The 57,671-nt window shown below is 67.4% G+C and carries 50 protein-coding genes, 2 tRNA genes and 2 pseudogenes (1 of these 54 running past the window's edge); 22 read left to right on the top strand and 32 right to left on the bottom strand.

What is annotated here, in order from left to right; genetic code table 11:
• The 7 genes and pseudogenes from ACIBW9_RS13590 to ACIBW9_RS13560 all read left to right on the top strand — a co-directional run.
• On the top strand, window positions 1–650 hold the 3' end of the coding sequence (locus ACIBW9_RS13590) for an FtsW/RodA/SpoVE family cell cycle protein (protein ID WP_398954447.1). It extends 799 nt beyond the left edge of the window; the window shows 650 of its 1,449 coding nt (coding positions 800–1,449); the start codon falls outside the window, past its left edge; the stop codon is at window positions 648–650.
• The gene (locus ACIBW9_RS13585) at window positions 647–2,137 is read left to right on the top strand and encodes a penicillin-binding transpeptidase domain-containing protein (RefSeq protein ID WP_398954445.1); all 1,491 of its coding nucleotides are present in this window, start codon (window positions 647–649) and stop codon (window positions 2,135–2,137) included. Before ACIBW9_RS13590 ends, ACIBW9_RS13585 begins: the two co-directional genes overlap by 4 nt.
• A gap of 168 nt (window positions 2,138–2,305) precedes the next feature.
• Window positions 2,306–4,288 carry a Stk1 family PASTA domain-containing Ser/Thr kinase gene (gene pknB, locus ACIBW9_RS13580; protein ID WP_398954443.1) on the top strand — a complete coding sequence of 661 codons (1,983 nt, stop codon included), beginning with the start codon at window positions 2,306–2,308 and terminating at the stop codon, window positions 4,286–4,288.
• Between the two features lie 1,208 nt (window positions 4,289–5,496).
• A pseudogene (locus ACIBW9_RS13575) lies at window positions 5,497–5,598 on the top strand (hypothetical protein); the annotation flags it as partial.
• A gap of 181 nt (window positions 5,599–5,779) precedes the next feature.
• Window positions 5,780–5,938: pseudogene (locus ACIBW9_RS13570) on the top strand (XRE family transcriptional regulator); the annotation flags it as partial.
• Between the two features lie 137 nt (window positions 5,939–6,075).
• Window positions 6,076–6,213, top strand: coding sequence for a DUF397 domain-containing protein (locus ACIBW9_RS13565; RefSeq protein WP_398954441.1), 138 nt, complete (start codon window positions 6,076–6,078; stop codon window positions 6,211–6,213).
• Between the two features lie 296 nt (window positions 6,214–6,509).
• Window positions 6,510–7,532 carry a restriction endonuclease gene (locus ACIBW9_RS13560; protein WP_398954438.1) on the top strand — a complete coding sequence of 341 codons (1,023 nt, stop codon included), beginning with the start codon at window positions 6,510–6,512 and terminating at the stop codon, window positions 7,530–7,532.
• A gap of 94 nt (window positions 7,533–7,626) precedes the next feature.
• Here the strand turns inward: ACIBW9_RS13560 and ACIBW9_RS13555 are convergent, their stop codons facing one another.
• The 6 genes from ACIBW9_RS13555 to ACIBW9_RS13530 are packed head-to-tail and all read right to left on the bottom strand — an operon-like array spanning window position 7,627 to window position 11,883.
• A complete protein-coding gene (locus tag ACIBW9_RS13555; RefSeq protein WP_398954436.1) occupies window positions 7,627–8,385 on the bottom strand; it encodes a class E sortase in 759 nt (252 codons plus the stop codon).
• Window positions 8,386–8,391: 6 nt separating this feature from the next.
• Window positions 8,392–9,540 carry a class E sortase gene (locus tag ACIBW9_RS13550; protein WP_398954434.1) on the bottom strand — a complete coding sequence of 383 codons (1,149 nt, stop codon included), beginning with the start codon at window positions 9,538–9,540 and terminating at the stop codon, window positions 8,392–8,394.
• Window positions 9,537–10,175 carry an aminodeoxychorismate/anthranilate synthase component II gene (locus ACIBW9_RS13545; RefSeq protein ID WP_030939022.1) on the bottom strand — a complete coding sequence of 213 codons (639 nt, stop codon included), beginning with the start codon at window positions 10,173–10,175 and terminating at the stop codon, window positions 9,537–9,539. Before ACIBW9_RS13545 ends, ACIBW9_RS13550 begins: the two co-directional genes overlap by 4 nt.
• On the bottom strand, window positions 10,172–10,360 hold the full coding sequence (locus ACIBW9_RS13540; protein WP_115907047.1) for a hypothetical protein: 189 nt from the start codon (window positions 10,358–10,360) through the stop codon (window positions 10,172–10,174). Before ACIBW9_RS13540 ends, ACIBW9_RS13545 begins: the two co-directional genes overlap by 4 nt.
• A 26-nt stretch (window positions 10,361–10,386) precedes the next feature.
• Window positions 10,387–11,079 (bottom strand): class E sortase, encoded by a 693-nt coding sequence (locus tag ACIBW9_RS13535; protein ID WP_398954432.1) that lies wholly within the window; start codon window positions 11,077–11,079, stop codon window positions 10,387–10,389.
• A gap of 24 nt (window positions 11,080–11,103) precedes the next feature.
• Entirely contained in the window at window positions 11,104–11,883 is a 780-nt protein-coding gene (locus ACIBW9_RS13530; RefSeq protein WP_398954430.1) for a DUF881 domain-containing protein, read from the bottom strand.
• Between the two features lie 142 nt (window positions 11,884–12,025).
• On the opposite strand from ACIBW9_RS13530, the gene crgA reads away from it, so the two are divergent.
• Complete coding sequence (crgA, locus tag ACIBW9_RS13525) at window positions 12,026–12,280, top strand: cell division protein CrgA (RefSeq protein ID WP_398954428.1); 255 nt, start codon at window positions 12,026–12,028, stop codon at window positions 12,278–12,280.
• Between the two features lie 267 nt (window positions 12,281–12,547).
• On the opposite strand, the gene ACIBW9_RS13520 is transcribed toward crgA, so the two are convergent.
• Window positions 12,548–13,462, bottom strand: a complete 915-nt coding sequence (locus ACIBW9_RS13520; RefSeq protein ID WP_398954426.1) for a rhomboid family intramembrane serine protease — start codon at window positions 13,460–13,462, stop codon at window positions 12,548–12,550.
• A gap of 128 nt (window positions 13,463–13,590) precedes the next feature.
• The gene (locus tag ACIBW9_RS13515; protein WP_344403169.1) at window positions 13,591–14,124 is read right to left on the bottom strand and encodes a peptidylprolyl isomerase; all 534 of its coding nucleotides are present in this window, start codon (window positions 14,122–14,124) and stop codon (window positions 13,591–13,593) included.
• A gap of 362 nt (window positions 14,125–14,486) precedes the next feature.
• Here ACIBW9_RS13515 and ACIBW9_RS13510 point away from each other — a divergent pair, with 362 nt between their 5' ends.
• Window positions 14,487–15,188, top strand: coding sequence for a DUF5324 family protein (locus ACIBW9_RS13510; RefSeq protein WP_398954423.1), 702 nt, complete (start codon window positions 14,487–14,489; stop codon window positions 15,186–15,188).
• A 172-nt stretch (window positions 15,189–15,360) separates the two neighbouring features.
• On the opposite strand, the gene ACIBW9_RS13505 is transcribed toward ACIBW9_RS13510, so the two are convergent.
• A tRNA-Ala gene (locus tag ACIBW9_RS13505) sits at window positions 15,361–15,433 on the bottom strand.
• A gap of 181 nt (window positions 15,434–15,614) precedes the next feature.
• Between ACIBW9_RS13505 and ACIBW9_RS13500 the strand changes: the two genes are divergently transcribed.
• Entirely contained in the window at window positions 15,615–16,163 is a 549-nt protein-coding gene (locus ACIBW9_RS13500) for a transcriptional regulator (protein WP_030938997.1), read from the top strand.
• Window positions 16,164–16,344: 181 nt separating this feature from the next.
• Window positions 16,345–17,901: a protein kinase gene (locus ACIBW9_RS13495; protein ID WP_398954421.1), complete on the top strand. Its 1,557-nt coding sequence runs from the start codon at window positions 16,345–16,347 to the stop codon at window positions 17,899–17,901.
• A 75-nt stretch (window positions 17,902–17,976) separates the two neighbouring features.
• Here the strand turns inward: ACIBW9_RS13495 and ACIBW9_RS13490 are convergent, their stop codons facing one another.
• Window positions 17,977–19,323, bottom strand: a complete 1,347-nt coding sequence (locus ACIBW9_RS13490) for a hypothetical protein (RefSeq protein ID WP_398954419.1) — start codon at window positions 19,321–19,323, stop codon at window positions 17,977–17,979.
• Window positions 19,324–19,459: 136 nt separating this feature from the next.
• Window positions 19,460–19,588 (bottom strand): DLW-39 family protein, encoded by a 129-nt coding sequence (locus ACIBW9_RS13485; RefSeq protein ID WP_003999697.1) that lies wholly within the window; start codon window positions 19,586–19,588, stop codon window positions 19,460–19,462.
• A gap of 327 nt (window positions 19,589–19,915) precedes the next feature.
• Here ACIBW9_RS13485 and ACIBW9_RS13480 point away from each other — a divergent pair, with 327 nt between their 5' ends.
• Entirely contained in the window at window positions 19,916–20,236 is a 321-nt protein-coding gene (locus ACIBW9_RS13480) for a DUF6344 domain-containing protein (protein ID WP_398954416.1), read from the top strand.
• Between the two features lie 683 nt (window positions 20,237–20,919).
• Here the strand turns inward: ACIBW9_RS13480 and ACIBW9_RS13475 are convergent.
• From ACIBW9_RS13475 to dnaA, 10 genes are all read right to left on the bottom strand, one after another.
• Window positions 20,920–21,333: a hypothetical protein gene (locus tag ACIBW9_RS13475; protein WP_398954414.1), complete on the bottom strand. Its 414-nt coding sequence runs from the start codon at window positions 21,331–21,333 to the stop codon at window positions 20,920–20,922.
• Between the two features lie 231 nt (window positions 21,334–21,564).
• A tRNA-Ile gene (locus ACIBW9_RS13470) sits at window positions 21,565–21,641 on the bottom strand.
• 136 nt (window positions 21,642–21,777) lie between these two features.
• Window positions 21,778–22,581: a DUF3566 domain-containing protein gene (locus ACIBW9_RS13465; RefSeq protein ID WP_398954412.1), complete on the bottom strand. Its 804-nt coding sequence runs from the start codon at window positions 22,579–22,581 to the stop codon at window positions 21,778–21,780.
• An 18-nt stretch (window positions 22,582–22,599) separates the two neighbouring features.
• On the bottom strand, window positions 22,600–25,194 hold the full coding sequence (gene gyrA, locus ACIBW9_RS13460; RefSeq protein ID WP_398954408.1) for a DNA gyrase subunit A: 2,595 nt from the start codon (window positions 25,192–25,194) through the stop codon (window positions 22,600–22,602).
• A 42-nt stretch (window positions 25,195–25,236) separates the two neighbouring features.
• Complete coding sequence (gene gyrB / locus ACIBW9_RS13455; RefSeq protein ID WP_398954406.1) at window positions 25,237–27,321, bottom strand: DNA topoisomerase (ATP-hydrolyzing) subunit B; 2,085 nt, start codon at window positions 27,319–27,321, stop codon at window positions 25,237–25,239.
• Window positions 27,322–27,694: 373 nt separating this feature from the next.
• The gene (locus ACIBW9_RS13450; RefSeq protein WP_398954404.1) at window positions 27,695–28,228 is read right to left on the bottom strand and encodes a DUF721 domain-containing protein; all 534 of its coding nucleotides are present in this window, start codon (window positions 28,226–28,228) and stop codon (window positions 27,695–27,697) included.
• Window positions 28,225–29,346, bottom strand: coding sequence for a DNA replication/repair protein RecF (recF, locus tag ACIBW9_RS13445; RefSeq protein ID WP_398954402.1), 1,122 nt, complete (start codon window positions 29,344–29,346; stop codon window positions 28,225–28,227). The genes ACIBW9_RS13450 and recF overlap by 4 nt, the downstream gene beginning before the upstream one ends.
• Window positions 29,347–29,401: 55 nt before the next feature.
• Window positions 29,402–30,277, bottom strand: coding sequence for a phosphogluconate dehydrogenase (NAD(+)-dependent, decarboxylating) (gene gnd / locus ACIBW9_RS13440; RefSeq protein WP_398954400.1), 876 nt, complete (start codon window positions 30,275–30,277; stop codon window positions 29,402–29,404).
• A gap of 140 nt (window positions 30,278–30,417) precedes the next feature.
• Complete coding sequence (gene dnaN / locus ACIBW9_RS13435) at window positions 30,418–31,548, bottom strand: DNA polymerase III subunit beta (RefSeq protein ID WP_030938963.1); 1,131 nt, start codon at window positions 31,546–31,548, stop codon at window positions 30,418–30,420.
• A 1,108-nt stretch (window positions 31,549–32,656) separates the two neighbouring features.
• A complete protein-coding gene (gene dnaA, locus ACIBW9_RS13430; protein WP_398954397.1) occupies window positions 32,657–34,570 on the bottom strand; it encodes a chromosomal replication initiator protein DnaA in 1,914 nt (637 codons plus the stop codon).
• A gap of 374 nt (window positions 34,571–34,944) precedes the next feature.
• Here dnaA and rpmH point away from each other — a divergent pair, with 374 nt between their 5' ends.
• The 9 genes from rpmH to ACIBW9_RS13385 all read left to right on the top strand — a co-directional run bounded on the left by rpmH (window position 34,945) and on the right by ACIBW9_RS13385 (window position 41,893).
• Window positions 34,945–35,082: a 50S ribosomal protein L34 gene (gene rpmH, locus ACIBW9_RS13425; RefSeq protein WP_003956500.1), complete on the top strand. Its 138-nt coding sequence runs from the start codon at window positions 34,945–34,947 to the stop codon at window positions 35,080–35,082.
• A 21-nt stretch (window positions 35,083–35,103) separates the two neighbouring features.
• Window positions 35,104–35,475 (top strand): ribonuclease P protein component, encoded by a 372-nt coding sequence (rnpA, locus tag ACIBW9_RS13420; protein ID WP_389072841.1) that lies wholly within the window; start codon window positions 35,104–35,106, stop codon window positions 35,473–35,475.
• Window positions 35,472–35,825: a membrane protein insertion efficiency factor YidD gene (yidD, locus tag ACIBW9_RS13415; RefSeq protein ID WP_266957591.1), complete on the top strand. Its 354-nt coding sequence runs from the start codon at window positions 35,472–35,474 to the stop codon at window positions 35,823–35,825. Before rnpA ends, yidD begins: the two co-directional genes overlap by 4 nt.
• 3 nt (window positions 35,826–35,828) lie before the next feature.
• Window positions 35,829–37,112: a membrane protein insertase YidC gene (gene yidC / locus ACIBW9_RS13410; protein ID WP_398954395.1), complete on the top strand. Its 1,284-nt coding sequence runs from the start codon at window positions 35,829–35,831 to the stop codon at window positions 37,110–37,112.
• A gap of 15 nt (window positions 37,113–37,127) precedes the next feature.
• The gene (locus ACIBW9_RS13405) at window positions 37,128–37,640 is read left to right on the top strand and encodes a R3H domain-containing nucleic acid-binding protein (RefSeq protein ID WP_351473061.1); all 513 of its coding nucleotides are present in this window, start codon (window positions 37,128–37,130) and stop codon (window positions 37,638–37,640) included.
• A gap of 119 nt (window positions 37,641–37,759) precedes the next feature.
• Window positions 37,760–38,476: a 16S rRNA (guanine(527)-N(7))-methyltransferase RsmG gene (rsmG, locus tag ACIBW9_RS13400; RefSeq protein WP_398954392.1), complete on the top strand. Its 717-nt coding sequence runs from the start codon at window positions 37,760–37,762 to the stop codon at window positions 38,474–38,476.
• A 301-nt stretch (window positions 38,477–38,777) separates the two neighbouring features.
• Complete coding sequence (locus tag ACIBW9_RS13395) at window positions 38,778–39,851, top strand: ParA family protein (RefSeq protein ID WP_389073371.1); 1,074 nt, start codon at window positions 38,778–38,780, stop codon at window positions 39,849–39,851.
• Window positions 39,848–40,948, top strand: coding sequence for a ParB/RepB/Spo0J family partition protein (locus tag ACIBW9_RS13390; protein WP_398954390.1), 1,101 nt, complete (start codon window positions 39,848–39,850; stop codon window positions 40,946–40,948). The genes ACIBW9_RS13395 and ACIBW9_RS13390 overlap by 4 nt, the downstream gene beginning before the upstream one ends.
• Before the next feature lie 327 nt (window positions 40,949–41,275).
• Window positions 41,276–41,893, top strand: a complete 618-nt coding sequence (locus ACIBW9_RS13385; RefSeq protein WP_398954388.1) for a GNAT family N-acetyltransferase — start codon at window positions 41,276–41,278, stop codon at window positions 41,891–41,893.
• 94 nt (window positions 41,894–41,987) lie between these two features.
• Here ACIBW9_RS13385 and trxA read toward each other — a convergent pair whose 3' ends face one another.
• From trxA to ACIBW9_RS13350, 7 genes are all read right to left on the bottom strand, one after another.
• Window positions 41,988–42,320: a thioredoxin gene (gene trxA, locus ACIBW9_RS13380; RefSeq protein WP_003991504.1), complete on the bottom strand. Its 333-nt coding sequence runs from the start codon at window positions 42,318–42,320 to the stop codon at window positions 41,988–41,990.
• A gap of 41 nt (window positions 42,321–42,361) precedes the next feature.
• Window positions 42,362–43,330: a thioredoxin-disulfide reductase gene (trxB, locus tag ACIBW9_RS13375; RefSeq protein WP_398954386.1), complete on the bottom strand. Its 969-nt coding sequence runs from the start codon at window positions 43,328–43,330 to the stop codon at window positions 42,362–42,364.
• Between the two features lie 168 nt (window positions 43,331–43,498).
• Complete coding sequence (locus tag ACIBW9_RS13370; RefSeq protein ID WP_398954384.1) at window positions 43,499–44,416, bottom strand: anti-sigma factor family protein; 918 nt, start codon at window positions 44,414–44,416, stop codon at window positions 43,499–43,501.
• A complete protein-coding gene (gene sigM, locus ACIBW9_RS13365) occupies window positions 44,413–45,150 on the bottom strand; it encodes an RNA polymerase sigma factor SigM (protein WP_398954382.1) in 738 nt (245 codons plus the stop codon). The genes ACIBW9_RS13370 and sigM overlap by 4 nt, the downstream gene beginning before the upstream one ends.
• Window positions 45,151–45,181: 31 nt before the next feature.
• Window positions 45,182–46,897, bottom strand: coding sequence for a serine/threonine protein kinase (locus tag ACIBW9_RS13360; protein ID WP_398954380.1), 1,716 nt, complete (start codon window positions 46,895–46,897; stop codon window positions 45,182–45,184).
• Window positions 46,898–47,035: 138 nt separating this feature from the next.
• Window positions 47,036–49,312: a murein biosynthesis integral membrane protein MurJ gene (gene murJ / locus ACIBW9_RS13355; protein WP_398954378.1), complete on the bottom strand. Its 2,277-nt coding sequence runs from the start codon at window positions 49,310–49,312 to the stop codon at window positions 47,036–47,038.
• Between the two features lie 44 nt (window positions 49,313–49,356).
• Window positions 49,357–51,747 (bottom strand): DUF6049 family protein, encoded by a 2,391-nt coding sequence (locus tag ACIBW9_RS13350; RefSeq protein ID WP_398954377.1) that lies wholly within the window; start codon window positions 51,745–51,747, stop codon window positions 49,357–49,359.
• 258 nt (window positions 51,748–52,005) lie between these two features.
• On the opposite strand from ACIBW9_RS13350, the gene ACIBW9_RS13345 reads away from it, so the two are divergent.
• Window positions 52,006–53,448: a CCA tRNA nucleotidyltransferase gene (locus ACIBW9_RS13345; RefSeq protein WP_398954374.1), complete on the top strand. Its 1,443-nt coding sequence runs from the start codon at window positions 52,006–52,008 to the stop codon at window positions 53,446–53,448.
• 106 nt (window positions 53,449–53,554) lie between these two features.
• Here ACIBW9_RS13345 and ACIBW9_RS13340 read toward each other — a convergent pair whose 3' ends face one another.
• From ACIBW9_RS13340 to ACIBW9_RS13325, 4 genes are all read right to left on the bottom strand, one after another.
• On the bottom strand, window positions 53,555–54,064 hold the full coding sequence (locus ACIBW9_RS13340) for a hypothetical protein (RefSeq protein WP_398954372.1): 510 nt from the start codon (window positions 54,062–54,064) through the stop codon (window positions 53,555–53,557).
• 123 nt (window positions 54,065–54,187) lie between these two features.
• A complete protein-coding gene (locus tag ACIBW9_RS13335; RefSeq protein ID WP_398954369.1) occupies window positions 54,188–55,450 on the bottom strand; it encodes an MFS transporter in 1,263 nt (420 codons plus the stop codon).
• An 86-nt stretch (window positions 55,451–55,536) separates the two neighbouring features.
• On the bottom strand, window positions 55,537–56,619 hold the full coding sequence (locus ACIBW9_RS13330) for an inositol-3-phosphate synthase (RefSeq protein ID WP_351473029.1): 1,083 nt from the start codon (window positions 56,617–56,619) through the stop codon (window positions 55,537–55,539).
• 44 nt (window positions 56,620–56,663) lie between these two features.
• Window positions 56,664–57,347 (bottom strand): helix-turn-helix transcriptional regulator, encoded by a 684-nt coding sequence (locus ACIBW9_RS13325; protein ID WP_398954367.1) that lies wholly within the window; start codon window positions 57,345–57,347, stop codon window positions 56,664–56,666.
• Between the last annotated feature and the right edge of the window lie 324 nt (window positions 57,348–57,671).

The raw sequence follows: 57,671 nt of genomic DNA, 5'->3' as shown, positions 1-57,671 counted from the left end.
ACGTCGCCACCGAGCGGACCAGCTGGATCGTCTTCGGTCTGCTGATGTCGGCGGCCGGCGCCGTGGGCGTGGCGAGCTTCGAGCCGCACGTCCAGACCCGTGTCCAGGCCTGGCTCAACCCGATGCACGAGTACAAGCTCAGCCGTACCCCGGGCGTCACCGGAGTCCACTCCGACCAGTTGCAGCAGGCCCTGTGGGCCTTCGGCTCGGGCGGCACCCTCGGCACCGGCTGGGGCCAGGGCCACTCCGAGCTGATCCGCTTCGCCGCGAACTCCGACTTCATCCTCGCCACCTTCGGCGAGGAGCTGGGCCTGGCCGGTCTCATGGCGATCCTGCTGATCTACGGCCTGATCGTGGAGCGGGGCATCCGCACCGCCCTCGCCGCCCGCGACCCCTTCGGCAAGCTGCTCGCCGTCGGCCTGTCCGGCGCCTTCGCCCTGCAGGTCTTCGTCGTCGCAGGCGGCGTCATGGGCCTCATCCCGCTGACCGGTATGACGATGCCGTTCCTCGCGTACGGAGGTTCCTCCGTCATCGCCAACTGGGCCCTCATCGGCATCCTCATCAGAATCAGCGACACCGCCCGCCGCCCGGCGCCCGCGCCCGCCGGCAACCCCGACGCCGAGATGACCCAGGTGGTCCGCCCGTCATGAACAAGCCCCTGCGCCGGATCGCGATCTTCTGCGGCCTGCTCGTCCTCGCCCTGCTCGTCCGGGACAACTGGCTCCAGTACGTCAAGGCCGACAGCCTGAAGAACGACAAGCTGAACCGCCGTGTCACCATCGCCCGCTACTCCACCCCGCGCGGCGACATCATCGTCGACGGCGACCCCATCACCGGGTCCACCACGACCAGCACCAGCGGCCTCAACGACCTGAAGTACAAGCGCACCTACAAGAACGGCCCCATGTGGGCGCCGGTCACCGGGTTCGCCTCGCAGGCCTTCGGCGCCACCCAGCTGGAGAGCATCGACGACGGCATCCTCACCGGAACCGACGACCGGCTCTTCTTCCGCAACACCCTCGACATGATCACGGGCAAGGAGAAGGCGGGCGGCAACGTCGTCACCACCCTCAACGCCGCCGCGCAGAAGGCCGCCTACAACGGGCTGAAGTCCCAGGGCGGCAAGGGCGCCGTCGTCGCGCTCGACCCGTCCACCGGGAAGATCCTGGCGCTGGCGTCCTACCCGTCGTACGACCCCTCGTCGTTCGCCGGGAACTCCACGTCGACGGACTCCAAGAACTGGCTCGCGCTCCAGAAGTCGAACAACAAGGCCGACCCGATGCTCAACCGGGCGCTGCGCGAGACCTACCCGCCGGGCTCCACCTTCAAGGTGGTCACGGCCGCGGCCGCGCTGGAGAACGGGCTGTACACCTCCGCCGACCAGGCCACCGACTCGCCGCTGCCGTACATCATGAAGGGCACGACGACGGAGCTGAAGAACGAGGGCAACATCCCCTGCAAGAACGCCACGATGCGGGTCGCCCTCAGGGTGTCCTGCAACACCGTGTTCGGCAAGATCGGCTCCGACCTCGGCAACGACAAGATGCTCGCCGAGGCGAAGAAGTTCGGCTTCGACGCCGAGCAGTTCACGCCGGTCCGCTCCAGCGCCTCGGTGTTCTCCGACCACATGAACCCCTCGCAGACCGCGCTGTCCTCGATCGGCCAGTTCAACACCGCCGCGACCCCCCTGCAGATGGCCATGGTCGCCTCCGCGGTCGCCAACAACGGCAAGCTGATGAAGCCGTACATGGTCGACAAGCTGCAGTCGTCCAACCTCGACACCATCGCGCAGACCGACCCGCAGGAGCTCAGCCAGCCCCTGTCGGCGAAGAACGCGCAGATCCTGCAGTCGATGATGGAGACGGTCGTCAAGGACGGCACCGGTCAGAAGGCCCAGATCGGAGGCGGCGTCACCGTCGGCGGCAAGACCGGTACCGCCCAGCACGGCGTCGCCAACAGCGCGAACCCCTACGCCTGGTTCATCTCCTACGCCAAGCTGTCCGACGGCAGCTCGCCGGTCGCCGTGGCCGTCGTCGTCGAGGACGAGAACGCCAACCGTGACGACATCTCCGGTGGCGGCCTCGCCGCCCCGATCGCGAAGAGCGTGATGGAGGCGGTCATCAACTCCAAGAAGTGACCCCGCTCACGTCCCCTTCACATCGGTGCACGTTGCGATACCGGTCCTGTATCGGGTGACGCACTTAGCCAGGTCACACAAAGCTAGCCGGGTACGGTAGGCCCGGACGGCAGCCTCCGACCGCACACACGTGTGGATCGGGACCGACGGAGAGGGCTGGTAGGAGCTATGGAAGAGCCGCGTCGCCTCGGCGGCCGGTACGAACTGGGCCAGGTGCTCGGTCGTGGTGGCATGGCGGAGGTCTACCTCGCGCATGACACCCGCCTCGGGCGCCAGGTGGCGGTGAAGACACTGCGCGCGGACCTCGCACGCGACCCTTCCTTCCAGGCCCGGTTCCGCCGGGAGGCCCAGTCGGCCGCCTCGCTCAACCATCCCGCGATCGTCGCGGTCTACGACACGGGCGAGGACTACATCGACGGGGTCTCGATCCCGTACATCGTGATGGAGTACGTGGACGGCTCCACGCTCCGCGAACTCCTCCACTCCGGCCGCAAACTCCTGCCCGAGCGCGCGATGGAAATGACCATCGGCATCCTCCAGGGCCTGGAGTACGCCCACCGCAGCGGCATCGTCCACCGCGACATCAAGCCGGCCAACGTCATGCTGACGCGCAACGGCCAGGTCAAGGTCATGGACTTCGGCATCGCCCGCGCCATGGGCGACTCCGGCATGACCATGACACAGACGGCCGCCGTCATCGGCACCGCGCAGTACCTGTCACCGGAGCAGGCCAAGGGCGAGCAGGTCGACGCCCGCTCCGACCTGTACTCGACTGGCTGCCTCCTCTACGAGCTCCTGACGGTACGGCCGCCCTTCGTCGGCGACTCCCCGGTCGCCGTCGCGTACCAGCACGTACGCGAGGAAGCCCAGCCGCCCTCCGTCTTCGACCCCGAGATCACGCCCGAAATGGACGCCATCGTCCTCAGGGCCCTGGTCAAGGACCCGAACTACCGCTACCAGTCCGCCGACGAGATGCGCGCCGACATCGAGGCCTGCCTCGACGGCCAGCCCGTCGCGGCCACCGCGGCCATGGGATCCGTCGGCTACGGCGGCTACCCCGACGACCAGCCGACCACGGCCCTGCGCGCCACGGACGCCGGCGCCACGTCGATGCTGCCCCCAATGAACCCGGACGAGGGCGGCTACGGCTACGACGACCGCTCCCGCCGCCGCCAGAAGAAGTCCAACACGTCGACGATCCTGCTGGTCGTCGCGGGCATCCTCGTCCTGGTGGGCGCGATCCTGATCGGAAAGTATGCGTTCAGCGGCAACGGCGGCGTGGGCAACGACAAGGTGGACGTACCCAACCTCGTCAGCCTGAGCGAGAGCGACGCCAAGAGTCAGCTGGACAACATCGGCCTCAAGGTCGGAACGATCAAGAGGCAGCCCTGCGAGGAGCAGAGCAAGGGCAATGTCTGCTCGCAGGACCCGAATCCCAAGACGTCGGTCAACAAGAACTCCACCGTCAATCTCGTGGTGTCGACGGGCGCTCCGAAGGTGGTCGTACCGAGTGTCCTCGGCAAGACCCTCGACGAGGCCAAGCAGATCCTGGAGGGCGACAAGTACAAGTTCAACGTCAAGACGCAGACGGAAGAGTCCTCGGAGGACCCGAACACGGTCCTGAAGCAGGACCCGGAACTTGGCAAGGAAGTGGAGAAGGGCTCCACCATCACCCTCACCATCGCCAAGGCCCCCGAGACGGTCGCCGTGCCCAGCGTCGCCGGCCAGAGCTGCGACCAGGCCAAGGCCGCACTGCAGGCCGTCGGCCTCACCGGCAACTGCGTCAACGCCCCCACCACCGACGACAACCAGGTCAACAAGGTCATCTCGACCAACCCGACGATCGGCACCCAGGTCAAGAAGAACACCGCGGTGCAGATCAACATCGGCCAGAAGCAGAACAACCAGGTCCAGGTGCCGAACATCCAGGGCCACAAGCTGAAGGACGTCAAGGACGCCCTTCGGCAGGCGGGTCTCCAGGTCGGCAACATCAACGGCTCCCAGGACGACAACGCCATCGTCATCAACTCGGACCCGTCCCCGGGCAGCACGGTCGACCAGGGCACGCCGGTCAACCTGCAGACGTTCGGCGGCGGCAATGACGGCGGGAACAACGGCGGCACCAACCTCTTCGGCGGTACGACCGGCTGACGCACCCCACGAAGGACTAATTCAGGCACTTGAGCTCGCAGCTCCGGACCTTCTCAGTGACCGGAGCTGCGGTCTCCCGGCCAGAGCTCTATGGCCCGGTGTGCATTTCTGCTCCCGGCTTTCCCTATGGGCCACTGCGCCGATCGAATGCCTACGCATGGTTGTCGTTCACCTGCGATTTTGTGACAGTACACCTTGCACGAGCCGCCAGGCGGGACGTTAACCATTGCAAACCTAAAACCTGACCTCGCGGCCAGTGCCACGTTTGCCCAGCCCGCGAGACTTGCATGCCCTTGACAAGGACTAAAATCTTACGATCAAATAAGAACAACTATACGTGGTCTTTACCGCCCTAAGGGGATGCTATGGGATTTAAGGGAAGTGTAATACGCGGCCTGGCGGCAGCCTCATGTGCACTTGGCCTAGCGATTGGAGTGGCAGGATCGGCCACTGCAGCACCACGACAGTATGACGTATATGACGGCTTTGGCATCATAAATGGTTACGGGCAGTGGAACGATGATCCCTACGGTTCCATTCCGGGCGATTCTATCCGGGCATGCGACAGCCGCTCGGATGGCAAATGGATGGTGGCCACGCTTGACACCAACCGGGACGGATACAGAGACAGCGGTGACCGCACTGTCAGTACACGGGGGCTTGTAGCTGGTCAATGCACGTCCTGGAAGAGTGGCGATCTGCCGGAAGGTTCAAGCTACACTCTTTGGGTTCTAACCAAGGACAGTGACTGGTATTATGAAAGTGTCACAGTAACTGTTTACACGTAGAGCACTCGATCGCTCCCTTTGCTTCCTGTTCGCTCCTGCAGCAAGCGGCCAGAAAGTGCATAATTTTTCTCACATTCTAAGGACCTGCAGAGAATCGAGGTGTTGATTCTCTGCAGGTCCTTAGATGCTCGTATCCCCCGCAGGCCATCGGCACCTTTCCGCTATCAGGGAAGCTACCTCGCCCAATTCTGTTGAGTCGGCGAGCACGTCGATCCCTGCAGTGGCGTAGGCAGCGTCGCCGCAGGTTCCGAAGCCGACAGCGATCCGTGCGAAGGGGTCGTGTCGTTCAAGTACGCCGGGCCGACATTCTTAACTCGGCCCACACACTGACTTCCCGATACCCCCCGGCGTTCCTGCGCACCCCAGCAGTGCGTCAGTGCCTCCACCAGCAGCGGTCCGCGTCCTCCGGCCTCATCCTCAGTGGGGTTCCGTACCTCGCCTTCCAGACACAGTCTCGTCTCAGGACTGTTGCAGACCCCCGAGTCCACCCAGGCCGTGACGGTGGCATCGCAGCAATGGCAGACGGCGGACGAGATCGAGAAGTTCGTGCAGATGCGCCTGGCTCGGCAGAACGTCTGGCCGGCGACTCGCCTCTATATCTCTGGGCGGTTGTGTCGGAAGCTGTGCTGCTCCAGCAAGTCGGCGGCCAAAGGTTACGAAGGCACAGCTGCAGCATCTTGTAGCCGCTTCGGAGTGGCTCAGCGTGACTATCCAGGTGCTGCCGGTCTCCCTCGGTGCCCATGCGAGTATGTTCGGGCCGTACGTGGTGCTGGGCTTTCCCGAAGAGGGAGCGCTGCACGTGGTGTTGGCGAACAACCCAACCGGATCCACGTGGCTTGAGCGAGAAAGCGATACTGGGACTTGTTCGATGCTGCACGCACGTTGGGCTCTCTCCGGTGGAAAATCCCGCGCCGTAATCGACCGCAGGACCAAGGAGCACGGACCAGGAAACGCGCACGCCACAGCACGCGGATCTGTCGGGCGTAAGGTGGCGCAGCAGTGCGTACAGTGGCGGCAACAACGAGTGCGTGGGAGTTACGCCCGCACACAGCCATACGTGACAACAAGCACCCGACCGTTCCCGTGGTGGCCGTCAGTCGCCACGCTTGGAAAGCCCTTTTCGGGCGCCTCCGATGAAAGCCGCAGGCGACAGCACGAGGTCTGTTGTAGACCTAATAGACGTACAACTCGGTCTTCGCCTCAGGAACTGAGCTCCTCTCATGGTGGCCATCCTCACCCCCCTCAAGCTGATGTAGAAAGCGCCCCGGCCTGTTCACTCAGGTGCCGAGGCTCTTGCACGTCGTCCAAAGCTCCCTGAACATCTGATCCTCCATCGATCGTGTCTTCACATATCACGGCTCGTTGATCGGATGGGGTGGGGTGTCGCAGCTCTGCCCTGGCCGTGAGGCCACACCACGCACGAAGGGCAGAACGTGATCAACGAATCGGCGCTACTGGAGTCCAAGTCCCTGCGCGACAGCGTCCTGGAGCGCACGGACGTACTCGACAGAGTCAAGGCGCTGTCACTGCTGCCGGACGGGATGCATGTGACGACCGCGATGGTGGCGGCGTACTTCGAGGTGAGCCGCAAGGCCATCGAGTCATTGGTACTCGATCACCGAGAAGAGCTGGTAGCCAACGGCTACCGCGTTCTGACAGGTACAGAACTGACCTCCTTTAAGGAGGTCAGTGGGATTCAGTCGCGCTCTCGCTCGCTTGCGCTCTATCCACGACGAGCAGTCCTCAACGTCGCCATGCTCCTCCGCGACAGCGAAGTCGCACGTCAGGTGCGTGTGTACCTCCTGGACATGGAGTACCTGGCGCGTACGCAGCCTGTGGATAACTCCGTCCACAGGGGCGATGTCTCCCTCGACGACCGCATCGACCAACGCATCACCCACATCCTCGGCAAGACCGTCGTGCCGATGTTCAACGCCCTGATCGAAACCTCGGGTGAGCACCGCCGCGAGCTCATCGCCCTCCGCGAGGAGGTCCAGAACGTCGAACGCAAGCTGTGCTGGCACCACCAGCGGATCAGCACCCTGGAAGGAGAGTCGCCGACAGACCAGGTACGGGCCTCCATCGCAGCCATGACCTGGCAGGCGTTCGAGCGCCATGTCGCCGATCTGCTGCGCCGGGACGGTTGTACGGACGTCGTCGTTCGCCAATCACACAACGACCGGGGCATCGACATCACCGGCCGCACGGCCGATGGACGTAGCCTGGCCGTTCAGTGCAAGAACCGAGCCGGTCGCGCGCATGTCCCCAGTGCTGACATGCAGAAGTTCGCCGGTGCCGCACGAGCCGTCGACCGGGTCGATGTGGCACTGTTCGTGGCTACGTGCAACTTCAGCCGGGAAGCGCAAGCCATCGCAGACCTGAGCGGAGTCATCACCGTGAACCGCGACGAGTTGGAAGAGTGGACCGCAGGAGTGCGCCTCAAAGCCCTGCAGTAGGCGTCATCACGCAGGAGGCCCGAAGCCGCAAAGGGAAGTTGCGGCTTCGGGCCTCGGCCATGCTAGTGGGACTGAGTTGCTGCAAGTAACTCAGTCACCGCAGTTCCTTCGGCGGCGTCCGCTTACTGTCCACCTTCTCCACCCGCACCAACTCCCCCCACACCACATACCGATACCGGCTCGTATACACCGGCGTACAAGTCGTCAGCGTGATGTAGTGCCCGGCCTTCTTCTTCCCCGACTCCTTCGGGATCTGCGAGATGACCTTCACGTTGTACTTCGAGGTCTCGTCGAGGATGTCGTAGACCTTGTAGATGTACCACTTGTCCTTCGTCTCGAAGGCGATCGGGTCGCCGACCTTCAGCTTGTCGATGTTGTGGAACTTCGCGCCGTGGCCGTCCCGGTGCGCGGCCAGCGTGAAGTTGCCCTTCTTGCCCGTGGTGGGCAGCGTCGCCTTGATCGGGTCCGTGTAGTAGCCGGCCACGCCGTCGTTGAGGACCTCCGTCGACGTGCCCTTCTCGACCAGGACCTCGCCGTTCTTCATGGCGGGGACATGCAGGAAGCCGATGCCGTTCTTGGTGTCGAGCGCACCGGGCCCGGTGTCCTTGCCCTCGTGGGCCCACGTGTCGCGGACCTTCTCGCCCTGCTTGTCCGCCGCACGGTCGGCTATGACGTTCGTCCACCAGAGCGAGTAGACGACGAACAGGCCCAGCACCAGGCCCGCCGTGATGAGGAGTTCACCGAAGACGCTCACCACCGCCGCGATACGGCCCGTGCCGCGGCGGCGGGCCGGTGGCGCCGCGGGCGCGTCCGTGTCCTCTTGAGTGTCGTCGGTGGTCGCTGCCACGTTCATCTGCCTTTACTCGACGAGCGCATCCGGCTTGCCCTTGCTGCGCGGCCGTTCCTCGACCATCTTGCCCCAGACGATCAACCGGTACTTGCTGGTGAACTCCGGAGTACAGGTCGTCAGCGTGATGTACCGGCCGGGCTTGGTGAAACCCGACTGGGGCGGCACGGGACTGATCACGCTCGTATTGCTCGGAGACGTCACCGGCAGCGTCGACGTCACCTTGTAGACGAAGTACTCGTCCTGCGTCTCGACGACGACCTCGTCGCCCTTCTTCAGCTTGTTGATGTACCGGAAGGGCTCGCCGTGCGTATTGCGATGACCCGCGAGCGCGAAGTTGCCGGTCTTCGCATCGGGCATCGCCGTCTTCAGCCTGCCCTCGCTGTAGTGGCCGACCATGCCCTTGTCGAGCACCTGCTTGTTGCTGACGCCCTGGGCGATCGGCACGACCACGTCCAGCTCGGGAATGTGGAGGATCGCGAAGCCCTGGCCCGGCTCGAACTCGCCCGGCGCACGCTTGCCGCTCGCCCAGTCGTTCTGCAGGGTGCTGGTCTCCTTGTCCGCCGCCTCGTGCGCCCGCACGTTCGTCCACCACAGCTGGTAGGTGACGAACAGCAGCATCAGCACGCCGGTGGTGATGAACACCTCACCGATCGCCCGGCTCGCCACGACGCCCGGACTGGGCTTGCGGGCGCGGGCCTGCCGGCGTGCCTCCACCCGCGAGAGCGGAGCCTTGGAAGCGTCGGCGGACACCTCATCGGCGTCTTCCGCGGACTCCGCAGTCGTACGAGGGCCCCCATGACGCCCATGACGACGCTTGGCGGCCTTCCTGCGGGCCGCTCGGCCGCCCGGAGTGCTTCCAGTGGCAGGTGTGGCTGTTGAGGCCTCAGAGGGCGATATGGAACCGCTCGTCGGCGGCTCCGGTATCCGCAGAGCCACCGTCTCCTCGTCCACGGGCGGCAGATACGGCTCGGGTTGCGCCATCGGGGGCGCTGCGTACTCATCGAACGCACCGGAGGTCTGGAATCCGCCGGCCGCCTCGAACGAACCGGGCGCCTCGAACGAACCGGACGCCTCGTACCCCTCAAACGAGGCGTACCCCTCGTACGGCTCCTGCCCGTACGAGGCGGCGGACTCACGCTCGGGGCGCAGGGCGGTCACGCCGTGGCCCTGCCCACCACCGGGGCGAGCCCCGCCGACCTCGCCACGGCACCCTGGTCGCCGCACTCCACCAGCCAGTTGGCCAGCATCCGGTGACCGTGCTCGGTCAGCACCGACTCCGGGTGGAACTGCACGCCCTCGACCGGGAGTTCACGGTGCCGGAGCCCCATGATGATCCCGTCGTGCGTCCGCGCGGTCACCTCCAGCTCGGCCGGCACCGTCTCCGGCTCCGCGGCCAGCGAGTGGTAGCGCGTCGCCGTGAACGGTGAGGGCAGCCCGGCGAAGACGCCCCTGCCCTCGTGCTCGACCAGCGAGGTCTTGCCGTGCAGCAGCTCGGGCGCGCGGTCCACCACACCGCCGTACGCCACCTGCATCGACTGCATGCCCAGGCAGACCCCGAACACCGGGACACCGGTCGCCGCACAGTGCCGCACCATCTCGATGCAGACGCCCGCCTCCTCCGGCGTCCCCGGACCCGGCGACAGCAGCACACCGTCGAAACCGTCCTGGGCGTGCGCCGTCGACACCTCGTCGTTGCGCAGCACCTCGCACTCGGCACCCAGCTGGTACAGGTACTGCACCAGGTTGAAGACGAAGCTGTCGTAGTTGTCGACGACGAGAATCCGCGCACTCACTGGTTGTCCACCGTCACATCGTTGAAGGGCAGCAGCGGTTCGGCCCACGGGAAGACGTACTGGAACAGGACGTAGACCACGGCCAGGACCAGCAGGAGTGAGATCAGCGCCTTCACCCACGCGTTTCCCGGCAGATGCCGCCAGATCCAGCCGTACATGCCGTCCCTTCCGTTCCACCACGGCATCAGACTCACGCCGTACCCGCACCAGACTAACGGCGCAGCGCCTCTGGTTTCCCGGCCTCCACAGGCTGTGTGGAATCCAGGTGCGCCCACACGATCAGCCGATGGCTGTGCCCCCACTCCGGATCGCACGTGGTGAGCGTCAGATAGCGGCCCTCACGCGTGTACCCCGACTTACGTGGCACAGGATCGATCACCTCAACGTCCGTCGGAACAGTTTTGTAGGGCCCTTTGTCGATCCGATACGTGAACCAGGTGGTCCCGTCCGTCAGCACCACCGCGTCACCCGGCCTCAGCTCGGGGAAGTCCACGAACGGATCTCCGTACGTCCGCCGGTGCCCCGCAACCGCGAAGTTGCCCTCCTGCCCCAGCCGCGCGGTGTTCGCGTAGTGGCCGAGCCCCTTCTTCAGGGTGCTCACGGCGGTGTCCTCGAGCACCGGCTTGTTCCACGTGAAACCAAGCCTCGGGATGTACATGATCGCGAAGGGCTTGCCCGCGGCATACGGCGCCGGCTTCGGGGGGCCGGCCGAGGCCCCGGATGCGGCAGGGGCCGTCGGATGCGCCGTCCGCTTCGCCCACTGGTCGTGCAGGACATCGATCTGGTGGTTCATCGCACCGTCCGCCCGCATCCCCGTCCAGAACAGCACATAGACGACGAAAAGCACGATCAGGCTGCCCACGGTGATACAGAGCTCACTGACGGTCCTCACGACGACGCGCACCGGCAGCTCCCGAAACGGCTCAGTTCACTCCACGGGCTGGGCGTAGTGCAGATCCACTGTGCCCGAGTAGCCGGGCAGAGTCACCGTCCCGTCGTGGGTCACTTTCCAGCCGAGGCCGTACACATTCACGTAGACCATGTAGTTCTGGATCGCCGTGGAATCCGACAGCGCCCTGTTCAGCTTGTCGGGATCCCCGATCGCCGTGATCTTGTACGGCGGCGAGTAGACGCGCCCCTGAAGGATCAGGGTGTTGCCCACGCAGCGCACGGCACTGGTGGAGATCAGCCGCTGGTCCATCACCTTGATGCCCTTGGCGCCGCCCTGCCACAGCGCATTCACCACGGCCTGGAGATCCTGCTGGTGGATGACCAGGTAGTCCGGCTGCGGCTCGGGATAGCCGGGGAGCTTTGCGGTGGCGTCCGGAGGGGCGTCATTGAGCGTGACGGTGATCGCCTCACCCTTCAGCTTCTGTGTGCCCGCGCCCTTCTCCAGGTCCGCGAGCTTCTCGTCCTGCGCCTTGGTGCTGCCGTCGTCACGCTCGGCGAACGACTCGACCTCGCGGCGCAGAGAGCCGTTGGACTCGTCCAGTTCGCCGTTCTTGCGGCTGCGCTCCTGGATGAGGTCGGAAAGCTTCAGCAAGGACGTGTCCGTACGGATATTGGTGCCCTTGGCCGTATTGAAACTGGTGAAGAAAATGAGCCCCGCGAGGGCGAAGACGGCCATCGTGAGCACCCGCACCGGCCGGAAACGGCGTCCGCGGGCAGGACTGGATCCGTCCTGGGGGGAGTCGGCAGAATTGCTCAACGTACCCTTATCTCCTTCGGCGCCGCGGAAGCACTACGCTAACGGACGCCCGGGGGAGCGCTAAGAGTCCCCTTGTACGCTGCTCCGGAGCCAGCCACAGTTCCCTGCGCGGCCACGCAGCGCATCGACAGGAGAGACCCTCGTGCCGAAGTCACGTATCCGCAAGAAGGCCGACTACACGCCGCCGCCGGCGAAGCAGGCGACCAGCATCAAGCTGAACAGCCGCGCCTGGGTGGCGCCCGTCATGCTGGCCCTGTTCCTCATCGGCCTGGCCTGGATCGTCGTCTTCTACGTGACCGACGGTTCGCTGCCCATCGATGCGCTGGACAACTGGAACATCGTGGTGGGCTTCGGCTTCATCGCCGCCGGATTCGGTGTCTCCACGCAGTGGAAGTAACGGTCGCCTCTCGGTGAACATAGCCCTGCCCAGGGCTATCCGCTGAGTTATCCACAGCCCGCAGAAAAATCCACAGCTCCTGGGGAAAAGAACGACCATCTGTGGATAACCAGCCGGTCATTGACGCCGATACGACCATCCCACCCAGCTTCGCAAACCTGTTCGCCCCCTGCCTGACCTGCGCAAACACTGGTCGGTGACAGGGGGCACAGCTGTTCCCGCACGCTATGCACAAGAGTGGCAACCCGCTGTGGACAAGTGGGCACGTCAGGTGAGCTGAGCCGTCCTGAGCAGGGTCAGGACCACCACCACGACCAGCACGACGGCGCAGGTGCCGTACTGGACGAGGGCGCGGTTCCGGCGTGGGGCGTGGACCATGGCGTAGCCGGTGACGACGCCGGCGACCAGGCCGCCGATGTGGGCCTGCCAGGCGATGTTGAAGCCCGGGCTGAAGGTGATGATGAGGTTGATCACCAGCAGGGCGATCAGTGGGCGCAGGTCGTAGTTGAGTCGGCGCAGGAGGACGGCGGTGGCGCCGAGGAGCCCGAAGATTGCGCCGGAGGCGCCCAGAGACGGCTGGTTGGACGCTGCGAGGAGATAGGTGAGTGCGCTGCCCGCCAGTCCGGAGACGAAGTAGAGGGCGAGGTAGCGGGCGCGGCCGAGGGCTGCTTCCAGGGGGCCGCCGATCCACCAGAGGCTGAGCATGTTGAACAGGATGTGGATGTAGCTGCCGTGCAGGAACATGGCGGTCAGCAGCCGGTAGTACTGGCCTTGTGCGATGCCTTCGACGCCGCCGAGCAGGGGGACGTATGCCTGGCCGATGAGTTCGAACCGGGTGGTGAAGCGGTCTCCGACGGCCAGCTGGACGAGGAAGACGGCCAGGTTGATCCCGATGAGGATCTTGGTGAGCAGCCGGGGGTCGGCGGTGACGGTGCCGCCGGCGATGGTGCGGGGTCGGCTGGCGGCCGGGGGGTGTCCGGTGCCGGAGGCGCCGCGGGCGCATTCGGGGCACTGGAAGCCGACGGAGGCGTTGACCATGCATTCGGGGCAGATGGGGCGTTCGCAGCGGGTGCAGCGGATGCCGGTCTCGCGGTCGGGGTGGCGGTAGCAGCCGGGCAGGCTCTGGGCGTGCTGGGGTCCCTGGTCGTCCGGGCCCTGTGGGCTGCCTGGCGCCTGGTTCATGAGATCCCCTGGGTCGTGGTTCGGGTCGTGTGCACACATGCACCGCCCCGCCCATCTTTACGGATGGGCGGGGCGTTTGGTTCCTGCTGTGCGGGGACTCGACCCTGCGGGTGGGGTCCTCGTGGGTCTCAGCCCTCGCGGGTTTCGACGACGACGGACTCGATGACGACGTCGTTGACCGGGCGGTCGGTGCGGGGGTTGGTCTGGGTGGTGGCGATGGCGTCGATCACCTTCTGGCTGGCGGGGTCGGTGACCTCGCCGAAGATGGTGTGCTTGCGGTTCAGCCACGTCGTGGGGGCGACGGTGATGAAGAACTGGGAGCCGTTGGTGCCCGGGCCGGCGTTGGCCATGGCGAGCAGGTAGGGCTTGTTGAAGGAGAGGTCGGGGTGGAATTCGTCCTCGAACTGGTAGCCGGGACCACCGGTGCCGTTGCCCAGCGGGTCTCCGCCCTGGATCATGAATCCGCTGATCACCCGGTGGAAGACCGTGCCGTCGTAGAGCTTGTCCGTGGACTTCTGGCCGGTGGCGGGGTTGGTCCACTCACGCTCGCCGGTGGCGAGTTCGACGAAGTTCCGGACCGTCTTGGGCGCGTGGTTCGGCAGCAGCCGGACCTCGATGTCGCCGTTGTTGGTCTTCAGGGTGGCGTAAAGCTGCTCGGCCACGATCTGCCTTCCGTTGTCTTCCTGTGACTCCCTGATCCTCGCACGGTCTGAGTCGTGCGTCGCCCGGCGCCCGCCCGTGGGGGCTTGTCGGGGGGTGTCGCTTGCAGAAAACCGGTCGAGTGTGTCCGGGCCGGGGGCGCTCGGCGGCGATCCGTGGCATTGTCGACGACAAGCGCCTGTTGCCCCGTATTCATCCTCTATTGGACTTGATCGGCTCTTGATCGGCTCTTGCTGTAGATGATCCTGAGTCGGTGTGCATGACCCGGATGCCCGCCCTCACATGCCCCGTTGTCTGTTGACAGGCATGATCCGTAAAAGGGTGGAAAGTCGAAATACCGTACGCCACCGAGGAGGAGGAACCCGTGACCCGCATCGACAGCGTGCGCGCCGCGACCGGTTCGGCGAAGGACAGCGTGCTGCACGCCGCGGAAGTGGTGGCGCCCTACGCCGACACGGCCAAGGACAGGGCCGCACACTACGCACACGAGGCACGCGTACGGCTCGCGCCAAAGGTGTCCCAAGCCGCGGATCAGGCCCGTGTCCAGTACGACGCACATGTCGCGCCGCGTCTGGAGCAGGCCCGTACGCATGTGCCGCCGAAGATCGACCAGGCCGCCCATGAGGCTGCCGTCCGTACCCGCCAGGCGGCCCGGCAGGCCGCCGACTATTCCCGGCCGAGGCTGGAGCAGGCGGTGGCCGTGGCCGGGCCTGTCAAGGACGAGGCCGCCGCGCGCGGTGCTGCCGCATTGGCTGCGCTGCGCGGTCAGGTCTCGCCGAAGGAGATTCAGAAGCTGGCTCGTCGGCATGAGCGTCGGGCGAGGGCCGGGCGTGCCGCAAGGGTTTTGTTGGTGCTCGGCGCTCTCGCGGGTGGTGCTCTTGCTGCCTGGAAGTGGTGGGACAAGCAGGCCAACCCTGACTGGCTGGTCGAGCCGCCTGCTGCGACGGAGGTTCCGGAGTCGGGCAAGTTGTCGTCGGTGGACGGCAGTGGTCAGTCCTTGCTCGACCCTGAGGTGCAGGCCAAGGAGGCCGAGGAGGAGGCCGCCCAGCGCGACGACGGCCGGTGACGTGCTGTGGGCTGAACTATGGCGTGGGGCGGGAGACTTGAGGGTCTCCCGCCCCACTGCTGTGTTTCACGTGAAACACGTCCGGCGGCAAAGGGGCGACCAGGCCGGGTCGGTCGCGGTAGCGGAAAATCCCCTCCGCGCCGCGTTTCCGCAGCTCGGAGGGGATCCGGAGTGGAGCCTAGGGGAGTCGAACCCCTGACATCTGCCATGCAAAGACAGCGCTCTACCAACTGAGCTAAGGCCCCGGAAAGGGGACATCCCCCGGAAGAACCGCCTACCGGTGGGTGCCGGAGACCAGAGTACCGGGTCACCCCCGGGATCTCGCAAAAAGATTGGGGGTCCCCGTGGACGACCACTCTCCGTAAGATGCTCGGCGTGGTTCGCTACAGCGAACCACAGTACTTGGGGAAGCGATGGGGAGACGCAATGGACGCCGCACAGCAGGAAGCGACCGCAAGAGCGCGGGAACTGCAGCGGAACTGGTACGGGGAGCCGTTGGGGGCGCTCTTCCGTAAGCTCATAGAAGATCTCGGGCTCAACCAGGCCCGTCTCGCGGGGGTGCTGGGGCTGTCCGCTCCGATGCTGTCGCAGTTGATGAGCGGGCAGCGGGCGAAGATCGGCAACCCGGCTGTGGTGCAGCGGGTGCAGCTGCTGCAGGACCTGGCGGGGCAGGTCGCGGACGGCAGCGTGAGCGCGGCCGAGGCCACGGAGCGCATGGAAGAGATCAAGAAGTCGCAGGGGGGCTCTGTGCTCAGCAACACCACGACCACGACGAGCAGTTCGGGGGCGCCCACGGTCAAGCGGGTGGTCCGCGAGATCCAGTCGCTGCTGCGCTCGGTGGCGGCTGCGGGGGACATCATCGACGCCGCGGACACTCTCGCCCCCAGCCATCCGGAGCTGGCAGAGTTCCTCCGGGTGTACGGCGCCGGCCGCACTTCCGACGCGGTCACGCATTACCAGTCTCACCAGAGCTGAGTCCGCGGCCCGGTCGCCGAAGGGGGTTCGGCAGCCGGGCCGACGGCCGAGGAGGGGCGCGGGGGCGCGGGGGCTCGTATCACTCATCACGCTCGTCGAGGAACGGCGCTGGGGGGAGTCGTACCACCTGTCGAGGGGCAAGCAAGGGGGGTAGCCGAAGGGGGAGGAGCGACGCACAGCCATGGGTGAGGTCTTCGCCGGCCGGTATGAACTGGTCGACCCGATCGGGCGCGGAGGGGTCGGCGCTGTCTGGCGCGCCTGGGACCACCGCCGCCGTCGCTATGTGGCCGCCAAGGTGCTGCAGCAGCGCGACGCGCACTCTCTGCTGCGTTTCGTCCGCGAGCAGGCTCTGCGTATCGATCACCCCCATGTGCTGGCGCCGGCCAGCTGGGCCGCCGACGACGACAAGGTCCTGTTCACCATGGATCTCGTCGCCGGTGGTTCGCTGGTTCATCTGGTCGGGGACTACGGTCCGCTGCCGCCGGCCTTCGTGTGCACCTTGCTGGACCAGCTGCTTTCGGGGCTGGCCGCGGTGCATGCGGAGGGTGTGGTGCACCGCGACATCAAGCCGGCCAATGTTCTGCTGGAAGCCACCGGCACGGGCCGGCCGCGGCTGCGGTTGTCCGATTTCGGCATCGCGATGCGGTTGGGTGAACCGCGTCTGACGGAGACCAATCTCGTGGTGGGGACGCCGGGTTATCTGGCGCCGGAGCAGATGATGGGCTCGGAACCGGACTTCCCCGCCGATCTGTTCGCGGTGGGCCTGGTCGCGTTGTATCTGCTGGAGGGTGCCAAGCCGGACGCCAAGGCGCTCATCCAGTACTTCGCGGCGCACGGGACGCCGAGCGCGCCCAAGGGCATTCCCGAGCCACTGTGGGAGGTTGTGGCGACGCTGTTGCAGCCCGACCCGCAGGCGCGGTTCCGTACCGCCACAGGGGCACGCAAGGCGCTCGCCTCTGCCAGGGAGTTGTTGCCGGAACCCGGCCCCGAAGACGAGTTGATCGAAGTCTTCGACCAACTCGGCCCGCTCCCACCGGGATTCGCCCCCTCGGGACCTCTCAAGGCCGCACCGGGAGTGGAGGCGAAGAGGGAGGCCGACACGGACGGAACCGGTGTAAGTGAGGCCTTTTCGCGGCCCGTTGAGCGGTCTGTCGAGACAGAGGCGTCCTCCGTGTCGTCCGCGTCGGACGCTGAAGCCGTGGCGTCCACGGGCGCGACACCACGGCCCGACCCGCGTCAGGGGCCCGGGCACCAGCCGGAGCCGTCCGTCCCCACGCAGCCGCCCAGCATGTCGGACACCGGCAGCTTCCATCTGCCGCCCCCGCAGGCCACCGCCTCCTTCGCCCGGACTCCCGCTCCACAGCTGCCGACGCCCCCCACACAGGCGCACCCCGTACAGGCGCACCACGACCAGGACAGCCACCACCAGCCCGCCTACGCCTCCCCCGATGACCCCACGCATGTACTGCCCTCCCTCCAGTCGCACACGCCGCTGAACCCGGCCCGGGCCCAGGCCTCGACGCCGTACCGGCGCGCTGATGTCTCTACTGTTTCGTACACCGCCCAGGCCCCTCAGGTTCCGCCTCCCGTGCAGGCAATCCCGCGGGAGACGACGCGCCGCAGCCATCGCGCCCGCCCCGCACGCCGTCCGGGCCCGCCCGCCAAGGTGGCGATCCCGCTCCTGCTTCTTGCGCTGGCCTGCTACGCCGTGGGGTTCTGGGCGCTGACCCGGATCTGAAGAACTGGCCGCCGGCTCCCGGTCCGAGGCCGGCAGGACCTCACCGGGCCTCTGCCGCACGCCAGGCCGTGGGCCTCACCAGGCCCGTGCTCTGCGCCGGGCCGCGACCGTCCACACCCCGAGCACGACGAGCACGACGGTGCCCGCTCCGATCCCGCCCGCGGCGACGGCCTTCATCCTGGCGTGGGCGTCCGGGGTCACGCCCTCGGCGGCTGCCTGCCGGTCCTGCGCGCTGACCTCGAAGACGTTTCCCGGCACGGACTGCCCCTCGTAGCCGGGGCCGTCCTGCGCCGAGCCGTCGATCCCGATGCGCAGCGTCAGCCTGAAGGGCCCGTCGCCGAACTTTGGGGCCACTCCCGCGGCGAGGTGCACCACCAGGTAGTACGAGCCGGCGAACCGCATTCCGTTCACCCGGTCGGGAATGGCGTAGCGGTTGCTGTAGTCGACGGCAGGCACCGCGGCGAGGGAGGCCGATTTCTGCTTGCCGTCGTAGCCGGTGCTCGCGTCCTCCACTTCCGCGCGGACGGGGTTGTAGAGCGTGAGGGCCAGGGCGTCGATGGCGTAGCCGTGGCCGTCGCCGTTCGCGCCGCTGAGTTCGGCCGTGGCGGACGGCTGCCGGCCCCAGCCGACCGGGACCTTGTAGAAGAGCGTCTGCCCGGGAGCGATGTCGGCGCTCCAGACGCCCTGTCCCACGGAGACCGCCCGGGAGAAGCCCGCGCCGCCCTGGCTGTGCTCGACCGCGCCCGAGACGGGGGTGGGTGAGGCGGAGTTCCACACCTCGGGCGGGCTTGTCGCACCGGCCTGCTTCAGGCGCGGTTCGGTGGTGGTGGTGAGCTCCAGGTCCCAGGCGCCGGGCGAGGAGTCCGCCGTACCGGTGCGTTCGACGACGACGTAGTAGGTGCCGGCGCCCTGGCAGAGGGGGGCGGCCGGGGAGGTGGTCCGTGCGCCCCATGCCGTGATGGGGTGCGGGCTCTTGGCGGCGCCGAAGCGGGCGCGTTCGTTGGAGCAGGTGTGGTTGTCGGCGTCCTGCACCGACACCCTGATGCCGTCGGTGATGGAGAGCGTGGCGTCCGCGCGGGGGACGGCGGTGACGGAGACGTACGCGTTGGACGCGGCGTCGAGATGAAGGCGGTAGTAGAGCTCCGCGTCCCTGGGGAGGGAGCTGCGGTAGGTCCGGCCGGCTTCGAGCAGCTCGGCGCCCGTGGTTGCTTTCGCGCCGTCCACAGGCTGTGCGTCCTCCGCAAAGGCGTACGAGGAGGCGGAGGCGCCGGTGCCCGGGGTTTCGGCTGCCGCCGCGGCGGCAGCCGGCCAGGGCGCCGCCGCTGCCGTGCACAGCACCGCTGCAACGGCCGCCACGCGCGCGCGTGCCGAGGGACGCCCGCGCCATGCCCCCGCGCGCCACCACGCCGTACGCCGCCCCATCACGCGCCACCCCTCGTCGTCGTCCGAACCTCTGGACCGTGGCCCATCCTGCCCCGCGAGGCCGGGCCTCATCCGGGCAACACAAAACCCCGACCGCGAGGACGGCCGGGGTCTGTTCAGATTCGGTTGTCGATACTCACGAACCCGTGGGCACGGAGTCGGTCGCCTCCGTCCACAGATCCTGCTCGGCGCGATCCGCCTGGATCTGGCGGTACACGAGGAGCCCGCCGATGGCGGCCAGTGCGACCAGGAGAAGCTTCTTCACCGCGCGACCTCGTCTTTCCTTGACGTAGGGGACTTCTGGCGCCCGACTATACACACCGACCGATACCGATCGGTGACCTGCGTGGGCCCTCAACTCCCCTCCGGCGCACCGCAGTAGAACCGGAGGTCACCGCTCCGATCTGAGGGTGATCACATCCCCACGGACGGTTACTTTGCTCTTCATTCTCCTATTTACGAGCGGTTTGCGCCCATCCGGGTGTTGTTCATCTGAACATCGCCGCGCCACGGGCGTAGGTCCACCACTTCGCGGCCCCGATACACATCATGAGGAAAGTACGCAAATCGCCCGACCCGAAAGTGAGGGGCCATGGCCCAGAACCCGGTCATGAAGCTGTGGAACGTCCTCGTCACCGCCTTCCTGGCGCTGTGCACGACGCTCGGACTCATCACGACGACCGCCTCCGCGGCAGTACCGCAGACCGAGGCGACCGGCAACTGCAGCGCGCCGGTGACGATCCCGACGGCAACCCAGTGGTCCTGGACCTACGCCAGGGCCCTGCCCCCCACGATGAAACAGCGCATCCACGCCGAGGCTCACGGAAAGTCCCCCAGTTGCCGCCACAGCCCCCTCACGGAAGTGGAGGCGGGCACGGACCTCTCCGAGCCGGCCACTCCCCTCCAGCTGTGAGACATCGCCCCTGCAACCCGGCGTAACGGCGAACTTGCGTACCCGAACCGCCCCTGAAGAAGACCCCCAACCGGTATCGGTTGGGGGTCTTCTTCGTCCTTCTGCGCCCCTGCGACAATGCCGCGACGGTGACGCCGGTCATGAGACGAGGGTAAAGGCGTGCTTCTCCGTGGAGTGCTCGCACTGATCGCGGGCGGCGCGTTCATAGTGGTGGCCTGCGGCTGTCGCGGCGTGGACGTCCGGGTGTGGGAGTGGGCAGAGGTGACCTTTTCGGCGCGTTACAGGACGCGATGGGGGTCGCCCTGGAAGAGCCTTGAACGCATGAGACTCCAGTTCGGACTCATGGGAGTCGCGTTGATGGTCCTCGGACTGGTGACCGTAACGCGCTGAGAGCGCAAAGGCCCCCAGCCCTGTGGACCGGGCGTCTTCGTGCTGGTGGGGCTCACAGGATTTGAACCTGTTGCCTCATCCGTATCAGGTCGATCACGGGGTCCTGTGAACGTCTGGCAACTCGCTGCGGGCCTCGACTGACTGTCTGCCGACGTTCCACGACGACCGCCGCTGTCCGCCCTTGTTGGTGTCAGCCGCTGGTGTCAGAAGTCTTGGCGCTCTTGACAGACTCGACTCACCGTACTCCGGCCTGTCGCCGCCGATATGGCGTCGCGACCTTGTGAAATCGGCAGTCAGTCATCTTCGGGAGGGCCACCGGGCCTGTCCGTACGGATCAGAATCCCTGGGGAGTCCGGATCGACGTTGCCTGTGTAGTGGTCTGGCCAGAAGTAGCGGCGGGTGTGCGGCAGCGGCACTTCCATGAGTCGGCCATCGTGCATCATCCACAGACCGAAGCAGTCATCTTCCTCGTCGTGGATCAGCACCTGTACGGAGTGTGGCGATGGCCATGGCAGCGACTCGAGGTGTTTCAGCAGTCCGGTCCAACGACTTCGTCGCACGAACTCGATGGCCCAGCCGCCGAACATGCCATGCCCGATATCGGTGAATTGGCCAGCCCACTCACGACTGTCGTCCGGCTGGGTCAGCGGTTCCATGATCTCTTCTGCGCCGCTAGCCAACACGATGACCTCGGCGAATCTGCTCATGGGTGAGTATCACCTGACGCCTGGGAGGAATGGCAATCGAGTTTCGTCCCTGGAGCCCGAGTCAGCCTGGAACCAAAGGTTCTACATCTCTCCTGCACCCACCACTGCCCCCAGCTCCCATCCCGTCCGCCGTCGACCTGCTCTCCGAGCTTCTGGAAGATTCGCTCATCGGCTGATGTCAACCGGTGATGTCAAAGACCCCCGATCCGAGTGGACCGGGGGTCTTCGTGCTGGTGGGGCTAACAGGATTTGAACCTGTGGCCTCATCCTTATCAGGGATGCGCTCTAACCAACTGAGCTATAGCCCCGCCGCGCTCTGCGGTGTGTGTCCCGCGCGCTGACCCCTGAAGATTAGCGCACGACGTGGGCAGTCCCAAAATCGGTTGTCCCAGTGACGGGGGCGGGGCCGGCGGCAGGGGTTCGAGCGACGTTCGAGGGTGGGTGTCACTCGTCCTCGGCGAGCGTCAGCTCGATGCCGCCGACGAAGCCCGCGGAGAGGTTGTAGATGAACGCGCCGAGGGTCGCGAGAGCCGTCGCGAGGACGACGTCGATGACCGCGATGATCGAGGTGAACATCAGGACATGCGGGAGCGACAGGAACGACTGCAGGTCGAAGCCGTTCGACTCGTTGGATCCGGTGGCTTCCGAGATCGTGCCGCCGACCGTCGAGAAGACACCCATCGCGTCCATGACCATCCACAGGACCGCCGACGCGACGATCGTGCAGATGCCCAGCGCGATGGAGAGCAGGAAGCTCACTTTCATGACCGACCACGGATCGGCCTTCGCCACGCGCAGGCGTGCCTTGCGGATGCGGGGCGTGGTGCGCGCGCCGGTGCGCGGCCGCCGTACGGCACCGGCCGGTGACGGGGCGGGCGCCTGGGTCTGGTTCTGGTAGGCCTGCGGCGGGTGGTAGGGCCCGGCGGGCTGCTGCGGCTGCCGCTCACCGGGGAGCGGAGAGGCCGTCTGGGGCGATGCGGGCCGGGCCGGAGGCTGCTGCGGCTGCGGCTGGGCGGGGGGAGCCGCCCCGGGCTTCTGCGGCTGCGTCTGCGGTCCTCGGGCTTCCGTCACAGCTCCCCCCTGGGATCCATGAGTCTCCGACGAGGGCGAGTCGGTCTCGGCTGCGTCGATCTTGCGCAGTTGGGTCGTGTGCGGATCCGTCGCACGCGCGGCGGAGCCACGGCCGCCTCCGTCCGATTCCGTACCCGTGGGGGTAGCGGCCGATCCGGCGCCCGTGGCTCCGCTCACGATGACTCACTCCTCGTGCTACTCGTCCGAGGGCGCCTCACCCTCGTCCGTGCCGGTGGTCGCGGCACCTTCGGCGGTCTCGTCGACGGCCACATCGCCGTCGACCTCCTCCGCCTCGCGTCCCGCCTCGGCGTTACGAGCGATACCGACGACGGCATCGCGCTTGCCCAGGTTGATCAGTTGGACGCCCATGGTGTCACGGCCCGTCTCCCTGACCTCGTTGACTCGCGTACGAATCACACCGCCCGACAGCGTGATGGCGAGGATCTCGTCGGTCTCCTCGACCACCAGCGCGCCGACCAGCGAACCGCGGTCCTCCACGATCTTGGCAGCCTTGATACCGAGGCCGCCGCGCCCCTGGACGCGGTACTCGTCGACGGCAGTCCGCTTCGCGTACCCACCGTCCGTAGCAGTGAACACGAACGTACCGGGTCGAACAACATTCATCGACAGAAGTTCATCGCCCTCACGGAAACTCATGCCCTTGACACCGGAGGTGGCACGGCCCATGGGCCGCAGGCTCTCGTCCGTGGCAGTGAACCTGATCGACTGCGCCTTCTTGCTGATCAGAAGCAGATCGTCATCGGGCGAAACGAGTTCGGCTCCGATCAGTTCGTCGTCCGAACCGTCCTCCGTCTCCCGGAGGTTGATCGCGATCACACCGCCGGAGCGGGGTGAATCGTAATCCTTCAGCGGCGTCTTCTTGACCAGGCCGCCCTTGGTGGCGAGGACCAGGTACGGCGCCGCCTCGTAGTCGCGGATCGCGAGGATCTCGGCGATCGCCTCGTCCGGCTGGAAGGCGAGCAAGTTCGCCACGTGCTGGCCGCGCGCCTCACGGCCGGCGTCCGGAAGCTCGTAGGCCTTCGCACGGTAGACGCGGCCCTTGTTGGTGAAGAACAGCAGCCAGTGGTGCGTGGTCGACACGAAGAAGTGGTCGACGATGTCGTCCTGCTTCAGCTTCGTGCCGCGTACGCCCTTGCCGCCCCGCTTCTGCGAGCGGTAGTCCTCCGTCTTGGTGCGCTTGATGTAGCCGCCGCGCGTGATGGTGACGACGATGTCCTCTTCGGCGATCAGGTCCTCGATGGACATGTCACCGTCGAAGGGCACCAGCATCGTCTTGCGGTCGTCGCCGTACTTCTCGACGATCGCGGCGAGTTCCTCGCTGACGATGCCGCGCTGGCGGACCGGGGAGGCGAGGATCTCGTTGTACTCGGTGATCTTCGCCTGGAGCTCGTCGTGCTCCTGGATGATCTTCCGGCGCTCCAGGGCGGCCAGTCGGCGCAGCTGCATCTCGAGGATGGCGTTCGCCTGGATCTCGTCGATCTCCAGGAGCTCCATCAGGCCCGCGCGCGCGATCTCGACGGTGTCGCTGCGCCGGATCAGCGCGATGACCTCGTCGATGGCGTCCAGGGCCTTCAGCAGGCCGCGCAGGATGTGCGCCCGCTCCTCGGCCTTGCGCAGGCGGAAGCGCGTACGGCGGACGATGACCTCGATCTGGTGCGTCACCCAGTGGCGGATGAACGCGTCCAGGGAGAGCGTGCGCGGGACGCCGTCCACCAGCGCCAGCATGTTGGCGCCGAAGTTGGTCTGCAGGTCCGTGTGCTTGTACAGGTTGTTCAGGACGACCTTGGCGACCGCGTCCCGCTTGAGCACGATGACCAGCCGCTGGCCGGTTCGGGAGCTGGTCTCGTCGCGGACGTCCGCGATGCCGCCGATCTTGCCGTCCTTCACCAGGTCGGCGATCTTCTGCGCCAGGTTGTCGGGGTTGACCTGGTACGGCAGCTCCGTGACCACCAGGCACTGGCGGTTCTGGATCTCCTCGACCTCGACGACCGCGCGCATCGTGATGGAGCCGCGGCCGGTGCGGTAGGCCTCCTCGATGCCCTTGCGGCCGACGACGAGCGCCCCCGTCGGGAAGTCCGGGCCCTTGATGCGCTCGATGAGGGCGTCCAGGAGCTCCTCGTGCGAGGCGTCCGGGTTCTCCAGGTACCACTGGGCGCCGGCCGCGACCTCGCGCAGGTTGTGCGGCGGGATGTTCGTCGCCATGCCGACCGCGATACCGGCCGAGCCGTTGATCAGCAGGTTCGGGAAGCGGGCCGGCAGGACGGTCGGCTCCTGGGAGCGGCCGTCGTAGTTGTCCGTGAAGTCGACGGTCTCCTCGTCGATGTCACGGACCATCTCCATCGACAGCGGCGCCATCTTGCACTCGGTGTAGCGCATGGCCGCCGCCGGGTCGTTGCCCGGAGAGCCGAAGTTGCCGTTGGAGTCGACGAGCGGCATCCGCATCGACCACGGCTGCGCGAGGCGGACCAGCGCGTCGTAGATCGAGGAGTCGCCGTGCGGGTGGTAGTTGCCCATGACGTCGCCGACGACACGGGCGCACTTGTAGAAGCCGCGCTCGGGGCGGTAGCCGCCGTCGTACATGGCGTACAGGACGCGGCGGTGGACGGGCTTGAGGCCGTCCCGGACGTCGGGCAGCGCACGCGAGACGATGACGGACATCGCGTAGTCGAGGTACGAGCGCTGCATCTCCGTCTCGAGCCCGACGGGCTCGACACGCTGGGCGATGTCGCCGCCCTCTTCAGGCGTGAGGGGGGTGTTCTCGTCGGCCATTGCTGGTGAAGATCCTTCCTGGTGCGGTCAGCTGAGACCGACTCAGATGTCGAGGAAGCGGACGTCCTTGGCGTTGCGCTGGATGAACTGGCGGCGCGCCTCGACGTCCTCGCCCATCAGGACCGAGAACAGGTCGTCGGCCTGCGCGGCGTCGTCCAGGGTGACCTGGCCGAGCACCCGGTGCTCCTGGTCCATCGTCGTGATGCGCAGCTCCTCGGCGTTCATCTCGCCGAGGCCCTTGAAGCGCTGGATGGAGTCCTCGCGCACCCGCTTGCCGCGCTGGCGGCCCAGCTCGAGCAGCGCGTCGCGCTCGCGGTCCGAGTACGCGTACTCGGTGTCGTCCCGGCCCCACTTGATCTTGTAGAGCGGGGGACGCGACAGGAACACGTGCCCGGCCTCGACCAGCGGCCGCATGAAGCGGAACAGGAAGGTCAGCAGCAGGGTGTTGATGTGCTGGCCGTCGACGTCGGCGTCCGCCATCAGGATGATCTTGTGATAGCGGAGCTTCTCGATGTCGAAGTCCTCGTGCACGCCCGTGCCGAAGGCCGAGATCAGCGCCTGGATCTCCTGGTTCTGCAGGATCTTGTCGATCCTGGCCTTCTCGACGTTGAGGATCTTTCCGCGGATCGGGAGGATCGCCTGGTACTGCGGGTTGCGGCCGGACTTGGCCGAGCCGCCGGCGGAGTCACCCTCGACGATGAAGATCTCGCACTTGGTCGGGTCGTTCGACTGGCAGTCGGAGAGCTTGCCCGGCAGGGACGCCGACTCCAGCAGGCCCTTACGACGCGTCAGGTCACGGGCCTTGCGGGCCGCCACGCGCGCGGTGGCCGCCTGGATGCCCTTGCGGATGATGTCCGCCGCCTCGTTCGGGTTGCGGTCCAGCCAGTCGTTGAGGTGCTCGTAGACCGCCTTCTGGACGAAGGTCTTCGCCTCCGTGTTGCCCAGCTTGGTCTTGGTCTGGCCCTCGAACTGCGGCTCGCTCAGCTTCACCGAGATGATCGCCGTCAGACCCTCGCGGATGTCGTCACCCGTGAGGTTGTCGTCCTTCTCGCGCAGCAGCTTCTTGTCGCGCGCGTACTTGTTGATCAGGTTGGTGAGCGCCGCGCGGAAGCCCTCCTCGTGCGTACCGCCCTCGTGCGTGTGGATGATGTTGGCGAAGGAGTACACGCCCTCGCTGTAACCGCTGTTCCACTGCATCGCGACTTCGAGGGAGAGGCTCTTCTCCTTGTCCTCCGCCTCGAGGTCGATCACCGTCGGGTGCACCACGTCGCCCTTGCGGGAGTTGAGGTACTTCACGAAGTCGACGATGCCGCCCTCGTAGTGGTACGTGACGTGCTTGACCTCGGCGGTCTCGTCGGCACCCGCCTCGTCCGCGCCGGAGGTGGCCTTCGCCGACTCGCGCTCATCAGTGAGTTTGATCGTCAAACCCTTGTTGAGGAACGCCATCTCCTGGAAGCGCCGCGAGAGCGTCTCGAAGGAGTAGTCGGTGGTCTCGAAGATGTCGGCGTCGGCCCAGAAGGTGACCGACGTGCCGGTCTCCTCGGTGGCCTCGTGCTTGGCGAGCGGCGCCGTGGGGACGCCCATCTTGTAGTCCTGCGTCCAGCGGTGACCGTCGGTCCTGACCTCGACCGCGACCTTCGAGGACAGCGCGTTCACCACGGAGACGCCGACGCCGTGCAGACCACCGGAGACCGCGTAGCCGCCACCGCCGAACTTGCCGCCCGCGTGCAGAACGGTCAGCACGACCTCGACGGCCGGCTTGTTCTCGGAGGGGACGATGCCCACCGGGATGCCACGGCCGTTGTCGACGACGCGGACACCGCCGTCGGCGAGGATCGTCACGTCGATGGTGTCCGCGTGGCCGGCCAGTGCCTCGTCGACGGAGTTGTCGACGACCTCGTACACGAGGTGGTGCAGCCCTCGCTCACCGGTCGAGCCGATGTACATACCGGGGCGCTTGCGGACCGCGTCCAGCCCCTCGAGGACGGTGATGGCGCTGGCGTCGTACGAGGCGGTGACCTCGCCGTTCGACGAGGTCACCGCGCCGTTCTCGCCGGCGTCGGTGGACGGGATGTTCTCGTTGGGGTTGCCGGAATCGGCCACGAAGCGCCCTTTCTGGCACAGCACGAGCCGGGCTCGTCGGCGGGTTGCCGGAGCGGCTGCGGCATGTTGCGTTGGTAAGCCTTGTTCAGCGTTGCTCAGCTTTTCCCGGACGTCCCCACGACTGGGGCGGGATTGGCTTCCAGTCTACCGGTAGCGCCGACAGTGATGGGGGTTTGCCGGTACCTGAGTCCTCATGTGGCGCCCTGAACCGGCGTCTGCCGGGTCCCCATATACGGAGCAGGGCTCCAAGAGGCTCACAGAGGCACTCAGCGCTTCCGACTGTCAACCCTTGGCTACTTGGGAGTCAGCTCGCAATTCGCAACCGTGTGCGGTGGCACGACGCGGAGGCCGCCGACGCCACGACCGGACCGTCGACGGCCTGCAGATGTGAGGTCTGTCACCCATACGTGTCGCCGGGGCCCGTGCTGCCAGGGGCACGCAGGGGACCGTAGCGACGGGCGGGACCACCGGGGCCTTTCACCTTGATCATCTTCACCGCGCCGTGGCCGAGGTCCTCGTTGAGACGGGCCACGAGCGTCGGGGCGAGCAGGCGCAGATTCGTCGCCCAGGCCGTCGAATCGCAGCGCACCACCAGGACACGCTCGTCCTCGTCGTACTTCTCCGGCTCGCAGTGCTTGGCCACGTCCTCGCCGACGATCTGCGGCCAGCGGCCCATCACCCCGCCCACCGCCGCCGGTGTCTCCCAACCGCGCTCGGTGATGAGCCGGTTGATCGCAGCACCGAGCGCCATGGGGTCGCGCCCGTCAGCGCGCGCGCCGGAGCGCAGACCACCGCGCCGCGCCTGCTTCTTCTGCTGCGCCGCGTCCCCACGCGCGCGTGCCTGCTCCTTCGCCGCCCTCAGCGCCACACGCGCGAGGTCGACGCCGGACGGCTCGGGGGCCTTCTTGGGCGCGGGCTCTTCGTCCGTCATGCGCGCTCCACCGTCCCGTCGGACACCGAGTACCGCGTCCCGGTCAGTACGTGCGGTACGTCGTCGTCGACCGCGGCCGTCACCAGCACCTGTTCACCGGGCGCGACCAGCTCCGCCAGGCGCTCCCGGCGGCGGGTGTCGAGTTCCGCGAAGACATCGTCGAGGACCAGCACCGGCTCGTTGCCCTCGGCCCGCAGCAGGTCGTACGAGGCCAGGCGCAACGCCAGGGCATACGACCAGGACTCCCCGTGGGAGGCGTACCCCTTGGCGGGCAGCTGACCGAGTTTGAGAAGCAGATCGTCCCGATGGGGTCCCACGAGGGTGACGCCCCGCTCGATCTCCTGCTTGCGCGCCTCGGCGAGCGCCCCCATCAGCTGCTCGTAGAGGTCCTCGCGGGTATGGGCCTCACCGGGCGCGGACGGCTTGTACTCCAGGCCGACCGGGCCGCCTCCCGGCGCCAACTGCTCGTACGCCTTGTCGGCCAGCGGCTGGATCGCCGCGACCAGGTCCAGCCGCTGGGCGAGCAACTCGGCCCCCGCGCGCGCGAGATGCTGGTCCCAGACGTCGAGCGTGGACAGGTCCATGGAGCGGCCGCCGTGGCGGCGGGCCAGCGCGGCCGACTTCAGGAGCGTGTTGCGCTGCTTCAGGACCCGCTCGTAGTCGGAGCGCACGCCGGCCATGCGCGGGGAACGCGCGGTGATCAGCTCGTCGAGGAAACGACGCCGCTCACCGGGGTCGCCCTTGACCAGGGAAAGATCCTCGGGCGCGAACAGCACGGTTCGTACGATGCCCAGCACATCACGTGGCCTGACCTGCGAGGACCTGTTGATGCGGGCGCGGTTGGCCTTGCCGGGGTTCAGCTCCAGCTCGATCAGCTGCTGCCGCTCGCCCTGCTTGACCTGCGCCCGGATGACCGCGCGATCCGCACCCATGCGCACCAGCGGGGCGTCGGAGGCCACCCGATGACTGCCGAGGGTGGCGAGATATCCGACGGCCTCGACGAGGTTCGTCTTGCCCTGCCCGTTCGGGCCGACGAAGGCGGTGACGCCCGGGTCGAGCGGGACCTCGACCCGGGCGTACGAGCGGAAGTCGGCCAGCGACAGGTGCGTGACGTGCATGGTCGGTCGCCGACCTCCCCCAGGTTGCGGGCTGACTTTTCAACAGCCCTGTGGATTACTTCTTCTCGACCGCGTGGCCGCCGAACTGGTTCCGCAGCGCCGCGATCATCTTCATCTGCGGAGAGTCCTCCTGACGCGACGCGAACCGCGCGAAGAGGGAGGCCGTGATCGCGGGCAGCGGCACGGCGTTGTCGATGGCGGCTTCCACAGTCCAGCGTCCCTCGCCGGAGTCCTGGGCAAAACCTTTCAGCCTGTCCAGGTGCTCGTCCTCGTCGAGGGCGTTCACCGCGAGGTCCAGCAGCCAGGAACGGATGACCGTGCCCTCCTGCCAGGACCGGAAGACCTCGCGCACATCCGTGACCGAGTCGACCTTCTCCAGCAGCTCCCAGCCCTCGGCGTAGGCCTGCATCATCGCGTACTCGATGCCGTTGTGGACCATCTTCGCGAAGTGCCCCGCACCGACCTTGCCGGCGTGCACCGAGCCGAACGTCCCCTCGGGCTTCAGCGCGTCGAAGACCGGCTGCACCTTGGCGACGTTCTCCGCGTCACCGCCGTACATCAGCGCATAGCCGTTCTCCAGGCCCCAGACGCCGCCGGAGACCCCGCAGTCGACGAAGCCGATGCCCTTGGCCGCCAGTTCCTCGGCGTGCCGCTCGTCGTCCGTCCAGCGGGAGTTGCCGCCGTCCACGACGACGTCTCCCGGCTCCAGGAGCTCGGCCAGCTCGTCGATCGTCGACTGGGTGGGCGCTCCGGCCGGGACCATCACCCAGACCACGCGGGGCCCGCTGAGCTTGCCCACAAGCTCTTCCAGGCTGTGGACATCGGCAAGGTCCGGGTTGCGGTCGAATCCGATCACGGTGTGGCCTGCGCGGCGTATCCGCTCGCGCATGTTGCCGCCCATCTTGCCGAGGCCGACGAGACCGAGCTCCATCAGTTGTTCCTTAGGTTGCTGTGTGGCATGTGGGGCACGTTCGTACCTGCGTCCGAGCCTAAACCCGGACGCTCGCGCACACCTGTGGGCATACCCGCTCATAAGTACGCCCCGACCTGCGGATTCCCTGAGGAGAGCGATCAGCCGCTGAGCCGCACAGGCATGATCAGGTACTTGTAGGCCTCGTCCGCCTCGGCATCCAGCGCCGGCTTGCCGCTGAGCAGCGCGGGCTTGGTGGACGTCGTGAACGACAGCTGCGCCACCGGCGAGTCGATGGCGCTCAGGCCGTCCAGGAGGAACGTCGGGTTGAAGGCGATCGAGATGTCGTCGCCCTCCAGCTGCGCGTCCACACGTTCCACAGCCTGTGCATCGTCACTGGAGCCGGCCTCCAGGATCAGCACGCCCTGCTCGAAGCTCAGCCGCACCGGGGTGTTGCGCTCGGCGACCAGGGCCACACGCTTGACGGCCTCCACGAAGGGGGCGGTCTCGATGACGGCAACGGTGTTGAACTCCGTCGGGAACAGCGTGCGGTACTTCGGGAGGTCGCCCTCGAGGAGGCGGGTGGTGGTGCGCCGCCCGGCGCCCTCGAAACCGATCAGCCCCTCGCCCGCGCCCGAGCCGGACAGCGCCAGGATCACGCTGTCGCCGCTCGTGAGGGCCTTGGCGGTGTCCAGGAGCGTCTTGGCGGGCACCAGGGCGACCGCGGAGGCCTCGGGGTTCTCCGGCTTCCACAGGAACTCGCGGACCGCGAAGCGGTAGCGGTCGGTGGAGGCCAGGGTGACGGTGTCGCCCTCGATCTCGATGCGCACACCGGTGAGGACGGGCAGCGTGTCGTCACGGCCAGCCGCGATGGCCACCTGGGCGGCGGCGGAGGCGAAGACCTCACCGGGGACGGTGCCGGTGGCGTTCGGCATCTGCGGCAGCGCCGGGTACTCCTCCACAGGCAGGGTGTGGAGTGTGAATCGGGAGGACCCGCAGACCACGGTCGCCCGTACACCGTCTGTGGAAATCTCCACCGGACGGTTGGGGAGGGCGCGGGAGATGTCGGCGAGCAGCCGGCCGGAGACGAGGACGGTGCCCTCCTCCTCGACCTCCGCCTCCACGGACACGCGCGCGGAGACCTCGTAGTCGAAGCTGGACAGGCTCAGAGCGCCGTCCTCGGCCTTCAGCAGGAGGCCGGCGAGGACAGGCGCCGGCGGACGGGCCGGGAGGCTGCGCGCCGCCCAGGCAACTGCCTCCGCGAGTACGTCGCGTTCCACCCGGATCTTCACTGTTGCCGCCTCCTGCTGTTGCCGGCGCTTCTCGGCCTGCCTGGCTTCGTCGTCTGTCTCGGTGTCGTCGGTCCCTGCGATGGGAAGGACACCGGGGAACAGTCTGACGCACGGCACTGACAGTAGGTGCCTCTCGGGGTCAAGTCGTGACGAGGGGCAGCCGGGAGCCGGACGGCGAGTTGTGCACAGGACCCCCTTCGAAACCAACTTCTCGCTCTCTCTAGTCGGGAGTAGTAGTAGGGCCTGTGGAAACCGTGGATAACCCTGTTTTCCCAGCTCAGAGGCGAGATTTTGTCCACGGGCCCTGTGGGCGGAGTCGGTGGACAACTCTGCAGATCTGTGGAGAACGGAAAGTTCTGCACACCCCGTGCACAGCCTGAGGCGAGTTCTCCCCAGCGCCGTCCCCAGCTTTACCCACGTTGCCCACAGCCCAACCCGGCACCTTCGTGTGACGCCTTTCACTCGACGCGGTGATCAGGCGCGTCACGTTGCCGAACAGTGGACAGCGCTGTGGAGAAGGTGGTGTTTGCTGGGGACAGCCGAGCCCAGCCTGTGGGTTGCCGGTGGACAACTTCGTGCACAGCTTGTGGATCATCTCGTCGTCCACAGTCTGTGGAGAGCCTTCGTCCACTGTTCCACAGGCACCTGAGCTGCCCTGATGCCGTTTCAACCCCCAGCCTGTGGACGAGCTTTGGGACAACTTCAACGTCCCCAGGGTGTGGACGCGAGAAAGTGGGCAAATCTGTGGAGGACGGCCGTAACCCGGCCGGTATTCGAACAGCTCTGTGTTGATACGAGGCTCCGCCGCGTGGCGCGACGATCCCTCACCGAGCTCCCCGGCCTGCAGCGGCCGGACGCAGGACCTCGCCCTGTTCGAGGGTGGGGTGTCGGCCCTGGCCGGAATTTGGTACTGGCTGCGGCGTTGCCAGGCTTCAGCCGCCTGTCCAAGGCCCCGGACAGGGGGACACAGGGCTCCGCCGCGCGGCCGCGACCAAGCCGCCTCCGCCCCCGCAGCGGAATCGACCGAAGCCACCCCGGAATGCCGAAAGGCGTCCTGGGGATCTCTCCCCAGGACGCCCCGAACGCCCCAGAATCGCCGCCCGGACCGTTACCCGTTCTTGATGCGGTTCGTCAGCTCCGTCACCTGGTTGTAGATCGACCGCCGCTCCGCCATCAACGCCCGGATCTTCCGGTCGGCGTGCATCACGGTCGTATGGTCCCGGTTGCCGAACTGCGCTCCGATCTTCGGCAGCGACAGATCCGTCAGCTCCCGGCACAGGTACATGGCGATCTGGCGTGCCGTGACGAGCTGTCGCCCGCGCGAGCTCCCGCACAGGTCCTCGACGGTGAGCCCGAAGTAGTCCGCGGTCGCTGCCATGATCGCCGTCGCGCTGATCTCAGGCGTGGAGTCCTGACCCCCGGGGATCAGATCCTTCAGCACGATCTCGGTCAGCCCGAGATCGACCGGCTGCCGGTTGAGCGACGCGAACGCCGTCACGCGGATCAGCGCGCCCTCCAGTTCGCGGATGTTGCGCGAGATGCGGGAGGCGATGAACTCCAGTACCTCCGGCGGGGCGTTGAGCTGTTCCTGGACCGCCTTCTTGCGCAGGATCGCGATGCGGGTCTCCAGCTCGGGCGGCTGGACGTCGGTGATCAGACCCCACTCGAAACGGTTCCGCAGCCGGTCCTCCAGCGTCACCAGCTGCTTGGGCGGCCGGTCGCTGGAGAGCACGATCTGCTTGTTGGCGTTGTGGAGCGTGTTGAAGGTGTGGAAGAACTCCTCCTGCGTCGACTCCTTGTCCGCGAGGAACTGGATGTCGTCGACGAGCAGGATGTCCATCTCGCGGTAGCGCTTGCGGAAGCTGTCGCCCTTGCCGTCCCGGATGGAGTTGATGAACTCGTTGGTGAACTCCTCCGAGCTCACATATCGCACGCGCGTGCCGGGGTAGAGGCTGCGCGCGTAGTGCCCGATGGCGTGCAGCAGGTGCGTCTTGCCGAGCCCCGACTCCCCGTAGATGAACAGGGGGTTGTACGCCTTTGCCGGTGCCTCGGCGACGGCGACCGCGGCGGCGTGCGCGAAGCGGTTCGAGGCGCCGATGACGAACGTGTCGAAGAGGTACTTCGGGTTCAGGCGGGCGGTGGGCTCGCCGGGGCCGGTGGCCGGTGCGGGCTTCGCGGCCAGGGGGCCGGGGGCACCGCTGGAGGCGGGCAGCGAGGAGCCGACCGGGCCGCCCCGGTGGACGCGCCCGGCGCCGGACGGCTGCTCGGGCAGCTCACGGCGGGTGTCGCGCTGGTCGTAGTCCGGGCGGGCCTGGTCGTAGTCGGAGCGCGGCTGGTCGTAGTCGGGCCGCTGCGCGTCGTACGGCGGGCGCTCCATCGACTGCGGGCGGTAGTCCTGGGAGGGAGGGGCGTACGAGTCCTGTGCCGGTGAACCGTAGGAGTCCTGCGGCGGCGAGGCGTACGGGTCCCGCTCGGGGAAGCCGAGGCGCTGCTGCTGCCAGCTGTACTCGTCCTGCGACGGGCGCGGCCAGGCGCCGGGCTCCGGGCGCTGGTACTCCGAGGGGTAGGCCGGGCGGGCGGTGGGGAGCTGGTCGCCCGGGTCGCCGGGGAGTTGCTCGGGGCGGCCCGCCCGGTGGTCGTCGGCGCGGTGGCGGCCGTAGCCGTCGTACTGCCCGGAGGGGAGCTCGGGCTCCTCGTAGCGCGGCTGGGGGCGGGCGGGGGGCGCCGGCGGGGCGGGGGGTTCGCCCGCGGAGTCGTCGACGGTGATCGCGATGCGGATCGGGCGGCCGCACTCGCGGCTCAGGGATTCACTGACGACGGGGGCGAGGCGGCCTTCTAGCACGCCCTTCGCGAACTCGTTGGGTACCGCGAGCAGGGCGGTGTCGGCGACCAGCGCGAGGGGCTGGCAGCGCCGGATCCAGTGCTCGTCCTTTGTCTCTACGCCCTGCCCTCGAGCGTCGCCGAGAAGTTGTTCCAATACTCGTGGCCACACTGCGGCAAGATCGGCAGGTACGTCAGCCACAGGGCACGCTCTCTCACGGGTCCCACGAACGTGTGATGGTGGGACGGGTCGGGATTCAAATGGGGTGGGGCAGGTACAAGGGAACGAATCGGAGTTCAGCCACGGTAGTCAGGGCGACGGGTGCGGTTCAAGTTGTTGTCCCCAGGCTGTGGATAGTGTCTCCCAGTGACCGCTGGTTTGACCGGATGGCGTAGCCCCGCGTACCGTAACCAGGTCGAGTTGTCGATGGCTGCTGCCGCCTGCCTCCGATGGGCACAGATCATTTGGGTGATCGGGAAGCGGTGCACTCGGGCGTTACTGCGAGCTACTCGTGGGCGCACGGTGACAGCCAGGACGGCACCCCGCCACTACCGATTGATTTCTGGAGCCCCCGAGTGAGCAAGCGCACCTTCCAGCCGAACAACCGTCGTCGCGCCAAGACCCACGGCTTCCGGCTGCGTATGCGCACCCGTGCCGGCCGCGCGATTCTCGCGTCCCGCCGTAGCAAGGGTCGCGCCCGCCTGTCCGCCTGATCCCGGTCAGGTCATGCCGTCGTGCTGCCCACCGAGAACCGGCTGAGGCGGCGCGAGGACTTCGCGACCGCGGTACGACGAGGGCGCCGGGCCGGACGCCCGTCCCTCGTCGTCCATCTTCGTAGCGGTGCCACGGACCCGCACGCGCCTGGGGAGAGCGCTCCCCCGACGCGTGCGGGTTTCGTCGTGAGCAAAGCCGTGGGTGGTGCGGTGGTACGCAACAAGGTCAAGCGCAGACTGCGCCACCTGATGCGTGACCGAGTCACCCTGTTGCCCCCCGGTAGCCTGGTAGTCGTACGAGCGCTGCCCGGTGCGGGCGACGCCGACCATGCACAACTGGCCCGAGACCTGGACGCCGCCATCGAGCGGCTGCTGGGAGGGGGCGCGCGATGAAGTACCCGCTGCTGGCTCTGATCAAGCTGTACCAGTGGACGATCAGTCCGCTGCTCGGGCCGGTGTGCAAGTACTACCCGTCGTGTTCCCACTACGGCTACACGGCCATCGACCGGCATGGTGCGATCAAGGGCACTGCGCTCACCGCGTGGCGCATCCTGCGGTGCAATCCGTGGTCGCTGGGCGGTGTGGATCATGTTCCGCCGCGCAAGCGTCCGCGGTGGCACGAAATGCTGCGTGGCGCCTGGCGTGCACGCAAGGGCGGGCCCTCCGCCGGCGAACCGGCCACCGAGGAGAATCTTCCTTCGAGCCCGGCCGCAGAGACCTCGTCCCATGCCCAAGGAGCATGATTAGTGGACACGATTGCCAGCCTCTTCAGCTTCATCACGACACCCGTTTCATGGGTCATCGTCCAGTTCCACACGGTGTACGGGAAGATCTTCGGTCCCGACACCGGATGGGCCTGGGGCCTGTCCATCGTGTCCCTGGTGATCCTGATCCGTATCTGCCTGATCCCGCTCTTCGTGAAGCAGATCAAGGCGACCCGGGCGATGCAGACGCTGCAGCCCGAGATGAAGAAGATCCAGGAACGCTACAAGAGCGACAAGCAGCGCCAGTCCGAAGAGATGATGAAGCTGTACAAGGAGACGGGCACCAACCCGCTCTCCTCGTGCCTTCCCATCCTGGCGCAGTCTCCGTTCTTCTTCGCCCTGTACCACGTGCTCAACGGCATCGCCTCGGGCAAGACCATCGGCGTCATCAACGACTCGCTGCTGGCCAGCGCTCGTAAGGCGCACATCTTCGGGGCGCCGCTCGCCGCGAAGTTCAAGGACGGCGCCGACACCGTCCACGCCCTGGGCGCCACGGTCACCGACGTGCGGGTCGTCACCGCGCTCATGATCGTCCTGATGTCGGCCTCGCAGTTCTACACGCAGCGCCAGCTGATGACGAAGAACGTCGACACCACGGTGAAGACGCCGTTCATGCAGCAGCAGAAGATGCTGATGTACGTCTTCCCGGTCATGTTCGCCGTGTTCGGCATCAACTTCCCGGTCGGTGTCCTCGTCTACTGGCTGACCACCAACGTGTGGACCATGGGCCAGCAGATGTACGTCATCCACAACAACCCGACCCCGGGTTCCAAGGCTCAGGCCGCCTACCTGGAGCGCCTGACCAAGCACGTCACGCACCACGGCAAGGTCCGTCGCCGGAGCGAGAAGACCATCGTCAAGGCGATCGTCGCCAAGGGGCGTGACCGCAACGAGTTCGAGCGCAAGTTCATCAACGCCCTGAACAAGGCGGGTCTCGTTGCCCAGACCGACGGCACCGTGATGAAGAGCGACAGCGCTGCCGCCGCCCAGTCCGAGGACGGTACGGCGACCACTGGTGGCGCCGCCGCTCCCAGGCGCCAGCAGCCCAAGCGGCAGAGCAAGGCCCAGCGTCAGTCCGGCGGCGCGAAGGTGCCCGGCGACTCCGAGCCGAAGACGTCGCTGAGCAAGTCCGACGAGCCGGAGGACGCCAAGCCCTCCGCCGCTGCGAAGAAGGCCGAGCCGAAGCCCGCCGGCGGTACCCGCAGCAAGGCCCAGTCCGGGCAGCGCAAGGGCCCGCAGCGCCCCAAGTCCCCGTCCAAGAAGTAAGAAGGAGCCCATCCCGTGACGGAAGGCACCACCTCCGCCGCTGCCGAGGGTGCAGACACCCTTACCCGCCTGGAGCAGGAGGGCGAGATCGCGGCGGACTACCTCGAGGGTCTGCTGGACATCGCCGATCTCGACGGCGACATCGACATGGACGTCGAGGCCGACCGCGCCGCTGTCTCGATCATCAGCGACGCGGGCAGCCGCGACCTGCAGAAGCTGGTCGGCCGTGACGGTGAGGTGCTTGAGGCGCTGCAGGAGCTCACGCGCCTGGCGGTGCACCGGGAGACCGGGGACCGCAGCCGGCTGATGCTGGACATCGGCGGCTACCGTGCAAAGAAGCGCGCCGAGCTCTCCGAGCTGGGCGCCAAGGCGGCCGCCGAGGTCAGGAACACCGGCGAGCCCGTGAAGATGAAGCCGATGACGCCGTTCGAGCGCAAGGTCGTGCACGACGCGGTCAAGGCTGCGGGCCTGCGCAGCGAGTCCGAGGGCGAGGAGCCGCAGCGCTTCGTCGTTGTGCTCCCGGCCTGATTGGTTCGTACGTTCCTCCGGCCCCGTCTGTAGCGCAGGCGGGGCCGAGCTTTGTCAGCCTGATAGTTCTGGTGGTCTCGGCGCTCGGTGCGCTGATGCGGTACGGAAGGACGGTCCCCGTGACGGAGGCAGCGGAGCTTCCCCCTGCGCCCGAGCAGGCGCGCGCGGTGTTCGGCGATCGCTTCGCGGACGCGGTCCGCTATGCGGAGCTGCTCGCTGAGGCGGGTGTGCAGCGCGGTCTGATCGGCCCGCGTGAGGTGCCTCGTCTGTGGGAGCGGCACCTGCTGAACTGCGCGGTGCTTTCCGAGGTCGTGCCCGAGGGCGTGACGGTCTGCGATGTCGGCTCGGGTGCCGGCCTGCCGGGCATTCCCCTGGCGCTGGTCCGCGAGGACCTGAAGATCACGCTGCTGGAACCGCTGCTGCGGCGTACGAACTTTCTCACCGAGGTCGTGGAGTTGCTCGGGCTGGACCATGTGACGGTCGTCCGCGGCCGGGCCGAGGAGGTCATGGGCAAGGTGCCGTCGGTGCATGTGGTGACGGCGCGGGCCGTGGCTCCGCTGGACCGGCTGGCCACGTGGGGCATTCCACTGCTGCGGCCGTACGGGGAGATGCTTGCGCTCAAGGGCGACACCGCTGAGGAGGAACTCCAGAGCGCGGCCACGGCGCTCAGCAAGCTGGGTGCGGTGGAGACGTCCATCCTGCATGTGGGTGAAGGGGTGGTGGACCCTCCGTCCACGGTCGTGCGGGTCGAGGTCGGGGAGAGCCCCGGCGGTGTCCGCTTCGCGGCGAAGAAGGCCAAGGCCGCACGGGCGGGGCGAGCACGTCGGCGCCGCTGATCCGGCCTGACGACGAGACGTACTCCACACAAGCTGCCAAACCTACGCACGCCGGAGTGTCGCGACAGTTCGGCCACCGCTGCTGTGCATCGTGTTTCACGTGAAACGTCGCTCACTGCTCCACGGCATCATCAGCCGCGGCCGCGCCGCTGCCGAACCCCGCGACCGTAAGCCTCTCGGTTCACTCGCAGAGGCACCCGTATCCGAAGAGATTCGGTCCCCCGTGAGGGGGGCCGAGTTGTCCACAGAGGTGGATTTCTCCACAGAACAACAGGCCTCACTGGTTCACGACCCCGAAGACATGGGAGGCTCTGTTCATTGCGAGCCTGAAGTCGAGGAGAGTGAATCCTTGCGGTCCGACGCCAACATCGCGGGACCGATGACCGATCCGGTCCCCGGTCCCCGTACCGAGTCGATGGGGGAGGATGTTTCACGTGAAACACCGCCTCCGATGGACGACACTCCGATCGGTCGTGCTGCCCAACTGGCGGTGGAGGCTTTGGGCCGCGCAGGCGAGGGCCTGCCACGGCCCGAGCAGACACGCGTCATGGTGGTCGCCAACCAGAAGGGCGGTGTCGGCAAGACGACGACCACGGTCAATCTTGCCGCCTCCCTGGCCCTGCACGGCGGCCGCGTCCTGGTGATCGACCTCGACCCTCAGGGCAACGCATCCACTGCGCTGGGGATCGACCATCACGCCGAAGTCCCGTCCATCTATGACGTCCTGGTCGAAAGCAAGCCCCTCGCGGAGGTCGTCCAGCCGGTCCCCGATGTCGAGGGTCTCTTCTGTGCCCCCGCCACGATCGATCTCGCCGGTGCGGAGATCGAGCTGGTGTCCCTGGTGGCACGGGAGAGCCGACTGCAGCGAGCCATCCAGGCCTATGAGCAGCCGCTGGACTACATCCTGATTGACTGTCCCCCATCGCTCGGCCTGTTGACGGTCAACGCGCTGGTGGCCGGCGCAGAGGTCCTCATCCCCATCCAGTGCGAGTACTACGCGCTGGAAGGTCTGGGCCAGTTGTTGCGCAACGTCGACCTGGTGCGGGGGCACCTCAACCCCGCCCTGCATGTATCGACGATCCTGCTCACCATGTACGACGGTAGGACGCGCCTCGCGTCCCAGGTCGCGGACGAGGTGCGCAGCCACTTCGGTGACGAGGTGCTGCGGACGAGCATTCCCCGCTCGGTCCGTATCTCCGAGGCTCCGAGTTATGGGCAGACGGTGCTGACCTACGATCCAGGATCGAGCGGAGCCCTGTCCTATCTTGAGGCGGCACGAGAAATCGCGCTGAAGGGTGTGGGTGTGTCCTACGACGCACCGCATGCCCATATCGGCGCCCAGAGTGATCGAAGCATGGTGGAGGGGATTCAGTGAGCGAGCGACGGAGGGGTTTGGGCCGTGGTCTCGGCGCGCTGATCCCTGCTGCCCCGACGGAGAAGACACCGGCTCCGGCCGCGATGGGGGGCGCAGGTTCTGCGTCGCCTTCGGCGGTCCCGGTGCTGACCACCGACCGGGGAGTGGCCGCGGCGAAGGTGACAACGCTGCCGCCTGTTTCACATGAAACGGAGGAGCCGTCGCTGAACGGCGTCGCGGAGGCGCCCGCGTCTCCTGTGGGCGCCCACTTCGCGGAGCTTCCTCTCGACGCGATCACGCCGAACCCGCGCCAGCCGCGTGAGGTCTTCGACGAGGATGCGCTGCAGGAACTCGTCACCTCTATCAAGGAAGTGGGTCTCCTCCAGCCGGTTGTCGTACGGCAGTTGGGCCCTGCCCGCTACGAGCTCATCATGGGCGAGCGGCGCTGGCGGGCCTGCCGTGAGGCCGGCCTGGACGCGATCCCGGCGATCGTGCGGGCCACGGAGGACGAGAAGCTTCTCCTGGATGCCCTGCTGGAGAACCTGCACCGGGCGCAGCTGAACCCGCTGGAAGAGGCTGCCGCCTACGACCAGCTTCTGAAGGACTTCAACTGCACGCACGACCAGCTGGCCGACCGGATCGGTCGGTCCCGTCCCCAGGTCTCCAACACGCTGCGGCTGCTGAAGCTCTCGCCGGCGGTCCAGCGTCGGGTGGCTGCCGGGGTCCTGTCCGCCGGTCATGCGAGGGCGCTGCTCTCCGTCGAGGACTCGGAGGAGCAGGACCGGCTGGCCCACCGGATCGTGGCCGAGGGGCTGTCCGTGCGAGCCGTCGAGGAGATCGTGACCCTGATGGGTTCGCGGCCGCAGACGGCTCAGCGGTCCAAGGGCCCTCGGGCCGGCGCGCGAGTCTCTCCGGCGCTGACCGACCTTGCGACCCGTCTCTCGGACCGTTTCGAGACACGCGTGAAGGTCGACCTGGGGCAGAAGAAGGGCAAGATCACCGTCGAGTTCGCCTCCATGGAGGACCTTGAGCGGATCCTCAGCAGCCTTGCTCCTGGTGAGGGGCCGGTTCTGCAGAAGAGCCTCCTGGAGGACGATTCCGAGGATCTCGAGGCCTAGACAGCCTGTGCCGAGGGGCGGTTTCGCTCGCTGGGCCGAAAGAGTGGGCCGTGTCCGGTAGGTACCGGAACACGGCCCGCTCTTTGCTTTCAGGCAGTATCGATGGAATCGCTTCGTGGATACGATGCGTTTGGGTATGGCGCATCCACCTGGCAGTACCTCTGAGAGGGAGGCAGGGGCCATGCGAACGATGAGCCGCACCGGACTGGTGAGCGCAGGTCTCGGACTGGGCGCGGTCGGCGGCTTCGTCGGCAGCCTGCTGAGGGAACGGAGCGCTCTGACAGCCGCCCGCGACGCTGCGGGCGAAGGAAGCGAGGAACAGGCTTCATGGGGCGTCGGCTCGTACCGCTCACGCTGGACAACCTTCAGGACCTTCCCAACCGCTGTCGCGCGTGTGTCTTCTGGGAGTTGGACCCAGTCAGCGGTGAGGCCGCGGTAAAAGTGGGCACGTCCGCCCTGGAGAAGGAAGCGTGGATCTCGGCGGTCCTGCTGGACTGGGGGTCCTGCGGTCGGGTCGTCTACGTCGACGATGTACCGGTGGGCTTCGTCCTGTACGCCCCTCCGGCCTACGTTCCGCGCTCTACGGCTTTCCCCACGAGTCCCGTTTCGTCCGACGCAGTGCAGTTGATGACCGCGTTCCTCATGCCGGGCTATCAGGGGCAGGGGCTCGGACGGGTCATGGTCCAGACGGTCGCGAAGGATCTGCTCCGGCGGGGCTTCAAGGCAATCGAGGCGTTCGGGGACGCACGGTGGAAGGAGCCCGCGTGCGTCCTGCCGGCCGACCATCTTCTGGCCGTGGGCTTCAAGACGGTCCGCCCTCATCCGACTTACCCGCGTCTGAGGCTGGAGCTGCGGACGACACTGTCCTGGAAGGAAGACGTGGAGATGGCGCTCGACCGGCTGCTGGGGGCCGTGCAGAAGGAGCCGGTGCTGAGACCGCTGTGAAAGGCATCCGGACAAGCGAATGGGCCGACCCTTCCGGGTTGGCCCATTCGTGTTTCACGTGAAACATCCACCGCCGACTCGACGGCTTTGCCGACTACTCGGCGATGAAGTCCTCGAGGTCGCGGACGATCGCGGCCTTCGGCTTCGCACCGACGATGGTCTTGGCGACCTCGCCACCCTGGTAGACGTTCAGCGTCGGGATGGACATGACGCCGTACTTGGCGGCCGTACCCGGGTTCTCATCGATGTTGAGCTTGACGACCTCGATCTTGTCGCCGTACTCGGCGGCAATCGCCTCGAGAGACGGCGCGATCTGGCGGCAGGGCCCGCACCAAGCGGCCCAGAAGTCCACCAGTACGGGCTTGTCGCTCTTGAGGACGTCCTGCTCGAAGGAGTCGTCGGTCACATTCTTCAGGGTGCCGGCCACGGCGGGCTCCTTAACTGGTTGATGCGTGGGGCGGATGGAGGTCAGACAGAGGTCTTCTCGGGCTCGGCCTGCTCCTCGTCCGCAAGGGCAGCGAGGAAGCGCTCGGCGTCGAGCGCGGCGGAGCAGCCGGTACCGGCGGCAGTGATCGCCTGACGGTAGGTGTGGTCGACCACGTCACCGGCGGCGAAGACACCGGTCAGGTTGGTGCGGGTGGAGGGAGCGGCGACCTTGAGGTAGCCCTCCTCGTCGAGGTCGAGCTGGCCCTTGAAGAGTTCGGTGCGCGGGTCGTGGCCGATCGCGATGAACAGCCCGGTGACCGCCAGGTCGGAGAGCTCGCCGGTCTTGAGGTTGCGCAGCTTCAGGCCCGAGAGCTTGGGGTCGCCCTGGATCTCGGCGACTTCGCTGTCCCATACGAACTTGACCTTCGGGTCGGCGAAGGCGCGCTCCTGCATCGCCTTGGAGGCGCGCAGGGTGTCCCGGCGGTGGACGATCGTCACGGACTTGGCGAAGCGGGAGAGGAAGGTTGCCTCCTCCATCGCGGTGTCGCCGCCGCCGATCACGGCGATGTCCTGGTCCTTGAAGAAGAAGCCGTCACAGGTGGCACACCAGGAGACACCTCGGCCGGAGAGGGCGTCCTCGTTCGGCAGGCCCAGCTTGCGGTGCTGGGAGCCGGTGGTGACGATGACAGCCTTTGCCCTGTGCACCGTGCCGGCGGTGTCGGTGACGGTCTTGATCTCACCGGTGAGGTCGACGGAGACGATGTCGTCCGGGACGAGCTCGGCACCGAAACGCTCGGCCTGGGCGCGCATGTTGTCCATGAGCTCGGGGCCCATGATGCCGTCCCGGAAGCCGGGGAAGTTCTCCACGTCGGTGGTGTTCATCAGCGCGCCACCGGCGGTGACGGCGCCCTCGAACACGAGCGGCTTCAGCGACGCGCGCGCGGTGTAGAGCGCCGCCGTGTAGCCGGCGGGCCCGGAGCCGATGATGATCACGTTACGGACGTCGCTCACGGCTTGTTTCCTCGTCTCTGGACTGCGTCGTCGGACCGGGGGAGCCCCTCTCAGAACTCTCACCCCACCCAACGGATCCTAAGGGGCGCGCATTCCCACTGTGTCCGGGCACACGGAGGCGCGACACCGTACGGGATACCACGCATGACGGAGAGGAAGCCTGGGCGTTCAGGGACGGGCGTAGGAGTGCATCAGGAGAACCCTCGCCTTGGCGGCGGACGCATGGCTCACACAGCTCGCATCCACGATGTATGCGGTCACCTTGTTACTGGCGGAGGTGTCGGACATGACCACGAGCAGGACGTTCATGCCCTTGTACCTCCCTTCCTTCGCCGCGAGTGCCGGGTCGGTGCGCCCGATGCCGTTGCGCACACAGTCCGGGACCGTGGGCTCCTTGAAGATCTTGGGCTGGTTGCTCCCGCCCTCCACACCAAGACTGTGCGGAGCATGGGAGCCGCTGCCCGAACCCTGGCTCTTGAGGAGACCGCTGACCTGGCCCTGCAGCGTGGCCTCCGAGAAGGTGTCCGGGGCGGCGGACTTGCCGCCCCGTGCTTCGGAAGCGGGCGGCTTCCCGTCGTTCAGTGATGTCAGCAGGACGGAACTGAAGCCCAGTGCGGCGACTGTGAAGACGGTGCCCAGGACGGCGATCCTGCGGCGGCCGCCCCGCTTGCGCTGCTTACGACCCGGTCCGGTGGTGGAGGCATGGGAATGTCCTGTGGGACGGTCTGCCGTTGCCGATGTTTCACGTGAAACGCGCACGCTGTCACCGGCGTCGTCCACGACACGGGACGCACCGACGAGCGCCGGGGTGCCCGTCCCATCGGGTGCCGTCGCGTTGAGCAGAGCCTCGGCCGCGAGAGCGGCGTCGATCCGGCCTGCGACATCGGCGGGCATGCGGGTGGGACCCGGCACCGAACCGAGCAGCCCGCGGATCTCGTCCAGCGATGCGTAGACGTCAGCGCAGAGCTCGCACTCGTCCAGGTGCCGTCGTACGTCGGCAGTCCGGGAGGGCGGAAGGAGACCCTCGGTGAGGTCGGAGATCTCGGCGACGTCCGGGTGTCCGGCCATGTCCGTCGTGGATGTCACGCTCGCCCACCTCCGCCCTTCACAGCAGCTGAATCGCTTGGCCCGGTATCCGGCCCTCTGTCGCGTGGACCGGCAGTCGGCGGTCCCGCTGCCGGTGGGACGGATGTCCCCTGGGTCCGGTTCCGTCCCTCGCCCTGTTCCTCGGGGCCACCGGCGTTTTCCGGCCGGAGATGGGTGAGGAGCGGCAGGAGTCTGGCTCTGCCGCGGGCGCAGCGGCTCTTCACCGTGCCGGTGGGGACATCGAGCACGCGGGCGGCTTCGGCGACCGGGTATCCCTGCATGTCCACCAGGACGAGGGCGGCGCGCTGGTCGGGCGGCAAGGTGCCGAGGGCCTCCAGCAGCTGCCGGTGCAGGTCGTTGCGCTCTGCGGGGGCCGATGCCTCCTCGTGCGGCTCGAGCAGTTGCTCCAGCCGCTCGGTGTCGTCGACCGGGGAGGTCTTGCGTGAGGCGGCCTTGCGGGCGCGGTCGAGGCAGGCGTTCACCGTGATCCGGTGCAGCCACGTCGTGACCGCCGACTGGCCCCGGAAGGTGTGGGCGGCCCGGTAGGCGGACACCAGGGCGTCCTGGACGGCGTCAGCGGCCTCCTCGCGGTCCCCCAGCGTCCGCAGGGCCACCGCCCACAGCCGGTCACGATGACGCCGCACAAGCTCGCCGAAGGCGTCCGGGTCGCCCTCTACATGGCGGGCCAGGAGATCCTGATCGCTTGTGTCGCCGTATGCGGTGTCATCTGCCATCGGACCCCCTCCCCTGGGATGCGGTGGGCTTTCAGCCGGTGAACTTCAGGTCCGTCACGGCCTGCTTGTAGCCCGGGTCGCTGTACGAGTCCCCCGGCGCATAGGGCAGTGCCGTGAACCACACCAGTACGTACCGGCTCTTCACCGGCTTGGCGACGGTCACCTTGGCAGACGTGCCGGAGGTCGTCACGGATCCCAGTTTCGTCATCGAAGTCAGCGGAACCGAGGAACTCATGGAGTCCGTCGCGTAGAGCGTGACCGTCGTGTGATCGCCGCCGAACAGGAGCCCTATCGAAGCGGCGGAGACCTCCTGCTCCGAGCCGAAGTCGTAGACGATGCCGACACCGGGCTTGAAGGCCGGTTTCATGTCCGGGCCGTCCTTGTAGCTGGCGGTGCGCCAGTACGTGGAGCTCTTGTTGTCGTACGTCTTGTCGACGTCGTTGGGGTGCTGGGCGTCACCCTTGGCGACGTACTCCTGGGCCTGCTGGATCTGGAGGGTCTTGGTCGGCTTGGGTGCGTTGTTCTTGTCGCCCCCGTCGTTCGTCTGCGTCTTGTTCGTGTCGTCGGATTTGTTGTTGTCCATGAGCGCGTCCGCGAGCTGCCAGCTGCCGAGGCCCAGGGCCGCGATGAGGAGGGCCGACACGGCCCACTTCAGGGCCTTGCCGGTGCGGCTCTGCAAAGGGGCCGGAGGAGCCGGAACCGGCTGGGTGACACCGGGATGCGGTGCCGGGCGGCCGTACGTGCCCTGTTGATACGTGGTGCGCTGGTACTCCGGCGGCGCGGTGAACGCGGGCTCCGGCGGGCGGATGCGGGGCATCTCACCGATCGCCTTCACCAGTTCCTCCGGCGTGGTGCAGGGGGATTCATGGCGGGAGGCGGTCGCCCCGTCGTTGGCGAGTGCGCGCATGGCCAGCTCGGACAGACCGCGGTGGACACCGGCCCGCACCTGGTCGGGTGCGATCAGACCGACGTCCTTGGGCAGGCCGGCCAGACCGTACGCGTCGTTCTCGTACGGCCAGCGCTGGGTGAGCCCCGCGTACAGGAGCGCGCCGACGGACTCCGTATCGGTGCGCTGCGGGGTGTCCGAATTGATGCCGCGCAGCGCGGCGTTCACGGCGAGGCCACGGATGCGCCACTGGCCGCTGGAGGTACGCAGCACGGCGTTGGGGTTCAGCCGCAGATGGGCCAGGCCCTCGCGGTGGGCTGCCGCCATTGCGGAAGCGATCTGACTGACCATCTGGTAGGCGTCGTGCGGCTCCAGCGGACCGGAGGCGAGCAGCGTGGTCAGCTCGGCGGCGTCGGGCAGCCACTCGTGGACGACGTAGACGAGGTCGTTCTCCTCGACCGCGTCCAGCACCTGGACGAAGCGGGGATCACCGAGCAGAGCCGAGGAGCGGGCCGCGGCCAGCACCGAACGTGCCCGTGAATGGTCCGCGGGCAGGATGTGGACCCCGACGGCACGGCGAAGCTTCTCGTCCACGGCACGCCAACTGCTGAATCCGTCCAGACGGGTGACGCACTCCTCGAGCCGGTACCGTCTGGCGAGTTTGTGGCCACTGTGCAGCTCGGGCGGTGAGGCCTTCCCGGGACCTTCCGTCCCGCCACTCCCCTGTGCCTCGTCGATCTCCGTGTCCCGCTCCCGATTCTGGGCCACCCCGTCGGCCGTGGACTGGTCCGCCTCCGCGGTCAGCGGTTCGTCGCCGCTGTTGTCTGCCACGTCGACGGCAGCCGTGCTCCGTTCCGCCACCGTCGTTCCTGCCTCCCCATTCAATGCGCGCCGGCCAACACCCGTGCGCGCTGTCCGACGCCGAAACCAATTGTGCCCACAGTCCGCCGCTATGCACGACACGCGGTGGCGGACGATGGTTGTGCGCGTACCCCTGTGTCAGCGCCCCAGACGCCCGCGGACCATGCCGACCAGTGAATTCAGCTCCTCGATGCGCATCTTTCGGGCGGCCAGGAAGAAGATCCCGAGCAGCACCGCGCCGCCTGCCAGCAGGGCCGCGAGGGAGCCGAGGACGCCCTGGCCGAGCGTGTGGCCGATCTCGTAGCAGGCGGCGCCGCTGAGGGCCGCTGCGGGCACCGAGGCGATGCAGAGCCTGGCGTACGTCCGCAGGACGCGGGCGCCGTCCAGGTCGCCGCCGAGCCGCTTGCGCAGCCGGTTCCAGGCGACGCCGACACCGATCGCGTACGCGAGGCCGTACGAGGCGGCCATGCCGGCCACGGCCCAGCGGGGCGGCAGGGCGACATAACACAGCGCGGAGGCGCCGGCGTTGACCGCGGCCACGATGACCGTGTTGTAGAAGGGTGTCCGGGTGTCCTCGTAGGCGTAGAACGCCCGCAGGACGACGTACTGCACGGAGTACGGGATCAGGCCAAGGGCGAACGCCATCAGCATGAAGCCCATGTTGGTGGCCTCGCTGATGCCGGAGGAGCCGAAGATCAGCGTGCACATCGGGATGCCGAGGGCGAGGAAGCCGAAGGCGATCGGCACGATGGCGACGGCCGTGGTGCGCAGGCCCTGGGAGATGTCGTCGCGGACGGCGCCGCTGTCGTCCTCCGCCGCCGAGCGCGAGATGCGCGGCAGCAGGGCGGCCATCAGGGAGACGGTGATGATGGCCTGTGGCAGGCCCCAGATCAGCTGGGCGTTGGCGTAGGCGGCGAAGCCGGTGCCGTCGACGGGTGAGGCCTTGCCGGCCGAGGTGGACAGCTGTGAGACGACGATCGCGCCGGCCTGGTTGGCGAGGACGAACAGGACGGTCCACTTGGCGAGCGTCACGGCCTTGCCGAGGCCGTGGCCCCGCCAGTCGAACCGCAGCCGCAGCCGGAACCCGGTCTCGCGCAGATACGGGATCATCGCCAGCGCCTGGACGACGAGACCGAGCAGCACACCGATACCGAGGAGCCGCTGGCCGTCCGGCGGGATGTTCGTGACCTTCATGCCGGAGTCGGCCGCTGTGCCGTACACCCACATGAACATGCCGAGAGTCACGATGATGACGATGTTGTTCAGGACCGGCGTCCACATCATGGCGCCGAACTTCCCACGGGCGTTGAGGATCTGGCCCATCACCACATGGACGCCCATGAAGAAGATCGAGGGCAGGAAGTAGCGGACGAAGGTGACGCCCACCTCGTTGGCCGCAGGGTCGCTGGCCACCGAGTCCGACAGCAGGCGGATCAGGAGCGGCGCCCCGAGGACCGCGAGGACCGTGAGGGCGCCCAGCGCCACCATGACCAGGGTCAGCAGACGGTTGGCGTAGGCCTCACCACCGTCCTCGTCCTCTTTCATGGCACGGACGAGCTGTGGCACGAACACCGAGTTGAGGCCGCCGCCGACGGTCAGGATGTAGATCATCGTGGGCAGCTGGTAGGCGACCTGGAAGGTGTCACCGAGCAGACCGACACCCAGCGCCGAGACGATCAGTGCGGAGCGGATGAAGCCGGTGAGGCGGGAGACCATCGTGCCCGCGGCCATCACGGCGCTCGACTTGAGCAGGCCCCCGCCCTTCTTCGCCGGGGCCACAGGAGCTGCGGAGGGCACCGGAGCTGCGGGCGGCGTGGTGCCGAGGTTCATGGTCTGGTCGGTCGCGGGCGTGGGCGCCGCCGGAGCCTGGTGCTGCGGGGACGGCGAGGACGCTCCCGGTGCGGCCGCCGGACCAGGCACGGACGGGGGATCCGACGGAGGGTATCCGCCGTTCTGCTGCTGGTCCCGGAAGAGATGCGCGAAGGCGTCCGGCTCGTGGCGCTCCTCGCCCGCCCGGGTGACCAGGTCGTCGACGCCCACGTACTGGGTGGTGCGGGGGTCGTCGCCGTACGGCAGGTACTGGCTCGGCCCGTCCGGTTCCGGCGCCGGTGTCTGGGCCCAGACACGGGAGTCGGGGGCGTGCGGGGACTGAGGGGGCTGGGAGTACAGCGGTTGCTGCGGCTGGTAGGCCCCCGGGGGCGGCGGGGGGTGGGCGGCACGGTCGTACAGGGCCTCGGCGACGGGGTCCTGCGCGGAGAGGTCCTGCGCCCGGTAGGGGTCCTGGTCGTAGGCGTCCTGGAGGTACGCGTCCGCGGGGGGCTGCGGCGGTACCTGGCCGTGCTCGGGCAGCGGGCCCTCGGGGGGGCCCGAGCTGCCCGCGGCCTGGCCGCGGTCACCGTCGTACGGCGCGTTCATGGTTACCCCACCTCATCGTCCCGGGCCCACCGGCCACGACATCCTCAACGGTCCACTCTCTCACCCGTGCCGGACGGGTCGGTGCTTTCCGGTGCGGTGTCCGGTGTCGGGTCACTCTGCTGCTCAGGGTCGTCTGCCCGGGCGTCGGTGCCGGACTCCTCCTTGAGACGGTCTTCGGGACCCTCGGGGTTCTTCGGGTCCTCGGCGGGCTCGCCGGCCTCGTCGGGACCGCCCTCCTCGGCCTCACGGGCAGCCGCGCGCTTGCGCTGCGTGTACATCCGGAAGCCGGCGAGGACGAGCAGGAGGAAGCCGCCGCCGATGACCAGCATCACGGTGGCCGTGAACTCGGTGACCTTGACGTCGAAGGTGACGGCGTGGCCGTATTCCTGGCCGTCCTCCGTGTACAGCTGGGCGACCACCGTGGCCTGGCCGTTGGCCTTGGCCGTCGTGGTGAACTTCACCGTCTGGCTGTGCCCGCCGGAGACCGTGACGGGCTGTTCCTGGTAGGCGTGGCCGCCGATCTGGAGGCGGGTGGGGCTCGTCGAGGTGAGGCGCAGCGTCAGGTGCTGGACACCCTGTACCAGGTTGTTCTGGACGGTCACGGGGATGGTGGCGCTGCGCCCGGAGAGCTTGGTGTCGGACTTGTCGATCAGCTTGACCTGGCCGGTGAGATCGGTGAGGTGGTTGTCGACGTCGTTGCGGAAGCTCGCCGCGGCGGCCGCGTTGCCCCGCCACGACGTGGACATCCCGCGGTTCATGGCCCGCCCGAAGGGGGTCACCACGCGAGACTCGTCGCTGAGGATCACCTTGAAGTTGTCGAGTTCGTCCTGTGTGGTCGCGATCTCCTCGAAGGCCGAGCGCGGCAGCTCCTGCTTGCGCAGGGAGGACGGATACGCGGACGTCGACGGCACCTTCGTCGTGGCACCCGGGTCCGGTTTGGCATGCGCGGCCGCCGTGAGCTTCTGGACCTCGGACCAGTTGCCGCCCTCGAGGGCCGACAGTGCGTCGGCCATGGCCTGGGCCTGGTGGGTGGTGGGCATGCGCTGCGGAGCGACGACGATGCTGCGCTGCTTGTTCGTCTGGAGGTTGAGCGCCAGGCTCTGGGCCAGGAACTGCTGCACGGCGAGCGTGCTGTCGGAGGCCGTCGTGAGGTCGCCCTCGAACGCTTCCGACAGGCGGGCGTCCGCGACCACCGCCGTGGTGCCGCCGCCGATCGGGCGTGCCGCGGAGGGGGTGTAGGACAGGCCGCCGGTCTCCTGGAGGCTGTCGCTGCGCGCGATGACCTGGTCGGCGCCGGCGGAGGTGGCGACCTTCACGATCGACGGGTCGACGGCGCCGTCCACGGGCCAGGCGAAGTCCGTGCTCGGTTTCACGTGGAGGATCGGCTCCACCGTGTTGGCGACGACGTCCGTGGCCTCCTTGAGGTGGCTGAGGGAACCGGTCACGCTCGTGCCGTTGTGGGCGAGGGAGGCGAGGTCCGGGTCGGCGAAGGGCAGCGCGACGACCTCCTTGTCAGCCACCGCCTTCTGCAGCTCGGCGAGCCACTGCTTGGCGACCGCCTGGTGCGTGCCCGCCGTGGTGGTGTTGCCGGCGGCCCGGACCCGATAGCTGCGGGTCATCGCGTCGACCGAGGCCAGCAGATCCGGGTCGATCACCCAGGTGACGTCGAGGCTCTCGCCCAGGGACAGCATCTCGTCCAGGCGGCCGCCCGGAGAGATCTCCTTGGCGAGGTCGTCATTGAGGAAGACCGGTGTCTGCTGCTCGTTCGAGCCTGTCTCCGCCGTCATGTGGACGGTGGACACCAGCGGCCACAGAAAGGTCGTCTTCGTCTTGGTGCCGGCCTCGTCGGGCTGCCAGGGCAGGAAGGTCCGCTGGATTCCGAGGACCTGGTCCCACTGCTGCGCGGCAGTCTGGCCGGACAGCGAGACGGCGAACTGGTAGACCCCGTCGTCATCGAGGTTCAGCTTGTCGACCGGCACCGAGATGCTGAAGGGCTCGGCGACCCCCGGAGTGAGCTGGGAGAACTTCTCGACGTACTTGCCGCCGATCTCCGAGCCGGTCGCGCCCTGGAGGCTGTCACTGTCCTGGGCGACGTCCGCGACGGCCGAGCGCGTGTTCAGTTCAGGGCCCACGCGCAGTCCCACGTGGGCGCCGGTGACCGTCTGCTTGCCGTTGTTGGTCACGGTGCCCGACACGGTCAGCGTGTCCCCGTCCGTGGGGACCTCGGGGCTGAGCGAGTCGAGGGCGACGGACACCGAGCCCGAACCTGAGGCGTCCTGCGCGGCGGTCTGACCAGCCGCGTTCGCGGAAGCCGCGGAGGGCAGCTGGAGGAGACCGGCCAGCAGAGGCGCTCCAGCGAGCAGTGCTCCGGTGCGCCGCAGCCACCGGCGGGCAGGTGAGGGAATCGTCCCCTGGAAGTCTGCCGCCTCGGCCACGCGCTCGTCCGTCCCTCGTCGTCGTCAGTGGTCGTCGGAATGTGCGTCCACGCATGGTAACGATGCCCGCTGAGGGGAAGTGCCGCGGACTGCCGCACAAGATCGGGAGCCGGCGCCGACCTGTCCTTTATCTGCACGTATAAAGAGAAGTGCGACCTGTACGCCCAAGAGCAGGGTTTGTGCACCTCTCTACTGAAGTGTTCGTGGACGTTTAATGGAGGCGCTTGCGGGCGCCCGGGCCACGTACCCTCTTCTGTTGTGCCGAACGTCAACGAAGCCAACCTCAGTGCCCCGAGTCAGGAGCCGCACCGCGTGCCGAGTGAACCGCTGCGGGTGGATCCTGTCGCCGAGGACCTCGCCCGCCGTTTCCAGGAGGCCGGGTTCTCGCTCGCCCTGGTCGGCGGCTCGGTCCGGGACGCGCTGCTGGGCCGGCTCGGCAACGACCTCGACTTCACGACCGACGCCCGTCCCGAGGACGTCCTCAAGATCGTCCGTCCGTGGGCGGACGCCGTGTGGGAGGTGGGCATCGCCTTCGGGACGGTCGGCGCTCAGAAGGACGGCTTCCAGATCGAGGTGACGACTTACCGGTCGGAGGCCTACGACCGGACCTCGCGCAAGCCCGAGGTGTCGTACGGCGACTCCATCGAGGAAGACCTCGTCCGGCGCGACTTCACCGTCAACGCGATGGCCCTCGCGCTTCCGGAGAAGAAGTTCATCGACCCGCACGGCGGACGGGAGGACCTCGCTGCGCGTGTCCTGCGCACCCCGGGCACTCCTGAGGCCTCCTTCTCCGACGATCCCCTGCGGATGATGCGGGCCGCACGCTTCGCCGCGCAGCTCGACTTCGAAGTGGCTCCCGAGGTCGTGACGGCCATGGAGGAGATGGCCGGCCGCATCGAGATCGTCTCGGCCGAGCGGGTACGGGACGAGCTGAACAAGCTGATCCTCTCCGCGAACCCGCGCAAGGGTTTGACGCTGTTGGTCGAGACCGGTCTCGCGGACCATGTGCTCCCGGAGCTGCCGGCCCTGCGGCTGGAACGTGACGAGCACCATCGGCACAAGGACGTCTACGAGCACACGCTGATCGTCCTTGAGCAGGCGATCGCGCTGGAAGAGAACGGTCCGGACCTGACTCTCCGCCTGGCGGCGCTGCTGCACGACATCGGCAAGCCGCGCACTCGCCGCTTCGAGCAGGACGGCCGGGTCTCGTTCCATCACCACGAGGTGGTCGGGGCGAAGATGACCAGGAAGCGTATGACGGCTCTCAAGTACTCCAACGAGCTGGTGAAGGACGTCTCGCGTCTGGTCGAACTCCACCTGCGTTTCCATGGCTATGGCACCGGCGAGTGGACGGACTCGGCGGTCCGCCGCTATGTCCGTGACGCCGGTCCTCTCCTCGACCGCCTCCACAAGCTGACGCGCTCGGACTGCACGACGCGGAACAAGCGCAAGGCGGCGGCGCTGTCGCGGGCGTACGACGGGCTGGAGGAGCGCATCGCCCAGCTCCAGGAGCAGGAGGAACTGGACGCGATCCGTCCCGACCTCGACGGCAATCAGATCATGGAGATCCTGGGGATCGGCCCGGGACCGGCCATCGGTCAGGCGTACAAGTTCCTGCTGGAGCTGCGACTGGAGAACGGGCCGATGGAGCACGATGCGGCGGTGTCGGCGCTCAAGGAATGGTGGGCTGGGCAGAGCTGAGGCCGTGAAACGGGGTCATGTTTCACGTGAAACATGACCCCCGAGATGCGCGGCAGGGGCGGTGTTTCACGTGAAACACCGCCCCGAGCGCGCGGGCGACCCCCTGCTACTTGGCGGAGTACGGCGTGAGACAGAGGGTCAAGTCGGTCCTGCCGGTCTCCGTGTACTCGGCGTACTTGTTGCGGTCACAGCCGGAGTCGTCGCTCTTCTTCTGGGCGACCTTGTACTTGGCCTTCGGACTGCTGCAGTCCACGACCTTCAGGCCCGGGTCGGTGGTGCTCTCCGGGTTGCTGATGCTCATGCAGTCGCCGACCTTGGCGGTGTCGGGGTCATGGCGGCTCGCGAAGTAGCCGACTCCGGCGGCTATGAGGGCCACAATGACCACCCCGATACGCAGGTACTGCTTGATGCCGCGCTTCGGCCGCTGCGGAGGAATCGGCGCGTACGGCGCGGTGGCCTGCTGGGGGAACCCGGGCTGACCCGGCTGCTGCGGGTAGCCGCCCTGGGGCGGATAAGGTGCCGAGCCCTGAGGCGGGTACGGTGCCTGGCCCTGGGGCTGGCCGTAGGGCTGCTGACCCTGTGCGAAAGGGTTCTGGCCCTGGGGCGGAGTGGTCACTTGAAGGTCCCCCCGAAGAGTTGGTGAGCGGACTGCATAAGAGCCGCGTAAGACCCCGGTAAGTTATCGGCTGCCACTGACACTTCTGTGACCAGAAGGGACTCTGTGGCCTTGATGTGACACTTACCGGCGTTCAAAGCGGGCCATAGCCCCAGCAACCACCCCGTAGACCACGGCGACTGTGACCACCAGCGGCACGGAGCGGCCGTCCGGTGGCAGCATCAGCGCGGCCACCGCCGCGGCGCCGACGAAGGCGACGTTGAACAGGACGTCGTAGACGGAGAAGATCCGGCCCCGGAAGCCGTCGTCCACCGAGGACTGCACGAGCGTGTCTGTCGCGATCTTCGCGCCCTGGGTGGTGAGGCCGAGGACGAGTGTCGCGACCAGCATCGGAGCGGTGGCGAACGGAAGACCGAGGGCAGGTTCCAGGACGGCGGCCGCCGCGGCGCACACCACGATCCAGCGGCCCGGCCCTAGGCGTCCCGCACCCCAGGGCGTCACCACGGCCGCCGCGAAGAAGCCGGCGGCGGAAGTCCCCAACGCCAGCCCCAGCAGACGCAGTCCGTCGTCCGTGGTCGAGGCGAACGTGTACCGGCACAGCATCAACAGCATGACCAGCAGCGCGCCGTAGCAGAACCGCATCAGGGTCATCGTGACGAGTGCCCAGGCGGCCTCCCGGCGCGGCGGTGCGGCGAGGTGTCGTACACCTGCCGTCAGGTCGCGGGCCGTGCCGGTGATGGCCGTGACCAGTCTCGGCTGCACCAACTCGGCCTCCGGGCCCAGCAGTTCCGGTGCCAGGCGCAGCGATGCGAGCGCCGCGCACAGGTACAGGAAGGCGCCCAGCAGGACCACGGCGGCGTCGGAGTCCGCCACCACCAGCCGTACGACGAAGGCGAGACCGCCGCCCGCGGTCGCGGCGAGCGTACCGGCAGTCGGGGAAAGGGAGTTGGCCATCACCAGGCGCTCGGCGTCGACGACGCGCGGCAGTGCGGCGGAGAGTCCCGCGAGGACGAAGCGGTTGACCGCGGTCACGCACAGCGCGGAGGTGTAGAAGAGCCACTCCGGGGCGTGACTGAGGATCAGGACGGCTGTCGCCGACGCCAGCAGGGCGCGCAGCAGGTTGCCGTAGAGGAAGACCTGGCGGCGGCGCCAGCGGTCCAGGAGGACGCCTGCGAAGGGGCCCACCAGGGAGTACGGGAGCAGCAGGACCGCCATGGCGGAGGCGATCGCGGTGGCCGAGGTCTGTTTCTCCGGCGAGAAGACGACGTAGGCGGCGAGTGCGACCTGGTAGACGCCGTCGGCGCCCTGGGAGAGCAGGCGTACGGCAAGCAGGCGCCGGAAGTTCGCGAAGCGCAGCAGAGTGCGCAGATCACGGACGACGGCCATGGGGCACAGCCTCACATACGGGGAGGGTCCCCGGGCGGGCAACCCGGGGACCCTCGACGCCCTGGCAGGAGCGGTTGTGCCGGCGCTTAGCGCTCGACCTCACCCTTGATGAACTTCTCGACGTTCTCGCGGGCCTCGTCGTCGAAGTACTGGACCGGCGGGGACTTCATGAAGTAGCTGGAGGCCGACAGGATCGGGCCGCCGATGCCGCGGTCCTTGGCGATCTTCGCGGCGCGCAGAGCGTCGATGATGACACCCGCGGAGTTCGGGGAGTCCCAGACCTCGAGCTTGTACTCCAGGTTCAGCGGGACGTCACCGAAGGCGCGGCCCTCGAGGCGGACGTAGGCCCACTTGCGGTCGTCCAGCCAGGCGACGTAGTCGGACGGGCCGATGTGGACGTTCTTCTCGCCGAGGTCCCGGTCGGGGATCTGGGAGGTGACGGCCTGCGTCTTGGAGATCTTCTTGGACTCCAGGCGCTCGCGCTCGAGCATGTTCTTGAAGTCCATGTTGCCGCCGACGTTCAGCTGCATCGTGCGGTCCAGGATGACGCCCCGGTCCTCGAACAGCTTCGCCATGACACGGTGCGTGATGGTGGCGCCGACCTGCGACTTGATGTCGTCACCGACGATCGGGACGCCCGCCTCAGTGAACTTGTCCGCCCACTCCTTGGTGCCGGCGATGAAGACCGGAAGGGCGTTGACGAAGGCGACCTTGGCGTCGATGGCGCACTGGGCGTAGAACTTCGCCGCGTCCTCGGAGCCCACGGGCAGGTAGCAGACGAGCACGTCGACCTGCTTGTCCTTGAGGACCTGGACGACGTCGACGGGCTCGGCGTCCGACTCCTCGATGGTCTGGCGGTAGTACTTGCCGAGACCGTCGAGGGTGTGGCCGCGCTGGACGGTGACACCGGAGGTGGGCACGTCGCAGATCTTGATGGTGTTGTTCTCGGAGGCGCCGATGGCGTCCGCGAGGTCGAGGCCGACCTTCTTCGCGTCGACGTCGAAGGCGGCGACGAACTCGACGTCACGGACGTGGTAGTCGCCGAACTGGACGTGCATCAGGCCGGGGACCTTGGACGCCGGGTCGGCGTCCTTGTAGTACTCGACTCCCTGAACCAGCGACGCGGCGCAGTTGCCCACACCGACGATGGCTACGCGAACCGAACCCATTCCGGTTGCTCCCTGTGTGTACGAGTGAGGCCCTGACTGGGCTCTCACGTGACGGTGTCGTCGGGCGTATCCGTCCCGGGGGTGTCCCCGGGACGGGGCAGGACGCCCGGCGCTCCAGATGTGTTGTTCTGCTGAGCGGACCCCCCGGAGGCGGGACCCTTCAGGTCCCGTCCGGCCCGCTCGCTCTCGATGAGCTCGTTCAGCCAGCGCACTTCGCGCTCCACGGACTCCATCCCGTGGCGCTGGAGCTCAAGCGTGTAGTCGTCGAGGCGCTCCCGGGTGCGCGCGAGGGAGGCGCGCATCTTCTCCAGGCGTTCCTCCAGCCGGCTGCGGCGGCCCTCCAGCACGCGCATGCGCACGTCGCGCGACGTCTGCCCGAAGAAGGCGAAGCGGGCGGCGAAGTGCTCGTCCTCGTACGCGTCGGGGCCCGTCTGCGAGAGCAGCTCCTCGAAGTGCTCCTTACCTTCCGCCGTCAACCGGTAGACGATCTTGGCGCGACGCCCGGCGAGTGGCGCTGCGAGGGCGTCCTCGGGGGTGTGTCCCGGCTCTTCGATCAACCAGCCGTTGGCGACCAGCGTCTTGAGGCAGGGATAGAGCGTTCCGTAGCTGAACGCACGGAACACACCCAGTGATGTATTGAGTCGTTTCCGCAGCTCATAGCCGTGCATCGGGGACTCGCGGAGCAGGCCGAGTACGGCGAACTCAAGGATCCCGGAACGCCGGCTCATCCGCTCGCCTCCTGCCCTATCTCGCTCCGATGTATCGACTCGATACATCACGACGATAGAACGGCCTTCCGGATGCGACAAGTGGGGAGACGGTGAACGGGATCACATCACTTATTCATCCGAGGCAAGTTGCCTGATTTGGGGTGAACTCTGGGGCTCAGTGGGTTTTGGCGGTGCGTAGTCTGTGCGGCATGCAAACCACCGGGAGCCGAGTGACGCCAGGGGGCGTCATGGCTCCCGGCGCGGTACGGGTGAATGCGGGATCGACCACATCCGTACTTCGGGGGGACCGGAAACCAGCCGCCGTTTCCAGGCGCGCAAAGG

Source organism: Streptomyces sp. NPDC049541, from assembly GCF_044465725.1.
In the GTDB taxonomy this organism is placed as follows: Bacteria; Actinomycetota; Actinomycetes; order Streptomycetales; family Streptomycetaceae; genus Streptomyces.
This window is presented reverse-complemented; position numbering and strand designations above follow the sequence as displayed.

What these genes read in the sequence shown, in the direction of transcription:
- ACIBW9_RS13330 (WP_351473029.1), bottom strand. Translation starts at nt 56,619, where the DNA reads ATGGGTTCGGTTCGCGTAGCCATCGTCGGTGTGGGCAACTGCGCCGCG.
- recF (WP_398954402.1), bottom strand. Translation starts at nt 29,346, where the DNA reads ATGCACGTCACGCACCTGTCGCTGGCCGACTTCCGCTCGTACGCCCGG.
- pknB (WP_398954443.1), top strand. Translation starts at nt 2,306, where the DNA reads ATGGAAGAGCCGCGTCGCCTCGGCGGCCGGTACGAACTGGGCCAGGTG.
- ACIBW9_RS13325 (WP_398954367.1), bottom strand. Translation starts at nt 57,347, where the DNA reads ATGAGCCGGCGTTCCGGGATCCTTGAGTTCGCCGTACTCGGCCTGCTC.
- ACIBW9_RS13495 (WP_398954421.1), top strand. Translation starts at nt 16,345, where the DNA reads ATGGGTGAGGTCTTCGCCGGCCGGTATGAACTGGTCGACCCGATCGGG.
- murJ (WP_398954378.1), bottom strand. Translation starts at nt 49,312, where the DNA reads ATGAACGCGCCGTACGACGGTGACCGCGGCCAGGCCGCGGGCAGCTCG.
- yidD (WP_266957591.1), top strand. Translation starts at nt 35,472, where the DNA reads ATGAAGTACCCGCTGCTGGCTCTGATCAAGCTGTACCAGTGGACGATC.
- ACIBW9_RS13500 (WP_030938997.1), top strand. Translation starts at nt 15,615, where the DNA reads ATGGACGCCGCACAGCAGGAAGCGACCGCAAGAGCGCGGGAACTGCAG.
- ACIBW9_RS13555 (WP_398954436.1), bottom strand. Translation starts at nt 8,385, where the DNA reads ATGAACGTGGCAGCGACCACCGACGACACTCAAGAGGACACGGACGCG.
- ACIBW9_RS13520 (WP_398954426.1), bottom strand. Translation starts at nt 13,462, where the DNA reads ATGAACCAGGCGCCAGGCAGCCCACAGGGCCCGGACGACCAGGGACCC.
- ACIBW9_RS13480 (WP_398954416.1), top strand. Translation starts at nt 19,916, where the DNA reads ATGGCCCAGAACCCGGTCATGAAGCTGTGGAACGTCCTCGTCACCGCC.
- ACIBW9_RS13585 (WP_398954445.1), top strand. Translation starts at nt 647, where the DNA reads ATGAACAAGCCCCTGCGCCGGATCGCGATCTTCTGCGGCCTGCTCGTC.
- ACIBW9_RS13450 (WP_398954404.1), bottom strand. Translation starts at nt 28,228, where the DNA reads ATGACGGACGAAGAGCCCGCGCCCAAGAAGGCCCCCGAGCCGTCCGGC.
- ACIBW9_RS13475 (WP_398954414.1), bottom strand. Translation starts at nt 21,333, where the DNA reads ATGAGCAGATTCGCCGAGGTCATCGTGTTGGCTAGCGGCGCAGAAGAG.
- gnd (WP_398954400.1), bottom strand. Translation starts at nt 30,277, where the DNA reads ATGGAGCTCGGTCTCGTCGGCCTCGGCAAGATGGGCGGCAACATGCGC.
- ACIBW9_RS13540 (WP_115907047.1), bottom strand. Translation starts at nt 10,360, where the DNA reads ATGCCGTGGTGGAACGGAAGGGACGGCATGTACGGCTGGATCTGGCGG.
- ACIBW9_RS13395 (WP_389073371.1), top strand. Translation starts at nt 38,778, where the DNA reads ATGGGAGGCTCTGTTCATTGCGAGCCTGAAGTCGAGGAGAGTGAATCC.
- ACIBW9_RS13335 (WP_398954369.1), bottom strand. Translation starts at nt 55,450, where the DNA reads ATGGCCGTCGTCCGTGATCTGCGCACTCTGCTGCGCTTCGCGAACTTC.
- gyrA (WP_398954408.1), bottom strand. Translation starts at nt 25,194, where the DNA reads ATGGCCGACGAGAACACCCCCCTCACGCCTGAAGAGGGCGGCGACATC.
- ACIBW9_RS13490 (WP_398954419.1), bottom strand. Translation starts at nt 19,323, where the DNA reads ATGGGGCGGCGTACGGCGTGGTGGCGCGCGGGGGCATGGCGCGGGCGT.
- ACIBW9_RS13385 (WP_398954388.1), top strand. Translation starts at nt 41,276, where the DNA reads ATGGGGCGTCGGCTCGTACCGCTCACGCTGGACAACCTTCAGGACCTT.
- sigM (WP_398954382.1), bottom strand. Translation starts at nt 45,150, where the DNA reads ATGGCAGATGACACCGCATACGGCGACACAAGCGATCAGGATCTCCTG.